This is a genomic window from Kineococcus rugosus (assembly GCF_050871975.1).
Classification (GTDB): domain Bacteria; phylum Actinomycetota; class Actinomycetes; order Actinomycetales; family Kineococcaceae; genus Kineococcus.
Map to the genome: position 1 here is coordinate 1 of NZ_JBJLSJ010000019.1, position 56,253 is coordinate 56,253.

The window sequence follows — 56,253 nt, forward strand, 5'->3', positions numbered from 1 at the left end:
CCCCCCCCCCCCCCCCCCCCCCCCGCGGCCCGGGCGGATCACCCCGCCCGGGCCGCGGCCGCCGACCTCAGACGAGCCCGTTGGCCGTCAGGAAGTCCTTCGCGACGGCGGCGACGTCCTTCTTGTCCACCTGGACCTGCGCGAGGTACTGGGTGAGGTTCTCGGTCGTGAGCTTGGCCGAGAACGCGTTGAGGGCGTCGGTGATGGTCTGGTCGTTCTTGGACGACCGGATGAGCGGCAGGACGTTCTGGGCCAGGAAGAGGTTCTCCGGGTCCTCCAGCACGACGAAGCCGTTCGTCGTGATCGCCGAGTCGGTGGTGAAGATGTTCGCGACCTGGATGGTGCCGTCCTTGAGCGCGCCGACGGTGAGCGGGCCACCGGGGTCCAGCGGCTTGAACTCCTTGAACTCCACGCCGTACAGCTCCTTGAGCCCGATGAGGCCCTGGTAGCGCTCCTGGAACTCCGGCCCGCCGCCGGCGACGAGGTCCTTCGCGACCGGCGCGAGGTCGGCGATGGAGGTCAGGCGGTACTGGGTGGCGGTGGCCTCGGTGACCGACAGGGAGTCCTTGTCCTCGGCCGGGGACTGCTCGAGCACCTCGGTGCCCTCGGGCAGGACGCCCTGGAGCGCCTCGAGCACCTGCTCGGGGGTGGAGACGCCCTCGGGCGCACCGCCTTCGGACAGCGCCGCGAGCAGCGCACCGTTGTACTCGGGGATGAGGTCGATCGAGCCGTCGTCGAGGGCCTTGAGGTACAGCTCCCGCGCGCCGATGTTCGGCTTGCGCTGCACCTCGACGCCCTTGGCCTCCAGCGTCTGGGCGTACATCTCCATGAGCAGTTCGCTCTCGGGGAAGTTCGCCGAGCCGATGATGACGGCGGAGGTGGCGGTGGAGTCCCCGGACCCGGTGTCGCCGGCGGCCAGCGGGTCGTCGCCGCCACCGCACGCGGCGAGCCCCGCTGTGAGGGAGCCCACCAGGGCCAGGCCGAGCAGGTTCCTGCGGTTCATGACGTGCCTTTCGACGTTCCTGCGCTGACGAGTTCCTGTTCCGGTCTCGCCCCGGACTCTCCCACGGATCGCCGGGCCCGTGCGCGGCCCAGGCCCCGGCCGGTGAGGCCCGGGGAGACGGCGTAGCGCTGGACCAGGCCGAGCAGCAGGTCCAGGGCGACGGCCAGGACGGCGACCACGACGGCCCCGGCGACCATGCGGCCGTAGTCGTTCAGGGCCAGGCCGTCGACGAGCAGGCGACCCAGGCCGGACAGCCCGACGTAGGCGGCGACCGTGGCGGTCGCGACGACCTGGAGCACGGCGGCGCGGATCCCGCCGAACACCACCGGCAGGGCGATGGGCAGCTCGACCCGGAACAGCACCTGCGCCGGGCTCATCCCCATCCCCCGGGCCGCGTCGACGGCGTTCGGGTCGACCGCGCGGACCCCGGCGTAGGTGGAGGTGAGGATCGGTGGGATCACGAGGACGACGAGGGCGATGAGCACGGGGCGGAAACCCAGTCCCAGGAGGACGACGAGCAGGCTCAGCAGCCCCAGCGTGGGCAGCGAGCGCCCGGCGTTCCCGGCGTTGATGGCCAGGAACGACCCCTTGCCGGTGTGCCCGATGAGCAGCCCGACCGGGAAGGCGATGAGGAAACCCACGAGCACCGAGATCGCGGTGTACCCCAGGTGCGACAGCAGCAGGTGCGGGATGGTCCCCGGGCTCGACCAGGCCCAGTTCGCCCCGTCGAGCAGGTACGGCGCGTCGTCCACGTCAGGCTCCCTTCACGGCGCGGGTCCAGGGCGTCACGGCCCGCTGGAACCCGACGATGAGCAGGTCCGCGACGGCGGCCAGCAGGATCGACAGGACGATGCCGACGATGATGGGGGCGGTGTAGTCGAGCTGGAAACCCCGGGTGAACAGGGCACCCAGACCGCCGACGCCGAGCAGGGCACCCACGCTGACCAGGGAGATGTTGGACACGGCCGCGACCCGGACCCCGGCCAGGACGACCGGCGCGGCGAGCGGCAGTTCCACCTCCAGCAACCGCCGGGTCCTCTTGTAGCCCATGGCGGTGGCGGCCTCGGTGAGCGCGGGGTCCACCGAGCGCAGGCCGTCGGCGACGGTGCGGGCCATGAGCGCCACGGTGTACAGCGCGAGCGCGACCACGATGTTCACCGGCGACAGGATCTTCGTGCCCAGGACGTACGGGAGGGCGACGAACACGGCCAGCGACGGGATCGAGTAGATGAGCCCGGAGACGTTGAGCAGGGGGTGGTACAGCCACCCGAAACGCACCCCGAGGTACCCGATCGGCAGCGCGACGAGCACCCCGATCAGCAGCGGCAGCACGGCGAGGACGACGTGCTGGCCGAGCGCGTCGAGGATGGTGGCGGAGTTGTTCCGCGCGTACTCCAGCACCTGGTTCACCGACGGCGCTCCAGCAGGTCGACGACGTCGCGGTGGTGCACGGTGCCGACGGGGTTCCCGTCGCCGTCGACCTTGACGGCCGTGCCGGACGGGGAGGTGAGGGTGAGGTCGACGACGGTGCGCAGGGAGTCCCCGGCGCGGAAGACGCCGTCGGGGCCGGGAGCCGGGGTGGTGCCGTCGAGGGGGCGGACCGGCAGGTCGTCGGCGCTGAGGAAGCTGAGCCCGCGGTAGCCGCGGTCGCGGCCGACGAACCCGCGGACGAAGTCGTCGGCGGGTTTCGTCAGCAGTTCCTCGGGGGTGCCGACCTGGGCGAGGTGCCCGCCGGCGCGGAAGACGGCGATGCGGTCGCCGAGGACGACGGCCTCGTCGATGTCGTGGGTGACGATGGCGATGGTCTTGCCCAGCTCGGCCTGCAGGCGCAGGAACTCCTGCTGCAGCTGGCCGCGGACGACGGGGTCGACGGCGCTGAAGGGCTCGTCCATGAGCAGGACGGGCGGGTCGGCGGCCAGGGCGCGGGCCACGCCGACGCGCTGCTGCTGGCCGCCGGACAGCTGCGCGGGGTACCGGTCGGCGAAGGCGGCGGGCAGCCCGACGCGCTCGAGGAGCTCCAGGGCGCGGGTGCGCTCGCGGCCGCGGCCGACGAGGCGGGGCACGGTGAGCACGTTGTCGACGACGGTCTTGTGCGGGAACAGCCCGGCGTGCTGGATGACGTAGCCGATGCCGCGGCGCAGGCGGGCGGGGTCCTGGGTGCGGACGTCGCGGCCGTCGACGGTGACGGTGCCGCCGGTGGGTTCGACCATCCGGTTGATCATGCGCAGGGAGGTCGTCTTGCCGCAGCCGGAGGGTCCGACGAACACGGTGGTCCGGCCCGTCGGGAGCTCCAGGTGGAGGTCGTCGACCGCGACCGTCCCGTCGGGGAACTGCTTGCGGACGGCCTCGAAGGTGATCACTGCGGCGGCTCCCGGGTTGGGCCTGTGGGCGGGTACATGCTGAGCACAGGCCGGGGGGCGGTCAACGGGGCGCGGTCGGCCGTCATCCGATCGTGACCTCACCCCTCCGGACCCGGCGGCGGTCGTGTGGGAGGTCAAGTGGAGCACCAGCAGGTCCGGGCCGCGACCCGGGGGGTCGCCGTCGACGGCCGGGCGCTGTCCCCGGCGGACCTGGACGACGTGGCGCACGGCCGCGCCCGGCCGGTGGTGGACGAGGCGGTGCTGGCCTCCCTCGACGCGGTGCACGCGGCGATGGAGGCGGCCCGCGCCGCGGGCGCGGTGTACGGCGCGACGACCGGGGTGGGGGCGAACAAGGACGTCGGGATCACCGAGGAGCAGGGCGAGCACCCCCGCGCGCACGGGTTGCGGCTGCTGCGCTCGCACGCGGCGTCGCTGGGGCCGGTGGAGGACGGGCCGACGACGCGGGCCGCGCTGGTGGTGCGGCTGAACCAGCTGCTGGCGGGGGCGCACGCGGGGCTGGGGGCCGGGATCAGCCCGCCGGTGGTGGGGGCGCTGGCGGAGGCGGTGCGGTCGGGGGCGCTGCCGACGCTGCACCGCTTCGGGGGGATCGGGACGTCGGACCTGGCGCCGCTGGCGGAGCTGGGCCTGACGCTGGTCGGGGAACGCCCGTGGCGCACCGGGGCGGTGCAGCCGGTGCCGCTGGGGCCGGCGGACGCGCTGCCGCTGATCTCCTCGCACGCGCTGACGCTGGCGACGGCGTCGCTGGCGCTGGTCCGGGTGCGCCAGCTGCTGCTGGCCGGGCTGGGGGTCTCGGCGCTGTCGTTCCTGGCGCTGCGCGGCAACGCGCAGGCGTGGGCGCCGCGGGTGCACGCGGCGCGCCCGCACCCGCGCCAGCCGCAGGTGGCGGCGGCGCTGTCGGCGCTGGTCGCCGGCGGCCCGCCGCCGGCGCGGCTGCAGGACCCGTTCGCGCTGCGGACCGTCCCGCAGGTGCTGGCCCCGGCGTTCGCGGCGGCCGACGCCCTGGACGGGGTGCTGACGCTGGAGGCCTCCTCGCCGGGCGAGAACCCCCTGGTGGGCGCCGACGGGGTGTTCCACCACGGGCAGTTCCACGCCGCCTCGCTCGCGACAGCGCTGGACACGTTGCGCGCCACCGCGTTCGGCGTGCTGACGTTGTCGGCGGCGCGGCTGGCGCTGCTGCTGCGGCCCGAGCACACGGGGTTGCGCGCGTTCCTGGCCGCGGGCCCCCGGGGCAGCTCGGGGCTGATGATCGGCGAGTACGTCGTGCAGGACGTCCTGGCGGAGCTGCGGCCGGGGACGGCGCCGATGACGGCGGGGACGGTGTCGATCTCGCTGGGGCTGGAGGAGCACGCCAGCTTCGCGACGCAGGGGGCGCGGGCGCTGCGTCACACGGCGGAGCTGGCCCCGCTGGTGCTGGCGGTGGAGGCCCTGGCGGCGGTGCGGGCGCTGCGGGCGGCGCCGGACCGGCTGACCCCGGGGGCGGCGGCGCTGTTCGCGGTGTTCGACGAGGTGCTGGACCGGGACGCGCGGGACGCCCCGATCGGGCCGGACGTGCAGCGGGTGGTGGAACGGGTGCCGGAGCTGGCGCTGCTGCTGCGCCTGGACGGCTGAGCGCACCGCCCCCGCGGGGCCTACCCGTCCAGCGGCCGCAGCTCGTCGGCGTAGCTGACCGACAGCCGCCGCATCACCCCCGACGGGCTGATGGAGTACTGCCCCATCCGCCACAGCGGCGGGGAGTAGGCGTGGATCGAGACGGACCCGTCGACGGCGCCGCTCATGCGGTGGATGTGGTCGGGGCCGAAGGCGAAGGACCGCCCGGCCCCGACGGTGCGGACGACGGGCTCGCCGCCCATGCGCGGGGTGGCCTCGGTGACGGCCCCGCGGGTGACGGCGACGGCGCCGGCGGAGGTGTCGTGGTCGTGCCAGCCGGTGTCGTCGACGGTGTTCCAGCACAGCAGCCACACGTCGAGGTCGCCGTCGCGGTGCAGGCTCGCGAAGTGCCGCCCGCCGGTGTCGTGCCGGACCAGGTGCTCCCACGCCCCGGGGTGGCGGGCGGCCTCGTCGACCCAGTCCTTCAGCTCGCGGGGGGTCAGGGTGCGCCCGGGGGCCTCGGGCAGCCCGGGGGTCTGCGGTGCGATCGTCACGGTCGGCTCCCTTCCAGGAGGTGGGTGGGGTTGGCGACGGTCAGGGCGTGGGCGAAGGCGGCCCCGAACCCGGGCAGGCCGGTGGCCTCGAACGCCTCGGCGTAGGGGCGGTCGGTGCCCAGGACGAGCGGGTCGACGCCGACGACGCGGACGACGGCGTCGATCGCGCGGGGGCCGTAGGAGCTCGTCTCGTAGTGGACGCCGGGGTCGAGGCGGCCGAGCGCGCCGCCGCGGGCGGCGAGCCGCTCGTGGTGCAGGGGGGCCAGGCCGGCCAGGGCGACGAAGGCGGTCCGCAGCCGGGGGTGGTTGGCGCGCCCGGCGACGTGCCAGGCCAGCCAGGCGGCGTGCAGCTGCTGGACGTAGGGCACGAGCGCGGGCCACCAGGCCGGGACGTCGTGACCGGCGCCGGCGGGGCCGGGGTGGACCAGGACGGGCCGGCCGGCGCGCTCGCACTCGGCCAGCAGGGGGCCCAGGCGCTCGACGGCGCGCGGGTCGGCCAGCGCGGTGGCCGGCAGCTGCAGCCCGACGACCTCCTCGCGCCGGAGGGTCCCGCCCAGCGCCACCGGGTCGGGGTCGGTGACCCCGGCGGCGGCCCACACGCCGAACGGGGCGCCCAGGCGCGCGGCGCCGTCGTGCCAGGCCTCGAGCAGGGGTTCGGCGTCCTCACCGGGCAGGTGCTCCAGGCCCAGCGGGGACGACAGCGAGACCAGGGCGCGGGCGGTGCCGTCGGCGCGCTCGCGGGCGCGGCGGGCCTCGACGTCGTGGGCGGCGGGGTCGATGGCGCACGGGGGCTCGCCGGGCAGGTGCAGGGTCCAGCCGCGCAGGTGCGGGGGGTCGCGGCGGGCGCGCAGGGCGTCGAGGAGCTCGGCGGGCCACAGGTGCTGGTGGCAGTCGGTCCGCACGGGGTCCTCCTCTCGTGAAGCGCTTCACCACCGAGTGAAGCGCTTCACAGCGGTCGCCGTCAAACCGGGGCGCGCCACGCGCGGGCTACTGTGCAACCGTGCCGAGGGACACCCGCCGGACGCTGCAGGACGTGGCCGACGCCGCCGGCCTGTCGCTGGCCGCCACCTCCTACGCCCTGCGCGGCACCCGCGGCTCAGCCGCCACCATCGAGCGCGTCCAGGCCCTCGCCGACCAGCTCGGCTACCGCGTCGACCCCATCGCCCGGGCCCTGGCCAGCGGCCGCACCGGCACCGTCGGCATCAGCGGCTCGCTGCGCGACCTGTGGCAGCAGGACCTGTCCGTGCAGCTCACCCGCGCGCTGCGCACCCTCGACAAGGACGCGACCATCGCCGACGCCGACGCCGACCCGCGCGCCGAACGGCGCGTCGTGGAACGCTTCGCCGCCCAGCGCGTCGACGGCGCCCTGGTCTCCCCCGTCGACCCCTCGGCCGACTACTGGCGGCTGCTGGCCCCCTCCACCGCCGTCGTCTCCCTCGGCGACGCCCTCACCGGCCGGCCCGGCAGCGGCGCCGTCCTCTTCGACAACCGCTTCGGCATCGCCTCCGTGCTGGACCACCTGTACGGGCTGGGCCACCGCCGCGTCGCCCTGCTCACCCCCTCGCTGCCCACCACCCCCGGCCGCCCCTCCGAGCTGCTGGCCGTGGAGCTGGCCGCCCCCCTGGGCGTCGACCTGCTCGTCGTCCCGACCCCGGCCTCCCCCGCCGGGGCGGCCGAGGCGGCGGCCGGGCTGCTGTCCGGCGCCGACCGGCCCACCGCGGTCTTCTGCCTGTCCGACTCCCTGGCCTTCGGCGTCTACCGCGCCGCCGCCGACCTCGGCCTGCGCATCCCCGGCGACGTCTCCGTCGTCGGGTTCGACGACCACCAGCTCGCGGCCCTCGTGGCCCCCGCCCTGACGACCGTCTCCTGGGACGAGGACGCCATCGTCGCCGCCGCCGTCCGGCAGCTGCTCGCCCTCGAGGGCCGCGGCGAGGACGGCCCGGCCCCCGAACCGGTCGTGTTCCGCCCGCACCTCGTCGTGCGCCGCTCCACCGCCGCCCCTCAGCCGGGGACCGACCACCCCGCGCGCAGCAGGTCCACCACGGCCTCCACATCGCGGCCGTAGGGGCGGTCGAGCACGTCCTCGCCCAGCACCCCGGCCACCTCCCCCAGCGCGGCGGCCAGCTGCGGGGCCAGGCCCGTGAGCCCGCCGCGCAGCAGCCGCGCCCGGTGCACCGCCAGCAGCTCGACCGCCAGCACCTCCCGCAGCCCGGCGAGCACCTCGGCCAGCGACTCGGCCGACTCCAGCCCGAAGCTCTGCACGTCCTCCTGCCCCAGCGACGTCTCCACCGCCCCCACCGCGGCCGGGAGCGCGAACCGGCGCAACCGGTGCACCACCCCCACCGCGCGCTTGTGCACCGCGACCAGCCCCGCCTGGACGCCCGGCTCGGGCGACAGCTGCGGCGTCAGGCCGGTCAGGCGCGCGTCCAGCGCCCGGTGGGTGCGGGCCACGCAGGTGTCGGCCAGGTGCAGCAGCGCCGCCCCCAGGGCGTCGCCGTCGGCCGCCAGCTCGGTGCCCGCGAAACCCGCCGTCCCGACGAACCGCCCGTCCCAGAACGCCGGGGAGTCCGTGACCCCCTCCAGGGCGCGGTCGGCGGCCGCGGCCAGCTCCCGCACCCGGCGCCGGGCCAGGGCCAGCGCGGCGGGCGCCACCCGCACCGACACCGGCGCCTGCAACCCCGTCACCCCCGGGGCCGGGCGCAGCGCCCGCACCCGCGCGTGCACCGCGGTCAGGGACCCGTCGGCCCGGCCCAGGCCCTCGCGCACCGGGTCCGGGCTGGCCCGCAGCACCTCCGACGTCGCCGCCAGCACCGCCTCCGCCTGGTCCAGCAGGAGGTCGGCCTCGGCCACCTGCAGGGTGGCCAGCGCCGTCGCGACCGGCACCCCCTCCAGGACGGCGACCCCCTCCTTGGCCCCGAACCCCGCCGGTCCGGCCGAACGCCCGTCCAGGGTGTCCGCCCCGCCCAGCAGCACCGCCCCCACGTGCGCCAGCGGGACGATCTCCCCGGCCGAGCCGCCGCCGCGCCACGGGACCCGCGGGTGGACGCGCCGGTTCAGCAGGTCCGCCAGCCGCTCGCACAACGCCGGGGAGACCCCCGCCTCGGGGTGCAGGAACGTGCGCAACCGGACGGCGAGCACCGCGCGGGACTGCTCCACCGACAGCCACGGCGCCGACCCCACGGCCCGGCCCACCACGAGGTTCTCCTGGTGCGCGGCCCGGGCCCGGGCGTCCAGGGCGACCCCGGCCATCGCCCCCATCCCCGTCGTCACCCCGTACACCGGACCCGCGCCGCCCAGCGCCGCCAGCAGCGCGGCCCGCGACGCCTCGACCTCCGCCAGCAGCCCGGGGGCCAGCTCCACCGGGGCCCCGGCCGCGATCCGCGCGACGGCGGCCCGGTCCAGGTCGGCGCCCCGGTGGACGATCACCGGGCGCTCACTCGGGCCGGCGCAGGGTCGCCAGCGCCGGCGCGTGCAGCGGCTCGGTCTCCCACCGGCCGGTGAACCGCCCGTCCGCCAGGTCCAGGTGCAGCAGGTGCGGGGTCTCGGCGAACCGGACGTCGACCCGCGTCCCGGCCCCGCTGACCGCGAGCGGGCCGGAGTCGGCCCACGCACCGTGCCCGATCGCGGCGCGCAGCTCCTGCCCGGAGTCGTGCAGGACCAGTTCGCCCCCGGCGACGCGGACCGCGGTGAGCGAGGCGGGCCGGCTGCCGGTCGCGGGCGTGAACTCCCCGTCGGCGACCGGCGGGCCCTCCAGCGGCGCCAGGGCCAGCGACCCCAGCCGCGCCGCGAGCGCCGCGTCGTGCTCGGCGGCGTCGGCGGGCAGGTCACCGGACAGCGCCGGCAGCAGGTGCTCCCAGGCCGCGTCGAGGACGGCCTGCATGTCCGGGCTCTGGGAGGTGATCGCCACGACGGCGTCCTGCTCGGGCAGCACCACGCAGAACTGCCCGTAGGCGCCGTCGCCGCGGTAGCCGTGCCGGGCGATCCAGAACTGGAAACCGTAGCCCTGCTGCCAGTCGGGGTTGTCGTTGAAGCTCGCGTTGTCGATGTGCGACCGCGTGGCCTCCGCGACCCACCCGGCCGGCAGGACCTGCCGGCCGTCCCAGGAACCGTTCTGCAGGTACAGCTTCCCGAGCTTGGCGACGAGTTCGGTCGGGGCGTGGAAACCGGAGAAACCGATCTCGCGGTGCTGCCCGTCGCGCAGCCAGCCCAGGTTCGCGGGGTCGACCCCGAGGGGCTCGAAGAGCCTGGGGCGCAGGAACTCCAGGAGCCCCTGGCCGGCGGCGCGCTGCACGACCGCCGCGACGGAGAACGTGCAGGGCTGGTTGTAGCAGAACAGGGTCCCCGGTTCGGCGTCCGGCCGGATCCTCAGGAAACCCTTGACGACGTCCCCGCTGGGATCGGCCACCGCGCGGTCGAGGGTCTCCTCGCGGTGGCCGCTGGCCATGGCCGCGACGTGCCGGACGAGGACGCGGCGGGACCGGTCGTCGGTGATCTCGGCGTCGAACTCGGGGAAGTACGACAGCACGGTCGCGTCGAGGTCGACCAGGCCCTCGGCCACCGCGAAACCCAGGGCCGTGGCCGTGAAGCTCTTCGACAGCGAGTACAGCAGGTGCGGGCGGTCGGGGCGGAACGGCGCCCACCAGCCCTCGGCGACGACGTCGCCGTGGCGCAGGACCAGCAGGCTGTGCGGTTCGACCCCGGGGGTGTTCTCCAGGGCGTCCACGAAGGCGGCGACGCCGCGGGCGTCGACGCCCCGGGACGACGGCGCGCTGCGGGGCAGGGGGACTTCTCGGACGGTGGTGGCCTCGGTGCTCACGGGGCCGACTCTAGGACTCGGTGCGGCGGAAAGGGGTTGCGGGGGCGCGAGCGGCGGGCGCACGATCGTGGGGTCCCGTCCCCGACCGAGGAGCCGCTGCGGTGCTCATCTGACGTGCCCGATCCCCCGGACCCCCGCTCCGCGCGAGCGCGGGTCCACTCGGCGTACGTCACGTGAGGAACCCGCATGCCCGTCCAGACCACCACCCGGACCACCACCTCCCTCGCCCTGCGCGGCGTCTCCCGGGGCTACGACCACGTGCCGGTCCTGACCGGCATCACCGTCGCCTTCACCCCCGGCGCCGTCACCGGGGTCATCGGCGAGAACGGCTGCGGCAAGTCGACGCTGCTGCGCGTCCTGGCCGGGGCCGAACCCGTCGAGAGCGGGCGCGTCGTCGCCGTCGCGGCCGGCGGCGTCGGCTACCTGCCGCAGGACGCCGGCGCCCCCTCGCGCACCACCGTCGGCGCCGTCCTGGACGCCGCCGCCGCCGACCTGCGGGCCCTGGAACGGCGCCTGCGCGAGCTCGAGGACCGGATGCGGGGGCCGGCCCCCGAGGCCGCCCTCGCCGAGTACGGCGACGTGCAGACCGCCTACGAGCTGCGCGGCGGGTACGACGCCGACGCCCGGCTCGAGCAGTCCCTCGCCGGGCTGGGGCTGCCGTCGCTGCGACGCGACCGCGAGCTGGGCACGCTGTCCGGCGGTCAGCGCTCCCGGCTGCACCTGGCCGCGCTGCTGGCCGCCGCCCCGGAGGTGCTGCTGCTCGACGAGCCGACCAACCACCTCGACGACGACGCGGCGCGGTGGCTGCAGACGCACCTGCGCTCGCGTCCGGGCACCACCGTCGTCGTCTCCCACGACCGCGACTTCCTCGACGCCGTGGCCCGCGAGCTCGTCGAGGTCGACCCGCACCACGAGCACGGGGTGGCCCGCTACCCCGGCCCCTACGGCGAGTACCTGCTCGCCAAGGCCGCCGAGCGCCGCCGCTGGGAGCAGGCCCGCGCGCAGTGGGAGGACGAGGTCGAGCGCCTCGACACCACCGGCGACCAGCGGGCCCGCGCCGTCAACCACGCGCGGCCCCGCCGGGACAACGACAAGATGCAGCACGACTACAAGGGCGAACGGGTCCAGGAGTCGCTGGCCTCCCGGGTGCGCGCCAACGCCGAGAAGCTGCGCCGGCTGCGGGAGGCGGAGGTGCCGCGGCCGCCGGACCCGCTGCGCTTCACCGCACCCGCGGGCGCCTCCGGGCGGCGGGGGTCCCTGCACGCCGAGGGGATCTCGGTGGCCGGCCGGCTCGCGCCGCTGGACCTGCACCTCGGCCCCACCGGCCGCCTGCTGGTGGTCGGTCCGAACGGGGCCGGCAAGTCCACGCTGCTGGAGGTGCTGGCCGGGACCCTGCGCCCGGACACCGGCACCGTGCGGCGCCGCGGGCGGACCGGGCTGCTGCGGCAGGACCCGGCCACCGACCACCTCGACCGCACCGTCCTGGCGGCCTTCGCCGCCGGCCGGCCCGGCAGCGCCGACGACCACGCCCGGGCGCTGCTGCGCACGGGCCTGTTCGACCCCGAGCGCCTCGGCGTCGCCGTCGGCAAGCTGTCCACGGGGGGACGGCGCCGGCTCGACCTCGCCCGCCTGCTCACCGCCCGGCACGACGTCCTGCTGCTGGACGAGCCGACCAACCACCTCGCCCCGCAGCTCGTCGAGGAGCTGGAGGAGGCCGTCGACGGCTTCGGCGGCGCGGTCGTCGTCGTCAGCCACGACCGCCGGTTCCGCCGCACGTTCCGCGGGGACGTGCTCGACCTGGGCGGCGCGGCGTGAGGCTGCGGGAGCTGCTGCCGCTGCCCGGCGGGCCGTACGCGCTGGCGGCCACCGCCGACGGGACGGTCTGGACGACCCCCACCGCCGCCGGGGCGACGGCACCCTGAGCTCCGTCGCGCCCGACGGCACGGTGCGCGACGTCGCGCGCCCGGCCGGGACCAGCCCCTACGGCCTGGCGGTCACCCCCGGCGGGCTGCGCTCCAGCGGGCTCGGCGACGTCGTGGGCGTCGTGGACGCCACCGGCGCGCACCTGACGGCGCTGCCGCCGGGGGCGGGCCCCGAGCTGGTCCCCCCGTCCCCGCGACCGCACGCCGTGCTCCCCGACGGTGCGGGCGGCACGTTCGTCACCTGCTGGGGACGCGACAGCCTCGTGCACGTCGACCCCGACGGCGCCTGCGAGGAGCTCGCGTTCCCGCCGGGGTCCGAACCGCACGGGCTGTGCCACGACGGGGACGGCCTCGTCCGCGTCGCGCCGGAAGCCGGCCGGGTCGCCGTGGTGGACCCGGACGGGGGCCTCAGAACAGGGCGCGGGTGAGGGCCTGGCGGGCCTTGACGGTGCGCGGGTCGCTCGCGCCCACGACGGCGAACAGGTCGACGAGGTGGGTGCGGGCGGCGTCGCGGTCGTCCCCGGCCGTGCGCTGGACGAGGCCGAGCAGCCGGCTGAACGCGTCCTCGACGTGACCGCCGACGAGGTCGAGGTCGGCGACGACGATCTGGGCGGCCACGTCGTCCGGGGCGGCGGCGGCCGCGGCGCGGGCCTGCGCCGGGTCGACCCCGGCGACGCGGCGCAGCACGCCGACGCGGGCCAGGCCCTCGGTGGCGGCGGCGTCGCGCGGGTCCTGCGCCAGCGCCCGGGTCCAGGCCGCGGCGGCGGCGTCGAAGTCGCCGGCGTCCACGGCGGCCAGCGCCTCGGCGTGCAGCGGCGGCACCGGCGGCTCGGCCGGCTCGGCGGTCTCGACGGCGCCCTCGACGCGGCCGGTCACCCCGTTGGCCTCGGCGACCCGCAGGACCTCCTCCAGGACCGGCCGGATCTCCTCGGCCGAGGGGTAGGAGCCGGTGAACAGCGGGATCGGCTGCCCCTTGACGATGGCCGCGACCAGCGGGATCGCCCGGGCCTGCAGCGACTGCACGAGCGACTGCGCGAGCTGCGGCTCGGCCTGGGCGTCGATGCGCCCGAGCAGGAACGCCCCGGCGTACTCGTCGGCGAGGGCCTGCAGGGCCTCGGCCCCGGTGTCGTACCCCTCGGCCCACAGGTCCAGGACGAGCGGGACCTGGACCGACCCCTGGACGAGCTCGGCGAACGTCTCCTCGGTCACGTCGACCACGAACGGGGACCGCGCCCCGGTGGCGTCGGGGTCGGTCGCCGCGCGCCGGGCGACCTCCTCACGACGGGTGTTGCGGGCCGCGAGGGCACCGAGATCCACGGCTCCACGCAGGTTCAGCGGGGAGCTCGGAGGCGTCGGCTGGGGAGTCATGCCGGTCACCTTCTCACGAGGCGCCCACGGCCCCCTCAGTCGACCGCGACCGAGACCGGGCCGCTCTGGGCGGCCACCGCGGCGACCTGCCCGGACCCGGGCGGGACGGCGAAGACGACGACCTCCTCGCGCGTGACGGTGGCGCTCAGCGCGTCGGTCGTGCCCGCCAGCGCGGCCAGCGCGGGGTCCAGCCGGCCCGCCAGGCCGCCGGTGGGACCGGCCACCGTGGCCGACCAGGAGTAGGCGGCCACGACGAGGGCCCCGCCGTCGCGGGTGCGCACGGCCAGGACCCCGTCGGGCAGCAGCGAGCGCTCCTGGGCGTAGGTGCCGCCCGCCGCGGCCAGCGCGGCCCGCTCGGCGGCCGTGGCCGACTCCACCCCGCTGCGGTAGGCGTCGGCGGTGAACTCGGCGGCGTGCTCGCTGGCGGTGCCCTCCGTCAGGACGTCGGCGTAGTGCTCGGCGAGCACCTGCGGCGCCAGCGGCAGGTTGGTGTCCTCGTCGGCGGCGACGACGGCGACCCCGTCGGCGGGGGCGGCCAGCGTCGGCAGGGAGGCGCCGGGCAGCAGCGTCGGGGTGGCCCAGACCGCGTAGGGCTCGCGCGCCGAGGCCGTGCGCAGCACGACGAGCGAGGGGGCCTGGTCGGGCCCGGGCGCGGTGACGGTGGCGAACCAGCGGGGGAACCCGCTCTGGCGGGGCAGGACGGAGGCGATCGCCTCCAGCTCGTCCGCGCCCCCCGTGGGCGGCGGGGTGGCCCCGGCGGCGGCGATGGTGTGGGCGGCGGTGCGCAGCCGCAGCTCCGGGCCGCCGACCCGCGCGGCCAGGGCGGCGGGGTCGGCGGTGGCGGGGTCGGCGCCGGCGCGCAGGACGGCGTTGGCGGCCTCGACGACGCGGCCGGCCTGCACGGGCTGGACGGCCAGGGGCTCGCGCCCGGTCGCCGCGGGGGCGGTGGCGGTGGGCAGCTGCGCGCAGCCGGCCAGCAGCAGCGCGGCCCCGACGCCGGCGGCGGCCGGGGCGAGGAGCCGGGGACGGCGGTTCACGCGCGCCTCCGGGGGGTGCGGCGGGGGGTCAGCACGAGCCCGAGGGCGCCCAGGAGCGCGAGGACGCCGCCGGCGACGACGAGCGGGAGCCCGGCCGGGTGGGTCGCGGACCGGCCCTGCGCGGCCCAGCCCAACCGCACCGAGGCCGGGGCGTCGGCGACCCCGTCGGTGGCCACCAGGGCGACGACCCCGCCGGCGTCGCGGTAGTCGTCGTCGGAGGCGGTGGGCCAGGTCAGGGCGGCGGTCCCCTCCCCCGTGGCGGTGGCCAGCCACAGGTCGGCGGCGCGGGGGTCGGCGGCGGTGCCCGTCCCGGTGGTGCGGGTCCCGGCCGCGGGGTCGGACAGGCTGCCGGTGACGGCCGTGACGGTGGTGCGGCGGGCGTCGCCGAGCCAGGCGGTGACGTCCTGCGCGCGGCCGACGGCGACGAAGACGTCCCCGCCGTCCCCGGCGGTGGCGCTGACGGTGGCGTCCGGGCCGGACAGGCCGAGCAGGCCGGGGGCGGTGACGACGGCGACGCCGGGGTCCGGCACGGCGGTGGTGACCTCGATGCGGTCCGGCGGCGCCAGGACGGTGAGCAGGGCGACGCCGGCCAGGCCGGCCAGCAGCCCGCCGACCAGCAGGGACCAGGCGACCAGGCGTCTCAACGTCTCGGTCCTTCCGTCGGGGCCGGGTTCGGGGTCGGGTTCGGGGTCGGGGACGGGTCGGGGGCGCGGGGACAGGGGCGGGGCGACGGCCACCCTAGGGCGTGCGCCGCCCGCACCGGCCCCCTCGTGACGCTGCGCACCCGGCGGCCACCCCCGGGTCACCGGTGTGGCGCAGGACACGCCGGACGGGTGAACCGGGCGCCGCGCGGCGTCGTGGAGCGGGTGCGGGCGAGCCCCGCTCGCCCGCCGTCCCCGCCAGAAGAGCCGCCGCACCGGCGGTTCCCTCCCGACGCAGAGGACCGAACCCATGAGCGACCTGCCCGGCGCGACCAGCGCCCCCACCCGCACCGCCGACGACCGGCCCCGGGTGACGACCCGCACCACCCCGGCCACCTCGCTCGGCCTGCTGGCCCTGCGCCTGGCCACCGGTGTGCTGCTGCTGGTGCACGGCGTCCCCAAGCTGTCGAACCCCGCCGGGGCCACCGGCATGGCCGCCTCCCTCGGCGTGCCCGCCCCCGACCTCGCCGGCTGGCTGGTGATCCTCGGCGAGGTCGGCCTCGGGACGCTGCTGATCGCCGGGCTGGCCACCCGCCTCGCCGGCGCCCTGCTGCTCGTGCAGATGGCCGGCGTGTGGCTGCTGGCCCACGCCCCGGACGGCTTCCTCGTCGAGGGTCAGGTCAACGGCGAGAACGCGCTGCTGTTCGCCGCCGTCGGGCTGACGCTCTGCCTGGTGGGCGCCGGCGGCCTCAGCGTGGACGCGGTGCTCGCGCGGCGCCGCCGCTGAGCCGCGCCGGCCGGGGTCACTGACCCCGGCCGGCCTCCCCCTGCGCCCGCTCCACGGCCGCCTCGAGCCGCTCGAGCTTGCCGTCCATCTCCCCCGTGCGGCCCGGGCGGATGTCCGCCTTGAGCACCAGGGAGACCCGCGAGCCGTGCCGGCCGACGGCCTCGGTGGCGCGGCGCACGACGTCCATGCACTCGTCCCAGCTGCCCTCGATGGTGGTGAACATCGAGTCGGTGCGGTGCGGCAGCCCGCTGGAGCGCACGACGAGCACCGCGTCGGCGACGGCCGCGCTGACCGAGTCGGGTTCACCCCCCGCGGGGGCCGGACCACCGGAAGGGGCGACGGAGAAGGCGACGATCACGCACCGAAGCTACTCCGTCACCGTGTCCGGCCGGACCGGCGGGGGCCGCGCGGTTACGCTGCGGTCAGTCCGTACCCGCCATCCCGCTCTCACCGGAGGTCAGCCGGTGTCCACCGACTCCCACGACGCCTTCAGCATCGTCGTCCGCGGCTACGAACGCAGCCAGGTCGACGCGCGCCTGAAGCACCTCGACGACGCGCTGGCGGAGGCCCGCGCCCGGGTCGCGCAGCGCGACCACGAACTGCGCCAGGCCGAGGAGAAGCTCGCCGAGGCGCACAAGGAGCTGCGCGAGCACGAGAAACCCTCCTACGCGGGTCTCGGGGCGCGGATGGAGAAGCTGCTGCGCCTGGCCGAGGACCAGTCCTCGGAGATCCTGCGCTCGGCCCGCCGCGACGCCGACCGGCTGCGCGAGGAGGCCCGCGCCGAGGCCGCCGCCACCCGCGCGCAGGCCGACGAGGACGCCCGCCGGCGCACCGGGGAGGCCGGCCGCGACGCCGAGGAGATCGTCGCGCGCGCCAAGCACCAGGCCGACGGGATGGTCGACGCCGCCCAGCGCACCGCCGCCGAGCTCACCGCCGCGGCCCACCGCCAGGCCGAGCAGCTCACCGCGAGCGCGCAGCACGAGAGCGCCGAGGCGCTCGCGGCCACCGAGCGGCAGGTCGCGGCGCTGCGCAGCCAGGCCGAGCGCGAGGTCATCGAGCTGCGCTCGTCCACCGACGCCCGGGTCCGCGAGCAGGAGCTGGCGCTGGCCGCCGCTCGGGAGCAGGCCGCCGAGGAGGACCGGCAGCGCCTGGAGGTCGCCGCGGCCCGCACCGCGGCCCGCATCGCCGAGGCCGAGCAGCGCGCGGCCGAGGCCGAGGAACGCGCCCAGCAGGCCGTGGCGGCGGCCGAGGCCATCCGCGCCGACGCCATCGCGCAGGCCACGCTGCGCGCCGAGACGGCCCGCCGGGAGTCCGACGAGCTGCTCGCCGACGCCCGCGCCCGCGCGCAGGCCATGGTCGAGACGGCCCGCGAGCAGGCCGAGCGGTCCCGCGCGAGCGCGCAGAGCGAGGTCGACGAGCTGATGAACCAGCGCGACCAGATCACCGACCAGCTCGACGACCTGCGCGGGCTGCTCGGCCTGGCGCCGAAGCTGCCCGCCCGCCCGGCCGACCCGGAGGTCGACCTGCGGCAGGCCGAGGTCGTCGAGGCCGCTCAGTAGTCCGTCGGCAGGGGTGATCGCGCGGGGTTGACCCGCGCGACCACCTCGTCGAGGACCCGCCGGACGGAGTTCTCGCCCACCCACAGGTGCTTGGCGCCCGCGACGGGCACGACCTCGCACTGGGTCAGCGGGGCGAACCGCTCCACGGCCTCGGCCGGGCGCAGGAAGTCGTCGAGCTCGGGGACGAGGGCGGTGACGGGGCGGCCGAACTCCGCCCAGGCGCGCAGGTCGTCCTCGGTCGACCACCGCAGCGGCGGGGACAGCAGGATCACCCCCTCCACCGAGGGGTCCCGGCCGTGCACGAGGGCCAGGTCCGTCCCGAACGACCAGCCGAGCAGCCACACGTGCGGCAGGTCGCGGAACTCGGCGAACTCCAGCGCGGCCGCGACGTCGAAGCGCTCGGCGTCCCCGGCGTCGAAGCTGCCCCCGCTGGTCCCCCGCGGTGAGGTCGTCCCGCGGGTGTTGAACCGCAGCACCGCCAGGTCGGCCAGCGCCGGCAGCCGGTTGGCGGCCTTGCGCAGCACGTGGCTGTCCATGAACCCGCCGCTGGTGGGCAGCGGGTGCAGCGTCACCAGCGTCGCGACGGGGTCCTTCTCGGCCGGCAGCGCGAGCTCGCCGACGAGGGTCACGCCGTCGGCGGTGTGCAGCTCGACGTCCTCCCGGCGCGCGGGCAGGACCGTGTCGGAGCGGATCTCAGCCACGGGCCAGCTCCTCGCGCAGCACCGCGGCGAAGCCCTCGACGTCCTCGGCGGTCGTGTCGAAGCTCGCCACGAGCCGCACCTCGACGGTGGCCGGCGAGTACGCCGGGTCCCACACGTGGAAGGGGACGCGCGCCGCGGCGCGGGCGGCGACCTGCGGGGCCAGCTCGGCGAACACCGCGTTGGCCTGGACGGGCCGGGTCGTGCGGACCCCCGCGGCCCGCACCGCCGCGGCCAGGTCCGCCGCGGCCGCGTTCGCGGCCCCGGCCGTGCGGCGCCACAGGTCCGAGCCGAACAGCGCGAGCAGCTGCGCCGAGACGAACCGCGTCTTGGAGGACTGCTGCATCGAGGGCTTCACCAGCCGGTGCAGCGCCTCCGCGGTCCCCTCCTCGCGGACCACGACGACCTCGGCGATCCCGCCGCCGTTCTTCGTCCCGCCCAGGGACACCGCGTCCACGCCCAGCGCTGTCGTCAGGTCCCCGAGCCCGGCGCCGAGCGAGACGGCCGCGTTGGACAGCCGGGCGCCGTCGACGTGCACCCGGACGCCGAGCCGGTGGCTGACCCGGACGAGGTCGCGCAGCAGCTCCACGGGGTAGGTGGTGCCCAGCTCGCTGCTCTGGGTCAGGGTGAGCGCCCCCACGGGCGCGCGCATCGGGCTGTCCGCCGCCGCGACCGCCCGCTCGACGTCGGCGGGGTCGACGAGGCCGTCGACCGTGGGCAGGGCGATGACCTTCACCCCGCCGACGTGCTCGAGGCCGCCGGCCTCGTCGTGCAGCACGTGCGCCTGGTCCGAGGCCAGCACCGACTCCCAGCGCCGGGTCAGCGCCTGCAGGGCCACGACGTTCGCGCCGGTGCCGGTGAGGACGACGGCGCTGCGGGTCCCGGCCCCGAAGTGGTCGCGCAGCGCGGCGGTGAGGGCCGCGGTGTAGGGGTCGCCGCCGTAGCTGGCGACGTGGCCGCCGTTCGCGGCGACGAGGGCGTCGAGGACCTCGGGGTGCATGCCGGCGGCGTTGTCGCTGGCGAAACCCCGGGCACCCGGGTCGTGGAGGGGGCTGGCGCTCACCCCGGGCACGCTACCGGGGCCGCCCTCAGCGGCGGTGGGCGCGGGCCGCGAAGCAGGACCGGTGCCAGTGGCGCCGCTCGCTGGCCCCGTCGGCGGGCGCGAAGGTCCCCCGGGCCGGCCAGACGACCAGGTGCGCGGTACCCGGCGGGATGTCCTGCCAGCACCCGGGGCAGCGGTAGGTCTTGGTCGAGGTCGTGCCCCGCAGCTCGCGGACGACCCAGTCGCCGTCGGGGCCCGAGACGGTGCGGTCGACGCCGCGTCCCAGCGGTGCGCGCGGCGGCGGGTCCTGACGGCGGCGGTTGGCGCGAGGCACGCGCCCATGGTCGCAGGCCGGCGCGGCGGGCCGACCGGGCGCTGCCGCGGTGGTGTCCCCTCCACACCACCGTGGCCACGCTCGGTCCGCCCGGTAGTCGTCCCCGGGCCCGGATTCGTTACACCCCCGGCGCGTCCCGCCGGTGACGACCGGACCGCGCGGTCTCGTAAGCTCGCCCCTCGTGCGTCTCGTCATCGCCCGCTGCTCCGTCGACTACGCGGGGCGGCTCACCGCCCACCTGCCGCTGGCGACCCGGCTGCTCATCGCCAAGGCGGACGGCAGCGTCCTGGTGCACTCCGACGGCGGCTCGTACAAGCCGCTGAACTGGATGAGCCCGCCGGCGAGGCTGACCGTCGCCGTGCCCGACGAGGACGCCCGCGAGGCGGGGGTCGTGGAGACGTGGACCGTGCAGCACACCAAGACCGACGACCGGCTGATCGTCTCGATCCACGAGGTGCTGCACGAGTCCGAGCACGACCTGGGGGTGGACCCGGGGCTGGTCAAGGACGGGGTCGAGGCGCACCTGCAGAAGCTGCTGGCCGAGCACATCGCCACCCTGGGCGAGGGGTACACCCTGGTCCGCCGCGAGTACATGACGGCCATCGGCCCGGTCGACATCCTGGCCCGGGACGCCGGGGGCCGGGCCGTGGCGGTGGAGATCAAGCGCCGCGGTGAGATCGACGGCGTCGAGCAGTTGACCCGCTACCTGGAACTGCTCAACCGGGACCCGCTGCTCGCGCCGGTCGCGGGGGTCTTCGCCGCGCAGGAGATCAAGCCGCAGGCCCGCACCCTGGCCACCGACCGCGGCATCCGGTGCGTGACCCTGGACTACGACGCCTTGCGCGGCATCGACGACGTGGACTCGCGGCTGTTCTGAGCCCGGCCGCGGGCGGTGCGGCGCGCGTGCGGGCTCAGCAGGGCCTGGGCGCGGGCCAGCCGCACCGCGGTGCGGTCGGCGGCCTGCTCGTCCTCGACCCGCAGGACCCGGTGCAGCCGGGTGACCCGCAGCAGCCGCAGGGCGGGCAGCGGGACGCTGCGCAGGACCAGCCGGCGGCCGGTGCGCTGCGCGCGGCGGTGGGCGCCGACGAACACCCCCAGGCCCGTGGCGTCGGCCACGACGATGTCGGCGACGTGCACGACGAGGTCGCCGGTGCCGGCGTCGACGGCCGCGTGCAGCGCCTCGCGGACGGCGGGGACGGTGTGCACGTCGAGCCGGCCGCCGACGTGGACGACCTGCCCCTGCACCTCCTCGCCCACGTGGGCGTCGTGGCCGGGCGCCGAGCGGGCCGCCCGGCGGGCCGCGACGTCGTCGGCCGCGCTGGGCATCCGCCCACCGCCGGTGGCTGCGAGTGCGATCGCCATGTGATCCTCCCCCGAGGACGCCGGTCGTGATCGTGTGATCGTCACCGGTAGGACGCGGTGGACCCTCGATCGGTTGCACCCGGTCCCCGGGAGGTTCACGGCTCTCCACGGACTCCCGGGGCACCGCGACCGACGGTCACCCTTTGAGCACACTCTGCCAGCGAGGGGTACCGCCGTGGGGTGGTCCGCCGCCGCGTTGCCGAACGGTGACCTATCGGCCCGGGCGCCGCGGGAGGAGAATGGTGCGGTGGACTCGACCGACTGGGGCAGCTACTCGTACGCGTTCGGCCCGGTCATGGCCCTGCTGGCCGTCGGGGTCCTCGTCGTGCTGCTGCGCTGGACCTACGCCCGCGGCAAGTCCGTCGTCGAACGCCGCCCCGCGCAGGGGTCGAGCGACGACTACGGGCTGCTGGAGGTGGTGTCCGCTCCCCCGACGTTCGTGGAGGCCGAGGTCCAGCGACGGACCCTCGTGGACGCGGGCATCCGCGCCACCCTGGCCCCCACCACCGAGGGACCGCGCGTCATGGTGTTCCCCACCGAAGCCGGGCTGGCCCGGCAGATCCTCGACCAGCGGCGCTGAGGGCCGGCCGGTCAGGCCACGTTCACGCCCTGCCCCGGCGGGGCGGACTCCAGCCAGCTCGCGAACCCGGTGTAGGCGTCCTCGCCCATCGCCAGGTCGATGTCCTCACCGTCCAGGCGGCACTCCACGACCACGGCCCCCGGCTGCACCGCGCCCGTCTCGGTGCCCTCCGGCTCGCGGAAGGTGGTGACGGCCAGCGCCTGCCGGGCGAAGCTGCACGACGGGCGGGGGGACAACGAGAACGTGCGGTACCAGTCCAGGCGGTCGGTCTCGTACTGCGCGACGCCCAGGGCCCAGCGGCGGCGACCACGCCGGGCGCGCCGGACCGAGCAGTCGAAGGTGCCCAGCCGGCCCATCAGCCGGCGCCGCCGGAGGACCACCAGGAGGAGCACCACGATCAGGGCGACGGCGCACGCGCCTGCGATCTCCAGGGAGAGCAGGACCTCGTGCACCGTCGCCCAGCCGTTCTCAGCGCGTGCCGGAGCCCGCGGCGACCTCGACCTGCTCGGCGACGATCGTCACCTTGTCGTGGTCCACCGAGAAGAACCCCCCGGTCACCGTGGCGGTCAGACCGGCCGAGCCGGAGCCCTGGATGGCGACCTCCCCCGGCGCGAGGATGGCCAGGAGCGGCTCGTGACCGGCCATGATGCCGATGTCGCCCTCAGCGGTGCGGGCCCGCACGAGGGTGGCCTCGCCGGACCACACCGAGCGGTCCGCCGCCACGAGCTCGACCTGCAGAGCCATCAGGCGGTTTCCTTCTGGATGCGAGCCCAGTTGCGCTCGACGTCCTCGAGGCCACCGACGTTGAAGAAGGCCTGCTCGGCGATGTGGTCCAGCTCGCCGTCGGCGATCTTCGAGAAGCCCTCGATGGTCTCCTTGAGCGGGACCGTCGAGCCGGCGACACCGGTGAACTTCTCGGCCATGTAGGTGTTCTGCGAGAGGAACTGCTGGATGCGGCGAGCGCGGCTCACCGTCAGCTTGTCCTCCTCCGACAGCTCGTCGACACCGAGGATCGCGATGATGTCCTGCAGCTCCTTGTTGCGCTGCAGGATCTGCTTCACGCGGACCGCGGTGTTGTAGTGGTCCTGCGAGATGTACAGCGGGTCGAGGATGCGCGACGTCGAGGTCAGCGGGTCCACGGCCGGGTACAGACCGCGCGAGGCGATCTCGCGGGACAGCTCGGTCGTCGCGTCGAGGTGCGCGAACGTCGTCGCCGGCGCCGGGTCGGTGTAGTCGTCGGCGGGCACGTAGATCGCCTGCAGCGAGGTGATCGAGTGACCGCGCGTCGAGGTGATGCGCTCCTGGAGCACACCCATCTCGTCGGCCAGCGTGGGCTGGTACCCCACGGCGGACGGCATGCGGCCGAGCAGCGTCGACACCTCGGAACCGGCCTGGGTGAACCGGAAGATGTTGTCGATGAACAGCAGCACGTCCTGCTTCTGCACGTCGCGGAAGTACTCCGCCATCGTCAGGGCGGACAGAGCGACGCGCAGGCGCGTGCCCGGCGGCTCGTCCATCTGGCCGAAGACCAGCGCGGTCTTGTCGAAGACGCCGGCCTCGGCCATCTCGGCGATGAGGTCGTTGCCCTCACGGGTGCGCTCGCCGACACCGGCGAACACCGACACACCGCCGTGGTCCTGCGCGACGCGCTGGATCATCTCCTGGATGAGGACGGTCTTGCCGACGCCCGCACCGCCGAACAGGCCGATCTTCCCACCCTGGACGTACGGGGTGAGCAGGTCGATGACCTTGATGCCGGTCTCGAACATCTGGGTCTTGGACTCGAGCTGGTCGAAGCTCGGGGCCTTGCGGTGGATGGGCCAGCGCTCGGTGACCTCGAGCTTCTCGCCCTCCTCGAGGTTCAGCGCCTCGCCGATGGCGTTGAACACCTTGCCCAGGGTCACGTTGCCGACGGGCACCGAGATCGGGGCGCCGGTGTCGACGACGGCCGCACCGCGGACCATGCCGTCGGTCGGCTTCAGGGAGATGGCGCGGACCATGTTGTCACCCAGGTGGGAGGCCACCTCGAGCGTCACGGTCTGCGTCTGGCCGCCCATCGTCACCTCGGTGGTGAGGGCGTTGTTCTGGTCCGGCATCGAGTTGGCCGAGAACTCGACGTCGACGACGGGCCCGATGACTCGGGCGATGCGGCCGGTCGCACCCTTGCTGGTGCTGGACGGCGCTTCGTTGACGGTGGCGGTCATGTCGCTCCTCGGGCTTCCTTCGTCGAGTGAGTTCTTCGTGAGTGGTGGGGGGCTGCGCGTCAGGCGCGCGAGCCGGAGGAGGCCAGCGCGTCGGCGCCGCCGACGATCTCGCTGATCTCCTGGGTGATGTCCGCCTGGCGGGCGTTGTTGGCCAGCCGGGTCAGCTTCTTGATGAGCTCGTCCGCGTTGTCGGTCGCGCTCTTCATGGCCCGCTGACGGGCGGCGAGCTCGGAGGCCGCCGCCTGCAGGAGGCAGTTGTAGATCCGGCTGGTGACGTACTGCGGCAGCAGCGCGTCGAGGACCGCGTCGGCGCTCGGCTCGAACTCGTACAGCGGCTGGAGCTCACCGCCGGCGGGCGCCTCGACGCCCTCGACGACCTCCAGCGGCAGGAGCCGGATGACCCGGGGTTCCTGCGTCACCATGCTCACGAAGTGCGTGTACACGACGTGGATCTCGTCGACGCCGCCGTCGGAGGAGTCCTTGCCGAAGTCGGCCAGGAGGCGGTCGCCGATCTTCTTGGCGTCCTCGTAGGTCGGCGAGTCCGTGAAGCCCGCCCAGGAGTCGACGACGGGGCGGCGGCGGAAGCCGTAGAACGCCGCCGCCTTCCGGCCGACCAGGTAGGGGGCGATCTCCTTGCCCTCCTCGCGCAGGGTCGCGGACAGCCGCTCCCCCTCGCGCAGGACGGACGAGGAGTAGGCCCCCGCCAGACCGCGGTCGGACGACAGCAGCAGCAGGGCCGCGCGCTTGACCTCGGTCTTCTCGGTGATCAACGGGTGGTCGAGCGAAGAGTTCGACGCCGCCGCCGACACCGCGCGGGTCAGCGCCCGCGCGTACGGGGTCGACGCGCGCACGTTCGCCTGCGCCTTGATGATCCGCGACGCCGCGATGAGCTCCATCGCCCGGGTGATCTTCTTGGTCGCCTGGACCGAGCGGATCTGCCGCCGGTAGGCCCTCAGCTGGCCTGCCATGTCCTGCTCCTCTTCCCTGCTCCGCTCGGTCCTTGCTCGTCCTGCGTGGTGCTCAGCCGCGGGCGGCCGTGGCCCCGCCGCGGTTGGTGGTGATCTGCTCCTGCGAGATGTCGTCCGCGTCGGTCCGGCCGTGGTCCTCGTCGGCCGCAGCCGCCGAGGCGCCCTCCTTGCCCGGGGTGAACTGCGGCTTGAAGGCGTCGATGGCCTTCTTCAGCTCGTCCTTGGCCCCGTCGGAGAACTGCTTGCTCTCGCGGATGCCCTGCATGAGCTCGGCGTGGTTGCGCTTGACGTACTCGAGGAACTCACGCTCGAAGCGGGAGATGTCCGAGACCTCGACGGAGTCGAGCTGACCGGTCGTGCCGGCCCAGATCGAGACGACCTGCTCCTCCAGCGAGAACGGCGTGTACTGCGGCTGCTTCAGCAGCTCGACCAGACGCGCACCGCGGGCCAGCTGGTTGCGCGAGGCCTGGTCCAGGTCGGAGGCGAACATCGCGAACGCCTCCATCGCGCGGAACTGCGCGAGGTCCAGCTTCAGCGTCCCGGAGATGCCCTTGATCGCCTTCGTCTGCGCGGCACCACCGACGCGGGAGACCGAGATGCCGACGTCGATCGCCGGGCGCTGGTTCGCGTTGAACAGGTCCGACTGCAGGAAGATCTGGCCGTCGGTGATCGAGATGACGTTCGTCGGGATGTACGCCGAGACGTCGTTGCCCTTGGTCTCGATGAAGGGCAGACCCGTCATCGACCCGGCGCCGAGCTCGTCGGACAGCTTCGCGCAGCGCTCCAGCAGGCGGGAGTGCAGGTAGAAGACGTCACCCGGGTACGCCTCGCGGCCCGGCGGGCGGCGCAGCAGCAGCGACACGGCGCGGTAGGCCTCGGCCTGCTTGGACAGGTCGTCGAACACGATGAGGACGTGCTTGCCGGCGTACATCCAGTGCTGGCCGATGGCCGAGCCGGTGTACGGGGCCAGGTACTTGAAGCCGGCCGGGTCGGACGCGGGAGCCGCGACGATGGTCGTGTACTCCATCGCGCCGGCCTCCTCCAGCGAACGCTTCACCGAAGCGATCGTGGAGCCCTTCTGGCCGATGGCGACGTAGATGCAGCGGACCTGCTGCTTGGGGTCACCGGAGGCCCAGTTGGCCTTCTGGTTGATGATCGTGTCGATCGCGATGGCGGTCTTGCCGGTCTGGCGGTCACCGATGATCAGCTGACGCTGACCACGGCCGACCGGGATCATGGCGTCGATCGCCTTGATGCCGGTCTGCAGCGGCTCGCGGACCTCCTGGCGCTGCACGACCGAGGGGGCCTGCAGCTCCAGTGCGCGGCGGGTCTCGGCCTCGATCGGCCCGAGGCCGTCGATCGGCGCACCCAGCGGGTCGACGACGCGGCCCAGGAAGTCGTCACCGACGGGGACGGAGAGGACCTCGCCCGTGCGGTAGACCGCCTGACCCTCCTCGATGCCGGCGTAGTCGCCCAGGACGACCACACCGATGTCCCGGACGTCGAGGTTCTGCGCGAGGCCGAGGGTCCCGTCCTCGAAGCGCAGCAGCTCGTTCGCCATGACCGAGGGCAGGCCCTCGACGTGGGCGATGCCGTCGCCCGCGTCGGTCACGCGGCCGACTTCCTCACGCGCGGCGGTACCGGGGTCGTACGACGCCACGAAGGCGTCGAGAGCGTCCCGGATCTCCTCCGGGCGGATGGTCAGCTCGGCCATGGAAGCCCTGCTCTCCTTCTCGGGTCGTGCGTTCTCGAAGTCCATTGTCCCCCGCGTGTCGCGGGGGCGGGTGTTGCGCTGGTGCTCAGCCGGCGAGGCGGCGGCGGGCGTCGTCGATCCGGGTCGCGATCGACCCGTCGATGACGTCGTCGCCGACGCTGATGCGCAACCCGCCCACGAGGTGCGGGTCGACGTCGACGTTGATGCGGATCGGACGGCCGTACTGCCGCGACAGCGAACCGGCGAGCCGGTCGCGCTGCGCCTCGGACAGCATGACCGCGCTGACGACGTGGGCGACGAGCTGCTCGCGGCGCTTGGCCACGACCTCCACCCACTGCTCGAGCAGCCGCTCGGCGCGGATCCCGCGGGGGGACACGGCCACGCGGCGGGCCAGCTGGACGGTCTCGGGGACCGCCCGGTCCAGCAGCAGCCGGGAGACCAGCGACGCACGGTTGGCGTCCGGGGCGCTGCGGTCGGCGAGGGCGTCGCGCAGGGCCGGGTTGCCGGCGATGGTGCGGGAGAACCGGAAGAGCTCGTCCTCCAGCGCGTCGAGGTGCCCGGACTTCTCCGCCTGCGTCACGACCGCCACCACGGCGAGCCGCTCGGTGGCGTCGGAGAGGTCCCGGCCGGCGGTCCACCGCGCGGCGGCCAGCGCGGCCACCGTCTCCACGGCGGCCGGGCTGAGCTTGCCCGCGAAGGCGCGGCGGACGAAGTCGGCCTTGGCCGCGGAGTCCCGCGACGGGTCGGTCAGCGCGCGGCGCAGGCCGACCGAGGAGTCGAGCAGGCTGGTCACGGCGAAGAGGTCCTCGCCGGTCTTGCCCGCGTCCGCCCCCTCGGCGGCCAGCTGCGCGTCGAGCACCTGCTGCGCGGTGGCGAGGCTCGCCTTCGCGACGCCGGAGTCGAGCTCGCTCATCGGGAGGTCGCCCCCGACTCGCTGCGCTCGAGGTCGGCCAGGAACCGGTCCACGACACCGCTCTGGCGAGCGGAGTCCTGCAGCGACTCACCCACGATGCGCGACGCCAGGTCGGTCGCCAGGCGACCCACCTCGGCGCGCAGCTGCGCGGTGGCCTGGGCGCGCTCGGCCTCGATGGTCACGCGCGCCGAGGTCGTGATGCGGTCGGCCTCGGCCTGAGCCTGCTCGCGCATCTCGGCGAGGATCTGCGCACCCTGCTGGCGCGCCTCCTCGCGGATGCGGTTGGCCTCGCCGCGGGCGTCCGCGAGCTGGGCCTTGTACTCGTCGAGAGCGGCCTGGGCCTCGGCCTGGGCCTTCTCGGCCTTCTCGACGTTGCCCTCGATGGCCGCGCGCCGCTCCTCGTACATCTTCTCGAGGCGCGGGACGACCTTCTTGGCGATCACGGCGTAGATGATGATCGCGAAGACGATGCCGACGATCAGTTCCCCGAGGTGGGGAAGGATCGGGTACAGCGGGTCGCCCTCGACTTCTTCGCCTGCTGCGGCGAAGCCTGCTGCGAGCACGTTTCCTCCTTCGGGCTCAGGTCAGCGGACGGGTGCTGATCAGCCGGGTCAGGCCGGAGCTTCACCCGCGAACACGAAGGCGAGGGCGATGCCGAAGATGGCGAGCGCTTCCGCGAGGACGAAGCCGAGGATGGCGATGCTCTGGAGCATGCCGCGGGCTTCGGGCTGACGGGCGGCGCCGTTGATGTAGGCCGCGAAGATCAGGCCGATGCCGATGCCCGGGCCGATGGCGGAGAGACCGTAACCGACGATGGCGAGGGAGCCGTACATGGTCCTCTGTCATTCCTTTCGTTGCCGGTGCGCACGTCCGCGCCCGGGTTCTGGGTGGGACGGTTCAGTGCTCGTCAGCGAGGGCGCTGGCGATGAAGGTGGCGGCGAGCATCGTGTAGACGTACGCCTGCAGGAACTCCACGAAGAGCTCGAACAGCGTCAGGGCGAAGGCCATGCCGATGGTCGGGACGCTGAGGAGCTTCAGGCCGAGGCCGCCGTGGAGGAGCATGTGCTCGGCGCCGGTGATGAACAGCACGAGGATCAGGTGGCCCGCGAACATGTTGCCGAAGAGCCGCAGGGTGATCGTCACCGGCTGGATGACGACGATGGAGAGCACCTCGAGCAGGAACACCAGGGGGACGATCGGCTTCGGCAGGCCGTGCGGGACGACGCCGGCGAAGTAGGCGGCGAAGCCCTTCTTCCGGATGCCCACGACGTGGTACGTCAGGTAGAGCATGATCGTCAGCGCCAGCGGGAACGCGATGCGCCCCATCGTCGGGTACTGGATCGGCGGGATGACGCCGAACAGGTTGTTGACGAGGATGACCGTGAAGAAGGTGAACAGCAGCGGCAGGAAGCGGCGGAAGTCCTTGCTGCCGATGATGTCCCGGCCGATGGTGTTCCGGACGAAGCCGTAGACGGCCTCCACGGCCATCTGCTTCTTGCCCGGCACGACCGCGAGGCGCTTCGTCCCGGCCAGCAGCAGCCAGATGATGAGGACGGCGGACAGCGCGAAGACGATGGCCGGACGCGTGATGGCGAACGGCCCGCTCCCGATCAGCGGCTGCCAGAAGATGCTCTGGTCGGGCGCTTCGTACGCGCTCTCCGCGGCAGCCAGCAGGGGCAGGCTCACGTCAACTCCTCCGTGCGAACTTCATCGTGGGTACGGGGCCGGTCTGCCGGCCGCGTGGCCCCCTGAACAGTGGTCGGGCGTCTCGCGGTCAGTGCGTACCGTACCGGAGCCACACGTAGTACAAAGTCAACGCCTTGCCGACGACCAGGCCGATCCCGACCACGAAGCTCGTGCCGAGCAGGTGGTCGACGCCCCAGCCGGCGAGCGCCCCCAGGAGCGCACCGGAGATCAGGTACGACGTGATGCTCCAGGCCACCTTCTCGGTGAGGCCGTTGCCGATGTCGGTGCTCGGGTCGTCCGAGGGCTTCAGGAGGCTCACTTCGGCCCCTCGTCCGTCATGAAGACGGGGATGCGCATCTTCATGAAGCCGCGCAGCTCGGCGGCCAGCCAGGCGACGGCCGTGATGATGACGGTGAACCCGAGCGCGGGACCGGAGATCCCCTCGACCCGGGTCAGGACCAGCATCGCCACGCCCAGCAGGACGATCTTCACGCTGTAGACGACCATCGCGGTCAGCATGATCATGTGCGGGTTCTTCTCGGTGACCTTGCGCATGACGACCAGCCGCGCCCCGAAGAACGCGATGACGATCGCCCCGCCGATCAGCGACGAGAGGCCCGAGGACAGTCCCTGCCAGACCGAGGCGACCACGACGCAGACGACCGCGACGATCCCCGTCACGAGCGAGGCGCGGCGCAGCAGGGTGCCGAAGGCCTGGGCGGCCTGGACTCCTGCGTCGGTGCTCGTGCTCACGGGGTTCTCTCTCGTCGTCGGCGGGTCGTCCGGTGGGACAGGCCTATCGGCGGCAGCCCCGGTGTCGGGTGGACCCGGGGAGACTTCGTGAAAGCTATCACGAGCGGAGGGGTCTCCTACGCCGCGTCGTGGCTCACCCGAGCTCACGTGCGCGACGTCTCGTGCGTCACGTCGCGCTCCTGCTCGGCCCGCTCGTCCACGACCCCCACCGTGCGCCGTCCGCGCCGCCAGTACAAGGGCAGGAACGTCAGCGCCAGCACGAGGCACCCCGCGGCGAAGGCCACCGCCAGGGCCTGCGTCAAGGGCAGGAACGCCGACGTGGCCGCCCCGAAGCTCAGGAACGCCGCCCACGAGTACATGGTCAGGACCGCCACGCGGTGCGAGTGCCCCATCTGCAGCAACCGGTGGTGCAGGTGCTTCTTGTCCGGGTGCCAGAACGCCTTCCCCGCCCGGGTGCGGCGCACGACCGCGAGCACCATGTCGCTGAAGGGCACCAGCAGGACCGCGACGGGCAGCAGCAGCGGGAAGAACGCCGGCGCGATCTGCTCGTCGGCGACCGTCTCGGGGTCCACCGTGCTCGTCGCGGCGATGGTCGAGCTCGCCATCAGCAGCCCCAGCAGCATCGAGCCCGAGTCGCCCATGAAGATGCGCGCGGGGTGGAAGTTGTGCGGCAGGAAGCCCAGGCACACACCGACCGTGATGGCCGCGATCAGGGTCGCCAGGGAGGAGAAGTCGTCCGGGGCGCTGCCGCGCTGGAGCGCGTAGGAGTAGCCGAAGAAGGCGATCGCACCGATCCCCACGATCCCCGCGGCCAGGCCGTCGAGGCCGTCGACGAAGTTCACCGCGTTCACCGAGACCAGCACCACGAGGATCGTGATGATCATCATCGTGCGGCCCGACAGCAGCGTCACCCCGCCGATGGGCAGCTGCAGCAGGCTCACGCCCTGCCAGCCCATGATGCCCGCGGCGAGCACCTGGCCGGCCAGCTTCGTGACGGCGTCGAGCTGGACGATGTCGTCGGCGATCCCGACGGCGACGACCACCGCGGCGCCGACGAGGACCCACAGGGGCCCCGGGTCGGCCTCGAACACGCGGGACAGGAAGGGGATCCGGCTCGCCACGACGAGCGCCGCGACCATGCCGAAGAGCATGGCCACGCCCCCCAGGCGCGGGATCGGCACCGAGTGCACGTCCCGGTCCCGCAACGGGGTGACCGCGCCGACGCGCTGGGCCACCCGCCGCACCAGGGGGGTCGTCAGGTACGTCACGGCCGCGGCCACGACGATGACGAGCAGGTAGGCCCTCATCCGCTCGCGGCTCCGGACCCCTCCGGCCCGTTCTCCCCCGCGTCCGCACCGGGGACCCCGCCCTCGACGGGGGCGCCGTCGGGGGCCTCGGGCTCGACCCAGCCCTTGGGCACGGCCGCGCGCAGCTCGGCCTCGCTGATCGCCCCGACGCGCAGGACGCGCAGCGGCCCGTCCGAGGCGTCGACGATGGTCGAAGGCGCCCCCTTCGGGCTCGGGCCGCCGTCGAGGTACACCCGCACCGAGTCCCCGAGCTGGTCCACGGCCTCCTGCACCAGCGTCGCGGCCGGCTGACCGGACTTGTTGGCGCTGGAGACCGCCAGCGGGCCGGTGCGCTTGAGCAGCTCCAGGGCGACCGGGTGCAGCGGCATGCGCAGCGCCACCGTCCCGTTCGTCTCCCCCAGGTCCCACGTCAGCGACGGCTGCGCGCGGCAGACGATCGTCAGGGCGCCGGGCCAGAACGCGTCGATCAGCTCGCGGACCGCGAAGGGGATGGAGCTGGCCAGCCCGTCGATCGTGCGCGTCTCGGGGACCAGCACCGGCGGCGGCATGTCCCGGCCGCGGCCCTTGGCCTCGAGCAGGCGCTTGACGGCGGTGGGGTTGAAGGCGTCGGCGCCGATGCCGTAGACGGTGTCGGTCGGCAGCACGACGACCTCACCGCGCTTGACGGCGTTGTGCGCCGCGGACAGACCGCGGTCTCGGACGACGGGGTCAGCGCAATCGAACGGGGGCCTCACGGGAGAAGAGTCTCGCACCGTCCGGGCGTGTCGCGACGACGACCTCGCGCGCGGCGCGTCAGCGGCGCCGGGCGGAGGTGGAACGGGGCCGCCCCGTGAGGTCGCGGTGGCCGCGCACGTCCACCCAGTCGCGCTCGCCGAACATCTCCCGGGCCGCGGCCTCCTGGACCTCCGCGTGCTCGACGACCGCGTACCCGCCCGCCCGCAGCAGCCGCGCGGCGGTGGCGACCACGCGGCGCGGCACCTGCAGGCCGTCCTCGCCCAGGCCGTACAGCGCGACCTGCGGGTCGTGCCGGGCGACCTCGGCGTCGACGGGCACCGCCCCCGGGGGGACGTACGGCGGGTTGCTCACGACGACGTCGACGGCGCCGTCGAGGTCGGCGAAGGCCGTGGCCGCGTCGCCGCGGCGCAGGTCGACGCCCGGGGCGAACTCCTCGACGTTGCGCCGGGCCCACTCGTGGGCCATCGGGTCCAGCTCCACCGCGTGCACCCGGGCCCCGGGCACCTCGGTCGCCACGGCCAGCGCGATGGCCCCCGACCCCGTGCACAGGTCCACGACCACCGGGTCCTCGACGGCCCGGGCGGCGGCGATCGCCAGCTCGGCGACGGTCTCGGTCTCGGGCCGGGGCACGAACACCCCCGGGCCGACGTGCAGGTCCAGCGCGCGGAACCCGGCGCGGCCGGTCAGGTGCTGCAGCGGGACGCGGTCGGCCCGCAGCTCCAGCAGGTCGGTGAACCGGACCGGGTCGACCCGCTCCCCCAGCGCCACGAGCACGCCGACCCGCGAGCGCTCCACCCCCAGGGCGTGCGCGAGCAGCAGCTCGGCGTCGGCGCGGGGGGTCGGGACACCGGCGGCCGCCAGGCGCCGCTCGGCGTCGAGCAGCAGCTCGCGGGCGTCGATCACGTCAGGAGGCTAGGCCCAGCAACCGGAAGGCGACCGTCTGGGTGTCCAGCGCCGCCGACCCGCTGGGCGAGGTGACCACGACCCACGCCCCCGTCGCGGGCTCGGCCCACACCGAGGCCTGGACCCCGGAGGTCGCGCCGTTGTTGCCCACGAAGGTCCGTCCGCCGAGGTCGACGGTGAACCAGCCCCACCCCACGCCCGCGTCCCCGTCCGGGACCCGCGGTCGCAGGGCCGCCGGGTCGAGCCCCCCGGTGGCGGCGGCCCGGGCGAGCCGGCCGAGGTCGTCGGCGGTCGACCACACGCCCGTACCGGCCGGGGTGCTGCCGGCGGACAGCCACGGCGTCGCGACCCGCCCGTCCGGGCCCAGCTGGCGCGCCGCCCCCGCCGGCGGTGCGGGCGGGGCGGCGACCGTGGCGGTCAGCCCCAGGGGCACCAGCACCCGCTCGGCGAGGAGCTCGGGGTAGGGCCGCCCCGCCCGCTCCGCCAGGGCGTTGCCCAGCAGGGCGTACCCCAGGTTGGAGTAGGCGTGCCGGCCCCGCTCGGTCCGGAACGGGGTCCAGGCAGCGTCCCGCAGCAGGTTCTCGGGGGTGTCGAAGCGGTACGGGTTGCCGAGCGTGAAGGACGACACCAGCCCGGCCACGGTGGCCCGCGCGCTGAGGCGGGGCAGTCCCGAGGTGTGGGTGGCGAGCTCGTCGAGGGTGGTGGTGGCCAGCACGCCCCGCAGGTCCGGGTAGACCTCGCCCAGCGTCGTCGCCGGCGTCACCTCGCCGCGGGCCACCATGTCGGCCAGCAGCAGACCCGTCAGCGACTTCGTGATCGACCCGATCTCCTGCGGCGTCCCGGCCTCCAGCGGCCGGTCGACGTCCGCGGTCCCGACGGCGGCCGAGGTGGACCCGGTCCCGTCCCCGACGGCCGCGGCGAACCCCTGGCCGAAGAGGTCGGCCGTGGCGGTGCGCAACCGCTCCGCCAGGGCCGGGTCGCCCGTGGAGACCGCCGACGGCCGCGGCGGCTGGAGAGCGGCGGCGGACAGGCCCGCGACGAGCGCGGCGCTCACCCCCACCAGGCCCAGCTTCCGGATCAGGGGGCGCAGGGAACGCGGGGACACGGGACCACCTCAGTCCGACGACGGCGGGCAGGGCACGAGCGGACGACGCGCAGCCGCGACGCCGTCGCCGCCCACGCTAGGGACGCGCAGCCGACCGGGGCATCCGTCGTTCGGCGCGGATCAGGACGCCGCGAGCTGCGCCGCCTCGTCGGCGTCGACGGCCGACTGGATCACCGGGTCGAGGTCGCCGTCGAGCACCGCGTCGAGGTTGTACGCCTTGAACCCCGTGCGGTGGTCGGCGATCCGGTTCTCGCCGTAGTTGTACGTCCGGATCCGCTCGGAGCGGTCGACGGTGCGGACCTGCGAGCGGCGGGCGGCCGAGGCCTGGGCGTCAGCGGCCTCCTGGGCGACGGCGTGCAGCCGCGCCCGCAGGATGCGCATCGCCTGCTCCTTGTTCTGCAGCTGCGACTTCTCGTTCTGGCAGCTGGCGACGATGCCCGTCGGCAGGTGCGTGATGCGCACGGCCGAGTCGGTGGTGTTGACGCTCTGACCCCCGGGACCGGAGGAGCGGAAGACGTCGACGCGCAGGTCGTTCGGGTCGATCGCCACCTCGACCTCCTCGGCCTCGGGCATCACGAGCACGCCGACGGCGGACGTGTGGACCCGCCCCTGCGACTCGGTGACGGGGACCCGCTGGACGCGGTGGACGCCGCCCTCGTACTTCAGCCGGTGCCAGACGCCCTCGGCCGCGCTGCCGCGCGTCTTCACCGCGACCGACACGTCCTTGTAGCCGCCGAGGTCGCTGGGAGTGGAGTCGATGAGCTCGGTGCTCCAGCCGTGGCGCTCGGCGTAGCGCAGGTACATCCGCAGCAGGTCCCCGGCGAACAGGGCCGACTCCTCGCCGCCCTCCCCCGCCTTGATCTCCAGGATCACGTCGCGGGCGTCGTCGGGGTCGCGCGGCAGCAGCACCCGGCGCAGCCGCTCGCCCGTCTCGGTGACGGCCCGCTCCAGCGCGGGCAGCTCGGCGGCGAAGCCGGCGTCCTCGGCGGCGAGCTCGCGCGCGGCCTCGGCGTCGTCGACGGCGGCGCGCCACGCCGCGTGCGCCTCCACGACCTGCCCCAGCTCGGCGTAGCGCCGCCCCAGGGACCGGGCCAGCCCCGCGTCGGCGTGCACGGCGGGGTCACCGAGCCGGCGCTCGAGCTCGGCGTGCTCGTCGAGCAGCGGCTGGACGGACTCGAACACGGCGGGCTCCTGGGCGGGCGGGTCGGAGGAGGGCGGGAACGCGACAGCGCCGGTCCCTCCGCCCGGAGGGGCGGTGGGACCGGCGCTGTGGACGTGCTACTTGGCGGTCTTCTTGCCGTAGCGCTGCTGGAAGCGGGCGACGCGGCCACCGGTGTCCAGGATCTTCTGCTTGCCCGTGTAGAACGGGTGGCAGGCGCTGCAGACGTCGGCGCGCATCTCGCCGGACTTCTCGGTGCTGCGGGTGGTGAACGTGTTGCCGCAGGTGCAGGTGACCTGGGTCTCGACGTACTCCGGGTGGATCCCAGCCTTCATGGTTCTCTCCTCTAGGCGCTCAGTCGGCACCGGGTCGCCGATCGTGCTGGCGTGAGCCGGTACCCGCGGTGTCGAAGCAGTCTCCCACAGGAGCCGCCGGGTAGTGGAACCCGGCGACCCCGCGGGAGATTCCCTCAGTCCTTGGTGACCAGGGGGGTCGAGGTCTGCACCTGCTGCAGGAACTCGAGGTTGCTGCGGGTCTTCTTCAGGCGGTCCAGCAGCAGCTCGATGGAGGCCTGCGCGTCGAGCGCGGTGACGACGCGGCGCAGCTTCCAGACGGTCTGCAGCTCCTCGCGGGACATGAGGATCTCCTCGCGGCGGGTGCCGGAGGCCGGCACGTCGACCGCGGGGAAGATGCGCTTGTCGGCCAGCTGGCGCGACAGGCGGACCTCCATGTTCCCGGTGCCCTTGAACTCCTCGAAGATGACCTCGTCGGCCTTGGAGCCGGTCTCGACCAGGGCCGAGGCCAGGATCGTCAGCGAGCCGCCGTTCTCGACGTTGCGCGCCGCGCCGAAGAAGCGCTTCGGCGGGTACAGCGCCGAGGCGTCCACACCACCGGAGAGGATGCGGCCGCTGGCCGGCGCCGAGATGTTGTAGGCGCGCGACAGACGGGTCAGGGAGTCCAGCAGCACGACGACGTCGTTGCCGAGCTCCACCAGGCGCTTGGCCCGCTCGATGGCGAGCTCGGCGACCGCGGTGTGGTCGGCGGCGGGACGGTCGAAGGTGGAGGCGATGACCTCACCCTTGATCGTCCGCTGCATGTCGGTGACCTCTTCGGGACGCTCGTCCACGAGCACGACCATCAGGTGGCACTCGGGGTTGTTCGTCGTGATGGCGTTGGCGATGGCCTGCATGACCATCGTCTTGCCGGCCTTCGGCGGAGCCACGATCAGACCGCGCTGCCCCTTCCCGAGCGGCGACATCAGGTCGATGATGCGCGTCGTCAGGACGTTGGGCTCGGTCTCCAGCCGCAGGCGCTCCTGCGGGTACAGCGGGGTGAGCTTGGTGAACTCCGGGCGGTGCCGGGCCTGCTCGGGCGCCGCGCCGTTGACGGTGTCGACGCGCACGAGCGCGTTGAACTTGGCGCGGGCACCGGTCTGCTCGCCCTCGCGGGGCTGGCGGACGGCGCCGGTGACGGCGTCACCGGGACGCAGGTTGTTCTTCTTCACCTGGCCCAGGGAGACGTACACGTCGTTGGCGCCGGCGAGGTAGCCGGAGGTCCGGATGAACGCGTAGTTGTCCAGCACGTCGAGGATCCCGGCGACGGGCAGCAGGACGTCGTCCTCGTTGACCTGCTCGTCGATCTCGGGGGCACCGCCGCCGTCGCGGCCGCCGCGGCGGCCCTTGCGGTCGCGGTAGCGGTTGCGACGACCACGACGGCCCTCGCCCTCGAAGTCGTCGGACGGGCCGGTGTGCGCGGCCTGCGGACGCTCACCGCGGTCCTCGCCGCGCTGGTCGCCGCGCTCCTCCCGGCGCGCCTCGCCGCGGTCCTCCCGGCGCGGCTCGCCCCGGTTCTCGCCGCGGTTCTCGCCGCGGTTGCGGCCCTCGCCGCGGTTCTCACCGCGGTTGTCGCCCTCGCCCGCGGGGTCGCGGCGGGGCATGTTGGGCAGCTCGACCTGCTGGTCGGGCTCACGCACGCGGTCGCGGCGGGCCCGCTCCCGGCGCGACAGGCGCGGCGAGCCGTCCTCGGGACGCTCGCTGCGCGCGGGGCGGTCGGTGCGACCGCCCGTGAAGTCGTCCAGCGTCGGCTCGGGGCGCGCCGCCGGGGCGTCCTCGGCGGCCGGGGCCGGGAGGTCGACGGCGGGCGCCGCGACCACGGGGGCCTGGGCCGCGGGCGGGGCACCGGCGGGGGCGCCGGCCCGGCGGGAGCGGGTCCGCGGGGCCTGGGTCCGCGGCTCGGCGGACGGCTCGGCGGACGGCTCGACGGCGGGCTGAGCGGCGGGCTGAGCGGCGGGCTCGGCGGCCGCGGGCGCGGTCTGCTCCACGACGGGAGCGGGGGCCTGCGCCACGGGTGCCGGGGCCTGGGCGGGTGCGCTGCGCTGCGGCCCGCTGGACTGGTGCTCCCGGATGGCGGCGAGCAGGTCCACCTTGCGCATGCGCCCGGTGCCGGAGATCCCGAGCTCGGTCGCCAGCGCCTGGAGCTGCGGCAGGCGCAGCGCGGACAGGCTCCCCGTGCGGCGCGCGGGCGCCTCGGCGCTCACGCCGTCGGTGGCAGCGGTGTCGGTGGTGTCGGTCACGAAGGTCCTTCCCCCTCGTCGGAGCGACTGACCGGCGGATCCGGCGCTTCGTCGGGTCCGGGGGTGTCGCGGTGACTGCCCGATCGGGCAGCGGCTGGGAATCCACGGCCGCGCACAGCGCAGCAGGTGAGTGGAGACGCACCCGGAGGCGGGGGGACGAGCGCTGCAGGAAGCGGTCCTACGAGCAGAGGGGCTTCGACCAGCGTCCGTCGAACAGACGGTCCCGCCGTGGGTGCTGACCCCATCCTAACACCCGAGGCCTCGCCGTCGTCCCCCGTCCCCCGAACGGCGGTGCGGCGCGCCGCCGCACCGCTCGCGCCGGCAGGCGGCGCGCACAGCTCACCGCCTGCGGGACAACCGCTTCAGCCGAGCGTCCACTGCACGCCCGCGGGGTGCACCGGGCGGTCGTGGACGTCCCAGGCACCGAGGTCCCGCGCGGTCGCGCGCACCCGCCCGACACCGGCCTCGTCGGTGAGCACGAGCACGCTGGGACCGGCCCCGGAGACGACCGCGGCCAGCCCGGCGGCGCGCAGCGCGTCGAGCAGCTGCGCCGACCGCGGCATCGCCGGGGCCCGCTGCACCTGGTGCAGGCGTTCCTCCGTCGCGTCCAGCAGCAGGGACGGGTCGGTGGTCAGCGCGTGCACCAGCAGACCCGCGCGCCCCGCGGTGAACGCCGCGTCGCCGTGGGGGACGCTCGCCGGCAGCAGCGCCCGGGCCCGCGACGTCGCGAGCTCCTCGGCCGGGACGCAGACGACGGCCCGCACGGACGGGTGGACGCCGAGCCGCACGGACCGCACCGCGTCCGGGTGCGTCGGGTCGCCGCCGTGCGTCCAGGCGATGGTGAACCCGCCGTGGACGGCGGGCGCGGCGTTGTCGGGGTGCCCCTCGCGCCGGGAGCTCTCCAGCAGGACCCGCTGGCGGGCCTCGGCGTCGGTCTCGGTGACCACGCCCGCCGCCTGCAGCAGGCCCCGCGCCGCGGTGAGACCCGCCACGATGGCCGACGCCGACGACCCCAGCCCGCGCCCGTGCGGGATGACGTTGCGGCACAGCAGGTCGAGCCCCACCGCCTCGTACCCGGCGGCCTCGAGCTCCTCGCGCAGCACCCGGACGACCAGGTGGCGGCCGTCGGTGGGGACGGCGTCGGCGCCCTGCCCCTCGACGCGGACGGTCAGGCCGTCGGCGGCCGTGACCTCGGCCCGCACCTCGTCGCACAGGTCGAGGGCGAGGCCGAAGGCGTCGAAGCCGGGGCCCAGGTTCGCGCTCGTGGCCGGGACCCGGACCGTCACGGCGGCACCGACCGGCAACCGGCTCAGGGTCCGGGGACGGGTGGGGACGCTCATGCCGGCGGGCGGGGGCCGTGCGGGGCGGTGGGCACGCGGCTCAGACGTCCAGGCCGATGGCCCGGGCGATGGTCACGGCGTCGGGCTGCACGCGCACCGGCTCGACCGACCCCTCGGCCCCGCCGGCGAGCTCCAGCGCCCACTGCGGGTCCTTCAGCCCGTGCCCGGTGACGGTGATGACGATGGTCTGCCCGGCCTCGACCTCACCGGCCTCGGCGGCGGCCAGCAGACCCGCGACGCCGGCCGCGGACGCGGGCTCGACGAAGACGCCCTCCCGGGCCGACAGCCAGCGGTGCGCGGCGAGGATCTGCTCGTCGCTGACCGCGTCGATGCGCCCGCCGGAGTCGTCGCGGGCGGTCGTGGCCCCCGTCCAGGAGGCGGGGTGGCCGATGCGGATCGCGGTGGCGATCGTCTCGGGGTGGTCCACCGGGTGCCCCTTGACGATGGGTGCGGCACCGGCGGCCTGGAAGCCCCACATCTTCGGGGTCCGGGACGCGACGCCGTCGGCCGCGTACTCGGTGTAGCCCTTCCAGTACGCGGTGATGTTCCCGGCGTTGCCGACGGGCAGCGCGTGGATGTCCGGGGCGTCGCCGAGCACGTCCACGACCTCGAACGCGCCGGTCTTCTGGCCCTCGATGCGGAACGGGTTGACGGAGTTGACCAGCTCGACGGGGTACGCCTCGGCGAGCTTGCGCGCCTGGTTCAGGCAGTCGTCGAAGTTGCCGTCGACCTGCAGGATCGTCGCGCCGTGGGCCACGGCCTGGGACAGCTTGCCCATCGCGATCTTGCCGTCGGGCACGAGCACGGCGCAGCGGATGCCGGCCGCCGTGGCGTACGCCGCCGCCGAGGCGGAGGTGTTGCCCGTGGAGGCGCAGATGACGACCTCGGCCCCCAGCTCCTTGGCCCTGGTCATGGCCATCGTCATGCCCCGGTCCTTGAAGGACCCGGTGGGGTTGCAGCCCTCGACCTTGAGGAGCACCCGCCCCCGCACGAGCTCGGACAGGTGGCGCGCCGGCACCAGCGGCGTCCCCCCCTCCCCGAGGGTGACCACGGGAGTGGACTCGGTCACGGGCAGCCGGTCCCGGTACTCCTCGATGAGACCCCGCCACACGTGCGCCATCAGGCGTCTCCCCCTTCGACCCGCAGCACGCCGGCCACGGAGTCCACGATGTCCAGCTGCTCGAGCTCGTCGACGGTGGCCGACAGGTTCGCGTCCGTCGCGCTGTGCGTCACCACGACCAGGACGGCGCGACCGGAGTCGTCCTGGCGCTGCTGCACGGCCTCGATCGAGACGTCGTGCGCCGCGAACACCCCGGCCACCTGGGCCAGCACGCCCGGCTTGTCGGCCACGTCGAGCCGCACGTGGTAGCGCGTGACGGTCTCGGACATCGGCTGGACCGTCAGCTCGGCGTAGGCCGACTCCCCCGGCCCGCGGCCGCCGACGACCTTGTGCCGCGCGACGGCGACGACGTCGCCCATCACGGCGCTGGCCGTGGGCCGGCCCCCGGCCCCCGGCCCGTAGAACATGAGCTGGCCGGCCGCCTCGGCCTCGACGTAGACGGCGTTGAAGGCCCCCCGGACCCCGGCGAGCTGGTGCTCCAGCGGCAGCATGGCGGGGTGCACGCGCACCGAGACGGCCTCGTTGCCATCGGCGTCCGTGCCGCGCTCGCAGATCGCGAGGAGCTTGACGACGCACCCCTGGACCTCGGCCGCGCGCACGTCCGCGGCGCTGACCTCGGTGATGCCCTCGCGGTGGACGTCGTCCAGGCTCACGCGGGTGTGGAACGCCAGGGAGGCCAGGATCGCGGCCTTGGCGGCGGCGTCGAACCCCTCCACGTCGGCCGTCGGGTCGGCCTCGGCGTACCCCAGGGCCTGCGCCTGCTCGACGGCCTCGGCGAAGCCCATGCCCGTCGTGTGCATCTGGTCCAGGACGTAGTTCGTCGTGCCGTTGACGATGCCCAGCACGCGGGTCACGCGGTCACCCACGAGGGACTCGCGCAGCGGCCGCAGCAGCGGGATCGCCCCCGCGACGGAGGCCTCGTAGTAGAGGTCCACGCCGTTCTTCGCCGCGGCCTCGTACAGCGCCGGGCCGTCGGCGGCCAGCAGCGCCTTGTTGGCGGTGACGACGGAGGCGCCGTGCTCGAAGGCGGACAGGATGAGCGAGCGCGCCGGCTCGATGCCGCCGATGACCTCGATGACGACGTCGGCGCGGGTCACGAGGTCCTCGGCGTCGGTCGTGAACAGCGACGCGTCGATCCCCGCGCCGCGGTCGCGGCCCAGCCGGCGCACCGCGATCCCCGCGAGCTCCAGCGGCGCACCCACGCGCGCCGCGAAGTCGTCGGCCTGCGTCGTCAGCAGTCGGGCGACCTCGGCGCCCACGACACCGCACCCGAGCAGCGCGACCTTCACCGGCTCCACCGCTTGCGCTCCCTCAGTCCGTCCAGCACGATCCGCCCTACCCTCTCACCTGCGCCGGGCCGCCCCGGCCACCGGATCCTCAGCCCGCGTCGAGCGCGAGCAGGTCCTCGGGGGTCTCCCGCCGCACCAGCAGCTGCACGGCGCCGTCGCGCACGGCGACCACCGCGGGCCGCGGCACCTGGTTGTAGTTGCTGGCCATGCTGCGGCAGTACGCCCCCGTGCCGGGGACGGCCAGCAGGTCGCCGGCCGTGGCGTCGGCCGGGAGGAACTCGTCGCGCACGACGACGTCACCGCTCTCGCAGTGCTTGCCGACGACCCGGGACAGCACGCCCGCGGCGCCGGAGGCGCGCGAGGCGATGGTCGCGGAGTAGTCCGCGTCGTACAGCGCCGTGCGGATGTTGTCGCTCATGCCGCCGTCGACGGAGACGTAGCGCCGGCGGGTCCCGCCGTCGAGCGCGACGTCCTTGGTGGTGCCCACCTCGTAGAGCGTGAACGTGCTCGGCGCGGCGATGGCCCGGCCGGGCTCGACCGACACGCGCGGGACGGCGATGCCCTGCACGAGGCACTCGCGCGCCACGATCTCGGCCAGCCGGCCGGCGATCTCGACGGGCTGCAACGGCTTGTCCTCGGACGTGTACGCCACGCCGTACCCGCCGCCGAGGTCGATCTCGGGCAGCTCGACGCCGTGGTCGCGCTCGACCTTGCGGTGCAGCTCCAGCAGGCGGCGGGCCGAGACCTCGAACCCGCCGAGGTCGAAGATCTGGGACCCGATGTGGCTGTGCAGCCCGAGCAGGTGCAGCTCGGGGCGCCCGAGCACCTTCGCGACGGCGGCCTCGGCCTGGCCCGACGCCAGCGACAACCCGAACTTCTGGTCCTCGTGGGCGGTGGCGACGTACTGGTGGGTGTGGGCCTCGACGCCGACCGTCACGCGCAGCATCACCGGGGCGACCAGGCCCCGCTCGCGGGCCAGGTCGGCCACGACGTCGACCTCCTCGAGGGAGTCCACGACGATCCGCCCGACGCCGGCCTCCAGCGCCGAGGCGATCTCCCGGCGCGACTTGTTGTTGCCGTGCAGCGCGATCCGGCCGGGCAGCACCCCACCGCGCAGCCCCAGCGCCAGCTCACCGCCGGAGGCGGTGTCCAGGTGCAGGCCGTCCTCGGCGATCCACCGCGCGACGCCCGTCGCGATGAACGCCTTCGAGGCGTAGTACACGTCGGCGCCGCCGCACAGGTCGGCGAACGCGTCGGCGAACGCGTCCCGGAAGGCGACCGCGCGGGAGCGGAAGTCCAGCTCGTCCACGACGAACAGCGGGGTGCCGTGCGTGCGGGCCAGCTCGGCGACCGGGACGCCGCCCACCTCCAGCGCGCCCGCCGCGTCGCGCCGCACCGTGCGCGCCCACAGCTGCGGCAGCAGCTCGTTGACGTCGGCCGGGGGCGTCAGCCACGCCGGCACGACAGCGATGTCCGCCACGTCCTACATCCGTTCCGGAGCCGAGACGCCGAGCAGGCCCAGGCCGTTGGCCAGCACCTGCCGGGTGGCGTCGTTGAGCCACAACCGCGTCCGGTGGACGTCGGTGACCTCCTCGCCGGCGCGGGGGGTGACCCGGCAGGCGTCGTAGAACTTGTGGAACCTGCCCGCGAGCTCCTCCAGGTAGCGCGCGACGCGGTGCGGCTCGCGCAGCTCCCCCGCCCGGCGGACGACCTCGGGGAACTCGGCGAGGGCGGCCAGCAGCAGCGACTCGGTCTCGTCGGTCAGCAGCGCCGGGTCGAAGGCGTCCTCGCGGCGCACGCCGGCGCTCGCCGCGTTCACCGCCACGTTGGCGGTGCGGGCGTGCGCGTACTGCACGTAGAAGACCGGGTTGTCGTTGCTGCGCCGGGTCAGCAGGTCCAGGTCGACGTCGATGCTGGAGTCGACGCTGGAGCGCACCAGGGAGTACCGCGCGGCGTCGACGCCGACGGCGCCGACGAGGTCCTCCATCGTCACCACGGTGCCGGCGCGCTTGCTCATGCGGACCGGGACCCCGTCCTTGACGAGGTTCACCATCTGCCCGATGAGGATCTCCAGGTTCCGGCCCGGCTCGTCGCCGAACGCGGCGCACATGGCCATCATCCGGCCCACGTAGCCGTGGTGGTCGGCCCCGAGCATGAGCACGCAGCGGTCGAACCCGCGTTCGCGCTTGTCGAGGTAGTAGGCGAGGTCGCCGGAGATGTAGGCCGGCTGCCCGTCGCTCTTGACGACGACGCGGTCCTTGTCGTCGCCGAAGTCGCTGGTGCGCAACCAGACCGCACCGTCGGACTCGTAGATGCGGCCGAGCTCGCGCAGCTTCGCCACGGCCCGGTCGACGGCCCCGGAGGTGTGCAGGGAGTCCTCGTGGAAGTAGACGTCGAACTCGACGCCGAACTCCGACAGGCTCTGCTTGATCTCGGCGAACATCAGGGCGACGCCCTCGCGGCGGAAGGTCTCCTGCTGCTCCTCGCGGGGCTGCTCGAGCACCCCCGGGACCAGCGCCCGCACCTGGGTGGCGATGTCGGTGATGTAATCCCCGCCGTAGCCGTCCTCGGGGGCCGGCTCGCCGTTGGCCCGGGCCAGCAGGGACCGCGCGAAGCGGTCGATCTGCCCGCCGTGGTCGTTGAAGTAGTACTCGCGGGTGACCTGCGCGCCGCAGGCCGCCAGGACGCGGGCCAGCGAGTCGCCGACGGCGGCCCAGCGGGTGCCCCCGAGGTGGATCGGACCGGTGGGGTTGGCCGAGACGAACTCGAGGTTGACCTTCTCGCCGCTGGGTTCGGCGGCGGTCCCGAAGGCGGCGCCGGCCTCGACGACCGAGCGCGCCAGCTCACCGGCGGCGGCCGCCTCGAGGGTGACGTTGAGGAACCCGGGGCCGGCGATGTCGACGGCCCGCACGCCGGGGACCCGGAGCAGGTGCTGCTGCACGACCGCCGCGACGTCGCGCGGGGGACGGCCGGCCTTCTTCGCCAGCTGCAGGGCGACGTTGGTCGCCCAGTCGCCGTGGTCGCGGTTCTTGGGACGCTCCACGCGGACCTCGGCCGGCACGTCGGCGGGGTCGAGGGGCAGCTCCCCGGCCGCGACGGCCGTGGTCAGGGCATCCCTCAGGGCGGCGGAGAGCTCGGCGGGAGTCACGAGGGTCAAGCCTACCGGCGCACGCGGACGCGACCGGTCGCCCGGGCGCGGGCGGCGGCGCGCGACCGGGCGGCGGGACGGTGGTCCGGACCGGCCCGCATCGCTGGTAGTGTCTGCGACGCACCGCAGGGCCCCCGTAGCTCAGCGGATAGAGCATCGGCCTCCGGAGCCGTGTGCGCAGGTTCGAGTCCTGCCGGGGGCACATCCAGAGGGCGCCGCGCGGGTCGTGCGGCGCCCTCGTCGTCGTTACGGTGCTGATCATGGCCCCGGTCCCGCTGCCGACCTCCCCGCTGCCCCGCCTGCTGCGCACGGAGCCGCGGCGCACCTACCTCTCCTTCCTGGCCCCGGCGGTCCCCTCCTTCGTCCTCTCGCGCGCCTTCGAGGACGGTCTCGGCTCGAGCTTCACGATCGTGGTCCTGTGGTACGGCCTGTACCTGCTCGCCTACTCCGCCGTCACGACCGCGACCTTCGTGCGCGACTTCGACGGCGCCTGCCGGGAGCGGATCACGCGCAGCCCCTCGTGGTGGCGCCGGTGGCTGGAGATGCCCGGCCGCACGCAGAACGCCGTCGCCTGGTCCGCGTTCGCCCTGGCCGCGGCCGCGGTCCTGGCCACCCTCGGGGTGAGCGGGCGCTCGGTGCTGATGGCCGTGGGCACCGTCGTCCTCGTGGTGGGCGCCTGGGTCAACGTCCTGGTCAGCTACGCCGCCGAGTACGCCCGCACGCACTGCGCGAGCGGCGGGCTGGAGTTCCCCGGCGAGCCGCCGCGGGCGTTCGGGGACTACGTCTACTTCGCCGCGGCCGTGAGCACGACGTTCGGGCCGACCGACGTCGCGGTGGTCTCCCGGGCGGTGCGCCGGCAGGTGCTCGTGCACGGCCTGGTGGCGTTCGTCGTCAACACCGTCGTCCTCGCGCTGCTCATCTCCACGCTGCTGGGCTGAGCGTCGGGACCCCGTGCTGGGATGGCGGGCGGACCGAGGAGGAACGGGTGGAACTGGACGCGGCGCTGGCGATGGCGCGCGGGCTCCTGGACGAGCACGGCCTGACCGGGTGGGCGCTGGTGCTGGACCGGGCGCGGACGCGGGCGGGGGTGTGCCGGGCGGACCGGCGCGAGATCGGCCTGAGCGCACCGCTCACCGCGCTGCACGACGAGGCCGAGGTGCGCGACACCGTCCTGCACGAGGTCGCGCACGCGCTCGTGGGGCCGGGGCACGGGCACGACGCGGTGTGGCGGGCGACGGCGCGCCGCATCGGCTGCTCGGCCGAGCGGACGTCGACGGCGGCCCGGGTCCCCGGGGCGTGGACGGGCACCTGCCCCGCCGGCCACGTGGTCACCCGGCACCGCAGGCCCTCGCGGGTGGTGTGCTGCGGGCGGTGCGGGCGCCGCCCCGACCCCGCCAACGTCGTCAGCTGGGCCCACCGGGGGCGTCCGGTGCCGCCGGAGGCGATGCCGCCGGGCTACCGCCGGGACTGGGAGGTCCTGCAGCGCGGCGTCCCCGGGGACGGCCCGCGCCGGCTCCTGCCGGTGGGTGCGCGGGTCCGGGTCGGCGGCGGGGGGCGGTACGCCGGGACGACGGGGCGGGTGGAGCGGGTGGGCCGCAGCCGGTACCACGTGCGGACCCGGGGCGGGCTGCTCACCGTCCCGTTCGCCCTCGTGGCGGCGGAGGAGGAGGGGGGCGTCAGCGGCCGGTGAGGACGGCGCGGACCGCCTCGCGCGCCGCCCGGCCCGCCCCGACCGTGCTGGCCGACGGCCCGTACCCCACGAGGTGCAGCCGCGGTTCGCGCACCGCGCGGGTCCCGTCGACGAGGATCCCCCCGCCCGGCTCGCGCAGCCGCAGCGGCCGCAGGTGGTCCAGGGCCGGCCGGAACCCGGTGGCCCACAGGATCGCGTCGGCGCGCTGGCCGGACCCGTCGGCCCACCGCACGCCGTCGGGCACGACGCGCTCGAACAGCGGGTGGCGCTTGAGGACGCCCTGGTCGCGCAGCGCGGCGACGCGCGGGGTCAGGACCAGGCCGGTGGCCGACACGACGCTGCCGGGCGGCTCGCCCGCCGCGACCCGGCGGGCGACGACCTCGACGGCCTCGCGCCGCGCCTGCACGTCGAAGTCCTCGCGGTACACCGGTTCCCGGCGCGTCACCCACGTGGTGCCGACCCCGGCGCCGGCCAGCTCCTCCAGGTGCTGCACGGCCGAGATGCCGCCGCCGACCACGACCACGTGCTGCCCGGTGAACTCCTGCGGCCCGCGGTAGTCGGCGGTGTGCAGCTGCCGGCCGGTGAAGGAGTCGCGCCCCGGGTAGGACGGCCAGAACGGCCGGGTCCAGGTGCCGGTGGCGTTGATCACCGCGCGGGCCGCGAACGCGCCCGCGGCGGAGTCGACGAGCAGCCGCGCCCCGGCGGGGCGGACCTCGCGCACCGCGGCGGGCCGGCGCACGGGGTCCCCCAGCCGCCGCTCGTACTCGGCGAAGTAGGCCGGGACGACCTCGCGCGCGGGGGTGGAGGGGGCGACGGCGCCCAGGGGGTACCCCGGCAGGTCGTGCACGCCGTTGACCCGGGCCATCGTCAGCCCCGGCCACCGGTGCCGCCAGGCCCCGCCGGGGGCGTCGTCGGCGTCCAGGACGACGTAGCCGCGGCCGGGGACCAGCCCGGCGCGGTCGAGGAAGTGGGCGGCCGACAGGCCGCCCTGCCCGGCGCCGACGACCACGACGTCGACGGTGCTCAGGGCGGGGCTCACGACGGTCCGCCCGTCCGTCCGGCACCACGACTGGTCACAGTCGGTGATCGTAATCGGCCGCCCCCTAGAGTGCGTCGGTGACGACCGCCGACCCCGCCCGCGAAGTCCTCACCTGGTCGACCTTCGGGGAGGCCGTGCGCGAGCTGGCCTCCACGATCGCCGCCGACGGTTTCCGGCCCGAGGTGGTGCTCGGCATCGCCCGCGGCGGTCTGCCGCTGGCCGCCGGGCTGGCCTACGCCCTGGACGTCAAGGTGGCCGCGACGATCAACGTCGAGTTCTACACCGGCGTCGGCTCCCGGCTGCCCGAACCGGTCGTCCTGCCGCCGTCGGTGGACCTGTCCGAGCTCACCGGCCGGCGGGTCCTCGTCGTCGACGACGTCGCCGACACCGGCCGCACCCTGGCCGTCGTCGTGCGGATGTGCGCCGACGCCGGCGTCGTGGCCCGGTCGGCCGTCGTCTACCGCAAGCCGACCACGCGGCTGGACCCGGAGTACGCCTGGAAGGAGACCGACCGCTGGATCGAGTTCCCGTGGTCGGCGCAGGGGCCCGTCGCCGGAGCCGGCGACGGCTCAGCCTGAGCGCCTGGCCACGCGGGCCGTCGGGGCCGCGGCCAGCGGGTCCTGCGGCCACGGGTGCCGGGGGTAGCGCCCCCGCACCTCCGCCCGCACCGACGGGTACACGTTGCGCCAGAACGACTCCAGGTCGGCGGTGACGGCGAGCGGACGGCCCGCCGGGGACAGCAGGTGCAGCACCACCGGCACGCGGCCGTCCACGAGCCGCGGCGTCGCCGTCCACCCGAAGGCCTCCTGCAGCTTCAGCGCCAGCACCGGGGCGGCCGGGTCGGCGTAGTCGAGGCGGACCGCGCGGCCGGTCGGGACGGGCAGCCGCTCGGGGGCCAGCTCGTCGAGGCGGCCGGCCTGCGGCCACGGCAGCAGCGCCCGCAGCGCCGCGACGACGTCGAGGCGGGCCAGGTCGCGCCGCGAGCGGACGCCGGCCAGGTCCGTCCCCAGCCACTGCGGCAGCGTGGCCAGCAGGTGCTCGTCCCCCAGGTCCGGCCACGGGTCCCCCTGGGCCGCGCGGCAGCAGGCGACCCGGGCGCGCAGGGACTGCGCCGCCGGGCCGAAGGTCAGCAGCTGCAGCCCCTCGCGCCGCACGCCCTCGGCCACGGCCCCCGCGACCGCCGCCGGGGGCGGGTCCGGCCACGGCCGCGAGGACAGCTCCAGCGCACCGAGGCGCTCGACGCGCCGCGCCCGGACGTCGCCGTCCCAGCGGACCTCCTCGACGACCTCGGTGCCCACGACCTCCCGCGCGGTCGCCTCGTCCAGCGGCGCCGCCGCCCGCACCCGGGCCGCGGCACGGCCCGGGCCGCGGTCGGCCACCGCCACGGCCAGCCACGGCGCGGACCGCAGGCCGCTGCCCTCGGCGAGCTCCACGCCGGTCCCTCCCGTCGTGGCGTAGGCGGCCGAGCCCTCCGACCGCTGCCGCGCCACCCGCTCGGGGTGCGCCAGGGCGACGACGGTGCCCGCCACCAGGTCCCTCGGCAGCCCCTCCGGCAGACCCCCCGGCCGCCCGCGACCGGTCCCCCCGGGCACGGCGGCCAGCAGCCGGCGGACCTCCTGGCGCCACGGCGCGGGCTCCTCGCGGACCGCGGCGCGCCAGGCGGCGACGAGGTCGTCCCCGGACCGGGCGGTGTCCTCCGACAGCAGGGCGACCACCTCGGCGGCGGCCCGCGGGCCGACCAGCTCGGCGCCGCGCAGCAGCGCCCGGGCCAGCCGCGGGTGCACGCCCACGTCGGCCATCGCCCGCCCCAGCGGGGTGACGACGCCGTCCGCGAGCGCCCCCAGCCGGTGCAGGCCGTCGCGGGCCGCGGCCAGCGGGCCCGCCGGCGGGCGGTCCAGCAGCGGCAGGTCGTCCAGGTCCCCCCAGGCGGCCGTCAGCAGCGCGAACGCGGTGAGGTCGGCCGTGAGCACCTCCGGGGCGCTGTGCGCGGGCAGCAGCGCGTGCTCGGCCGCCGACCAGGCCCGCAGGACGGTGCCGGGCGCCTCCCGCGCGGCGCGGCCGGCGCGCTGGTCGGCCGAGGCGCGCGAGACCCGGACGGTGTCGAGGCCGCCGAACCCGCGGGCGTGGTCGACCCGCGGGACGCGCGCCAGGCCGGCGTCGACGACGACGCGGACCCCGGGGACGGTCAGGCTGGACTCGGCGACGGCGGTCGAGAGCACGACTCGGCGCCGCGGGCCGGGGCGCAGGGCGTCGTCCTGCTCGGCGCCGGACCGCTTGCCGTGCAGCGCGACGACGTCCACGGGCAGGTCCTGCAGCCGTCCCTGCACCGCCCGGATCTCCCCCGCGCCGGGCAGGAAGACCAGGACGTCGCCGGCGAGGTCGCCCAGCGCGCGGCGCACGAGGGCGGCGACGTGGTCGAGCAGGGCGGGGTCGACGCGCAGCCCCTCGGGGGGCCGCACCGGCCGCGGGGGTGGGCACCAGCGCACCTCCAGCGGGTGGACGGGGGCGGTCGCGGTGACCACCGGCCCGCCGAGCAGCTGCGCGAGCCGCGGCACGTCGAGGGTCGCCGAGGCGGCGACCAGGTGCAGGTCCGGCCGCAGCAGCTCGCGGGCCTGCAGGGCGAAGGCGAGGACGAGGTCGGCGTCGAGCTGCCGCTCGTGGACCTCGTCGAGGACCAGGACGTCGACGCCGGGCAGGTCGGGGTCGCGCAGCAGCCGGCGCAGCAGCAGCCCCGTCGTGACGACCTCCACGCGGGTGCGGGGCCCGACGCGGCGGTCCCCGCGCACGGCGTGGCCGACGAGGCCGCCGACCTCCTCGCCCAGCAGGGAGGCCATCCGGGCGGCGGCGGCGCGGGCGGCGAGGCGGCGCGGTTCGGCGACGACGACGCGGCCCCCGGCGCCGAGGCCGTCGGCCAGCGCGAGCGGGACCAGGGTCGTCTTGCCGGTGCCGGGCGGGGCCTGCAGCACCGCGGTCCCGCTCCCGCGCAGGGCGTCCAGCAGCGCGGGGACGGCGGCCCCGGCGGGCAGGGTCGTCAGGAGTCCGTCGGGCAGCACGCGGTCATCCTGCCCGGGCCCGGGCGGTGCGCCGGCGGCGCACCAGGGCCACGGCACCGGCTCCGGCGGCCGCGGCGAGCACCGCGGCCTGCGGGGGGCCGAGGACGGGACCGGCGCCCTCCCACGCGTAGCCGCCCGAGCGCAGCCCGGCCTGGCGCTCGAAGTGGTTGCGGGCGCCGGGGAAGAAGAAGTCGTCGACGCCGTAGGCGACGGGGAAGGCGGCCGGGCCGGCGACCAGCGTCGCCACGGCCCACTGGGGGCGGTGGCGGGACTCGTGCCGGGCCAGCTCGGCGGCCTGGGAGGGGACGGTGGGGAACCGCGGGGAGATGACCATGTCGCCGAAGTTCACCGTCCGCTCACCGGCGACGGCCCGGGACCGCACGCCGACGTAGTAGTCGGCGGCCGCGTACCGGCAGACCGTGAGGCCGCGCGCGTCGGCGTACAGCATGGCGAGCCCGGTCTCGGGCCAGGTCGCGACCTTCTGGGCGAGCAGGGAGGCGGTGAGCGGCGGGACGTCGTCGGTGGACCCCCAGTCCTCCCCCGGCGGGGCGCCGCAGACGGGCGCGTCCCCGAGGTCGGTCACGCTGCGCCACGTGGTGCCGACGAGGACCAGCCCGACGGCCAGGCCCGCGACGACCCCCTGCGCGATGCGGACGGGGGCGCGGCGGACCGGGGCGTGCCGGCCCCGGAACCACCAGTAGAGGGCGCCGGCGACCCCGGCGACGAGCAGCCAGAACAGCAGGTGGACGGCGGCGCGGCTGTGCGGGTGGCTGTAACCCCACCACTGCCTCCTGCGCCGCGCGCCCACCCGCTCAACCTAGGGCGCGGGACCTCAGCGCGCCGCGGTGCTCGCGCCGCCGTTCCCGCCGCCGCGGCCCCCGCGGCGACGCCGGCGCGGCGCACCGGCGGGCGCACCGGCCGACGACCCCGCCGACGTCCGGGGGGACGAGCCGGCCGGGGTGGCCTGGGTGCGGGGCTTCGCGGCCCGCTGCGGCTGCGGCGGGGCGGTGGGGACGGGCGAGTCGGCCGGGTCCACCCAGTCGGCCGTGGGGCCGACGAGGCGGGCGGTGAGGTCGTGGCCGGTGCCCACGGCGGTCCACTGCGGGGCGATGCCGGCCTGGCGGGCCAGGGTGCGCACGTCGCCGCGCTGGTCGGGGGTGGCCACGGTGACGACGAGGCCGCCGGCGCCGGCGCGGGCGGTGCGGCCCGAGCGGTGCAGGTACGCCTTGTGCTCGGTCGGCGGGTCCACGTGCACGACGAGCCCGACGTCGTCGACGTGGATGCCGCGGGCGGCGATGTCGGTGGCGCAGAGCACCTTCACCGACCCGTCGGAGAAGGCGCCGAGGTTGCGCTCGCGGGCGTTCTGGCTGAGGTTGCCGTGCAGGTCGACGGCGGGGATGCCGGCGGCGGTGAGCTGCTTGGCGAGCTTCTTCGCGGCGTGCTTGGTCCGGGTGAACAGGACGGTGCGGCCGCGGCCGGCGGCCAGTTCGCGCACGAGCGCGTTCTTGGCGTCCGCGGCGACCTCGAGCACGTGGTGCTCCATCGTGGAGACCGGGGCGACGGCGGGGTCGACCGAGTGCACGACCGGTTCGGACAGGTACCGCTTGACCAGGACGTCGATCCCGTTGTCGAGGGTCGCGGAGAACAGCAGCCGCTGGCCGACGACGGGCGTGGCGTCCATGAGCCGCTTGACGCCCGGCAGGAAGCCGAGGTCGGCCATGTGGTCGGCCTCGTCCAGGACGGTGACCTCGACGGCGTCGAGGCGGCAGTGGCCCTGGCCGATGAGGTCCTCCAGGCGGCCGGGGCAGGCGATGAGGACGTCGACGCCCTCGCGCAGGGCGGCGACCTGCGGGTTCTGGCCGACGCCGCCGAAGACGACCGTGGTCCTCAGGCCCGCGGCGGCCGCCAGCGGGGTCACGGTGGCCGCGACCTGGTTGGCGAGCTCGCGGGTGGGCACCAGGACGAGCGAGCGCGGGCGGGTGGTCCGCCGGGGCTGCGTGGAGGCCGCCAGGCGGGCCACCAGCGGCAGCGCGAAGGCGATGGTCTTGCCGCTGCCGGTGCGGCCGCGCCCGAGGACGTCGCGACCGGCGAGGGAGTCGGGCAGGGTCGCGGCCTGGATCGGGAAGGGGCGGTCGACGCCGCGGGCGGTGAGCACCTCGACCAGGGCCGCGGGCACGCCGAGCTCGGCGAAGGAGCGGTCGTCGGGGACGACCTCGGTCGCGGTGTCGGGGACGACCTGGGCGCGCGCGGGCTGCGGGCGGGCCGCCTGCTCGCGGGGGGCCGGCACGCCCTGGGCGCCGGCACCACCGGCGCCGCCGGTACCGCGACGGCGGCGGCGGGGACGGGGCACGGAGCCGTCGCCGGCGGGGGTGCCGGGGGTGCCGGGGGTGCCGGGGGTGGACGTGCGGGGGCCGCGGGACGCGGACGAGTTCACGGGGAGCCTTCCGGTGGAGGTCACGACAGGGTCGGCCGTGGTGCCCGACCGCACCCGTGGACCACCGGGGGACCTGCGCCCGTCGCCCCGCTCGCGGGGCCCGGGCTGAACACTCGACCGCGGTCACCGCGAGGTGACCGCCAGCGACCACCTTAGTCGTCGCCTCGCCCTCCCATCGGCAGGTGGGGCCCGCCGCAACAGCCCGCGGCCGTCACGGCCGCGCTGACCGGGGCCCGCCGGCCACTCGGCACCCCGTCCCAGGAGTGGAGAGGCTAACCTGACTTCTCGTGTCCACCTCGACCAGCGCGCCGCCCCCCTCGGCGGTCCCCGCCCGCCCGAGACCGGCTGCGCGGCGGGGGGTCGACCGCCCGGCGGCCTTCGCCCTCGCCGTCGGCCTGCTCGTGCTGGCGGTCCTGGCCAGCCTCGCCGTCGGGTCCCGGCAGATCCCGCTGGGGACCGTCCTGGACGTCCTGCGCGGTCTGGGCGGCGACTCCCAGGACGCGCTGGTCGTGCAGGAGCTGCGCGTCCCCCGCACCCTGGTCGGGATCGTCGTCGGCGTGGCGCTGGGCCTGTCCGGGGCCCTCATGCAGGCCCTGACCCGCAACCCGCTGGCCGACCCGGGTCTGCTGGGCGTCAACGCCGGCGCCGCGGCGGCCATGGTCACCGGCCTGAGCGTGCTGGGCCTGACGTCCCGGCTGCACCTGGTCTGGGCCGCGATGGCCGGCGCCGCCGTCGTCTCGGTCGGCGTGTACGTCCTGGGGGCCACCGGCCGGGGCGGGGCGACACCGGTGCGCCTGGCCCTGGCCGGCACCGCGATCTCGGCCGCGCTGTACGCCTACACCACCGCCCAGGTGCTGCTGGACACCCAGACCTTCGACCGGTTCCGGTTCTGGCAGGTCGGGTCCCTCGCCGGGCACGACCTGGCGACCTTCTGGCAGATGCTGCCCTTCTTCGCCGTCGGCACCGCGCTGGCCCTCACCCAGGCCCGGCCGCTGAACGCCCTGGCCCTGGGCGAGGACTCCGGCAGGGCGCTGGGCGCCTCCGTCAACCGCACCCGCGTCCTGACCGCCGTCGCCGTCACCCTGCTGTGCGGGGCCGCCACCGCGACTGCCGGCCCGATCGCGTTCGTGGGCCTGGCCGTCCCCCACCTCGTGCGCGCGCTCACCGGCCCCGACCAGCGCTGGGTCCTGCCGTTCTCGTGCATCGTCGCCCCGGCGCTGCTGCTGCTCGGCGACGTCGTCGGACGGGTCGTGGTCCGGCCCGGGGAGCTGGAGGTGAGCATCGTGACCGCCCTGCTCGGCGCTCCCGTGCTCGTCGCCCTCGTCCGCCGCCGCCGGCTGGCCCAGCTGTGAGCCGCCGGGACGCCCCGCGGCCCGCGGTCCCCGAGCCCCCGGCGCGGGTCAGCCGCGAGTCCGTCCACCTGCCCCGCCAGCCCGTCGCCGACCGGGCCCGCCGGGGCCGCACCGTCCGCGCCGGGTCCGTGCTCTCCGTCCGGGTCGAGGGCCGCACGCTCACCGTGTGCCTCGGGCTGCTGGTCGCGCTGCTGGCCCTGGTCTCGGTCAGCCTCACCACCGGCGACTACCCCGTCACCGTCCCCGACGTCCTGCGGACGCTGGTCGGGCGGGGCGAGCGCGCCGACGAGTTCATCGTCCTGGGGCTGCGGCTGCCGCGCGTGGTGACGGGCCTGCTCGTCGGCTGCGCGCTGGGGGTGGCCGGTGCGGTGTTCCAGCTCGTCACCCGCAACCCGCTGGGCTCCCCCGACGTCATCGGCTTCACCTCCGGGGCCGTCACCGGTGCGCTCGTGGTGCTGCTGGTGCTGCGCTCCGGCGGCTGGGCCACCTCCTTCGGCGCCCTCGCCGGCGGCGGGGTGACCGCGCTGCTCGTCTTCCTGCTGTCCACCCGCGGCGGGGTGCAGGGCTACCGGCTCATCCTCGTCGGGATCGGCGTCTCGGCCGTCCTGCAGGCCGCGAACAGCTACCTGCTGACCCGCTCGCGCGTGGAGGACGCCCAGCAGGCCCAGGTGTGGATCACCGGGTCCCTCAACGGCCGCGGCTGGGAGCAGGCCACCCCGGTGGCGATCGGGCTGGCCGTCCTGCTGCCGGTCCTGCTGCTCGCCGGGCGCTCCCTGACCCTGCTGGACCTCGGCGACGACGCGGCCCGCGCCCTGGGCGTCCACGTCGACCGCACCCGGGTCCTCGCGCTCGTCGTCGGCACCGCGCTCACCGCGCTGGCCGCGATGGCCGCCGGCCCGATCGCCTTCGTCGCCCTCGCCGCCCCGCAGGTCGCGCGCCGGCTCACCGGGGCCGTCGGTCCCGGCCTGGTCGCCGCCGGCCTCACCGGCGCGCTGCTGCTGCTGGTCAGCGACTTCGCCGCCCAGCGCCTGTTCGCCCCCACCCAGCTGCCCGTCGGCGTCATGACCGGCGCCGTCGGCGGCCTCTACCTGGCCCACCTGCTCGTCGCCCAGTGGCGTCGAGGCCGCGGCTGACCCGCACCGGACGGACGGAAGGAACCCCCATGAGCACCGGCAACCGGCTGCGCGGCGAGAACCTCACCCTGGCCTACGACGACCGCACCATCGCCTCCGGCCTCGACATCGAGATCCCCGACGGCTCCTTCACCGTCGTCATCGGGCCCAACGCCTGCGGCAAGTCGACGCTGCTGCGGTCCCTGGCGCGCATGCTCAAGCCGAAGGCCGGGCACGTCTTCCTCGACGGCCGGCAGATCCACTCCCTGCCCAGCAAGGAGGTGGCGCGCCGGCTGGGGCTGCTGCCCCAGACGGCGACGGCCCCCGACGGGATCACCGTGGCCGACCTGGTCGCCCGGGGCCGCTTCCCGCACCAGAAGCTGCTGCGCCAGTGGTCGCGCGAGGACGAGCGCGCCGTCGACGCGGCGATGGCGTGGACGCAGGTCACCGAGCTCGCCGACCGCACCGTCGACGAGCTGTCCGGCGGGCAGCGGCAGCGGGTGTGGATCGCGATGGCCCTGGCCCAGGAGACGCCGATCCTGCTGCTGGACGAGCCGACGACGTACCTCGACATCGCCCACCAGATCGAGGTCCTCAACCTGTGCGCGCAGCTGCACGAGGAGCAGGGCCGCACCATGGTCGCGGTCCTGCACGACCTCAACCACGCCACCCGGTACGCCACGCACCTCGTCGCCCTCAAGGCCGGGCGGGTCGTGGCGCAGGGCGACCCGGCCGAGGTGGTGACCGCCGAGCTCATCGAGGAGGTCTTCGGGCTGCCGTGCGTCGTCGTCCCCGACCCCGAGACGGGCACGCCCCTGGTCGTCCCGCGGGCCCGGACCAGCCGCCTGGGTCGCGACTCCCTCGCCGACGTCGCCGGGCGCGGGTCCGGGCGCGGCGTGCGCGAGTCGGCCTGACCCCGCGCTGCGGTGCGGCGGCGGGGGCGTTTAGCGTGTCGCAGGTGCCTTCCCGACACCTCGGCCGCCTCG

The 56,253-nt window shown here is 75.5% G+C and carries 57 protein-coding genes, 1 tRNA gene and 1 pseudogene (1 of these 59 only partly in view); 16 read left to right on the forward strand and 43 right to left on the reverse strand.

The genetic code is table 11. The annotated features are described in order from the left end of the window. Positions 1–67: 67 nt before the first annotated feature. From ACRYM6_RS12315 to ACRYM6_RS12330, 4 genes are read right to left on the reverse strand one after another with little or no spacing between them, the layout of a single operon-like run. Entirely contained in the window at positions 68–1,003 is a 936-nt protein-coding gene (locus ACRYM6_RS12315) for an ABC transporter substrate-binding protein (protein WP_432543170.1), read from the reverse strand. Further along, positions 1,000–1,755: an ABC transporter permease gene (locus tag ACRYM6_RS12320; protein WP_432543171.1), complete on the reverse strand. Its 756-nt coding sequence runs from the start codon at positions 1,753–1,755 to the stop codon at positions 1,000–1,002. The genes ACRYM6_RS12315 and ACRYM6_RS12320 overlap by 4 nt, the downstream gene beginning before the upstream one ends. Position 1,756: 1 nt before the next feature. Beyond that, positions 1,757–2,413 carry an ABC transporter permease gene (locus tag ACRYM6_RS12325; protein WP_432543172.1) on the reverse strand — a complete coding sequence of 219 codons (657 nt, stop codon included), beginning with the start codon at positions 2,411–2,413 and terminating at the stop codon, positions 1,757–1,759. Further along, complete coding sequence (locus tag ACRYM6_RS12330) at positions 2,410–3,363, reverse strand: ABC transporter ATP-binding protein (RefSeq protein ID WP_432543173.1); 954 nt, start codon at positions 3,361–3,363, stop codon at positions 2,410–2,412. Before ACRYM6_RS12330 ends, ACRYM6_RS12325 begins: the two co-directional genes overlap by 4 nt. 138 nt (positions 3,364–3,501) lie before the next feature. Between ACRYM6_RS12330 and ACRYM6_RS12335 the strand changes: the two genes are divergently transcribed. Next, positions 3,502–4,992 carry an aromatic amino acid lyase gene (locus ACRYM6_RS12335; protein ID WP_432543174.1) on the forward strand — a complete coding sequence of 497 codons (1,491 nt, stop codon included), beginning with the start codon at positions 3,502–3,504 and terminating at the stop codon, positions 4,990–4,992. Positions 4,993–5,012: 20 nt separating this feature from the next. On the opposite strand, the gene ACRYM6_RS12340 is transcribed toward ACRYM6_RS12335, so the two are convergent. Continuing rightward, positions 5,013–5,525: a cysteine dioxygenase gene (locus tag ACRYM6_RS12340; RefSeq protein WP_432543175.1), complete on the reverse strand. Its 513-nt coding sequence runs from the start codon at positions 5,523–5,525 to the stop codon at positions 5,013–5,015. Then, a complete protein-coding gene (locus ACRYM6_RS12345) occupies positions 5,522–6,427 on the reverse strand; it encodes an amidohydrolase family protein (protein ID WP_432543176.1) in 906 nt (301 codons plus the stop codon). Before ACRYM6_RS12345 ends, ACRYM6_RS12340 begins: the two co-directional genes overlap by 4 nt. Before the next feature lie 98 nt (positions 6,428–6,525). Between ACRYM6_RS12345 and ACRYM6_RS12350 the strand changes: the two genes are divergently transcribed. Continuing rightward, positions 6,526–7,590, forward strand: coding sequence for a LacI family DNA-binding transcriptional regulator (locus ACRYM6_RS12350; protein ID WP_432543177.1), 1,065 nt, complete (start codon positions 6,526–6,528; stop codon positions 7,588–7,590). Here ACRYM6_RS12350 and ACRYM6_RS12355 read toward each other — a convergent pair. Then, on the reverse strand, positions 7,527–8,951 hold the full coding sequence (locus ACRYM6_RS12355; RefSeq protein ID WP_432543178.1) for an aromatic amino acid lyase: 1,425 nt from the start codon (positions 8,949–8,951) through the stop codon (positions 7,527–7,529). The genes ACRYM6_RS12350 and ACRYM6_RS12355 overlap by 64 nt on opposite strands. 7 nt (positions 8,952–8,958) lie before the next feature. Then, entirely contained in the window at positions 8,959–10,341 is a 1,383-nt protein-coding gene (locus ACRYM6_RS12360; protein WP_432543179.1) for a serine hydrolase domain-containing protein, read from the reverse strand. 186 nt (positions 10,342–10,527) lie between these two features. Here ACRYM6_RS12360 and ACRYM6_RS12365 point away from each other — a divergent pair, with 186 nt between their 5' ends. Together ACRYM6_RS12365 and ACRYM6_RS12370 are read left to right on the forward strand one after the other, a co-directional pair. Continuing rightward, complete coding sequence (locus ACRYM6_RS12365; protein WP_432543180.1) at positions 10,528–12,156, forward strand: ABC-F family ATP-binding cassette domain-containing protein; 1,629 nt, start codon at positions 10,528–10,530, stop codon at positions 12,154–12,156. A 130-nt stretch (positions 12,157–12,286) separates the two neighbouring features. Continuing rightward, positions 12,287–12,691 carry an NHL repeat-containing protein gene (locus ACRYM6_RS12370; protein WP_432543181.1) on the forward strand — a complete coding sequence of 135 codons (405 nt, stop codon included), beginning with the start codon at positions 12,287–12,289 and terminating at the stop codon, positions 12,689–12,691. Here ACRYM6_RS12370 and ACRYM6_RS12375 read toward each other — a convergent pair. From ACRYM6_RS12375 to ACRYM6_RS12385, 3 genes are all read right to left on the reverse strand, one after another. Beyond that, positions 12,672–13,580, reverse strand: coding sequence for a co-chaperone YbbN (locus ACRYM6_RS12375; protein WP_432543182.1), 909 nt, complete (start codon positions 13,578–13,580; stop codon positions 12,672–12,674). The genes ACRYM6_RS12370 and ACRYM6_RS12375 overlap by 20 nt on opposite strands. A gap of 86 nt (positions 13,581–13,666) precedes the next feature. Continuing rightward, complete coding sequence (locus ACRYM6_RS12380; protein WP_432543183.1) at positions 13,667–14,668, reverse strand: hypothetical protein; 1,002 nt, start codon at positions 14,666–14,668, stop codon at positions 13,667–13,669. Continuing rightward, on the reverse strand, positions 14,665–15,312 hold the full coding sequence (locus ACRYM6_RS12385) for a hypothetical protein (RefSeq protein WP_432543184.1): 648 nt from the start codon (positions 15,310–15,312) through the stop codon (positions 14,665–14,667). The genes ACRYM6_RS12380 and ACRYM6_RS12385 overlap by 4 nt, the downstream gene beginning before the upstream one ends. Positions 15,313–15,619: 307 nt before the next feature. Here ACRYM6_RS12385 and ACRYM6_RS12390 point away from each other — a divergent pair, with 307 nt between their 5' ends. Beyond that, positions 15,620–16,096 (forward strand): DoxX family protein, encoded by a 477-nt coding sequence (locus ACRYM6_RS12390; protein ID WP_432543185.1) that lies wholly within the window; start codon positions 15,620–15,622, stop codon positions 16,094–16,096. Positions 16,097–16,112: 16 nt separating this feature from the next. On the opposite strand, the gene ACRYM6_RS12395 is transcribed toward ACRYM6_RS12390, so the two are convergent. Then, positions 16,113–16,454, reverse strand: coding sequence for a thiamine-binding protein (locus tag ACRYM6_RS12395; RefSeq protein WP_432543186.1), 342 nt, complete (start codon positions 16,452–16,454; stop codon positions 16,113–16,115). Between the two features lie 106 nt (positions 16,455–16,560). Between ACRYM6_RS12395 and ACRYM6_RS12400 the strand changes: the two genes are divergently transcribed. Continuing rightward, positions 16,561–17,655, forward strand: coding sequence for a coiled-coil domain-containing protein (locus tag ACRYM6_RS12400; protein ID WP_432543187.1), 1,095 nt, complete (start codon positions 16,561–16,563; stop codon positions 17,653–17,655). Here the strand turns inward: ACRYM6_RS12400 and ACRYM6_RS12405 are convergent. The 3 genes from ACRYM6_RS12405 to ACRYM6_RS12415 are packed head-to-tail and all read right to left on the reverse strand — an operon-like array spanning position 17,649 to position 19,729. Then, positions 17,649–18,356 carry an alpha/beta hydrolase gene (locus tag ACRYM6_RS12405; protein ID WP_432543188.1) on the reverse strand — a complete coding sequence of 236 codons (708 nt, stop codon included), beginning with the start codon at positions 18,354–18,356 and terminating at the stop codon, positions 17,649–17,651. The genes ACRYM6_RS12400 and ACRYM6_RS12405 overlap by 7 nt on opposite strands. Next, positions 18,349–19,416 (reverse strand): threonine aldolase family protein, encoded by a 1,068-nt coding sequence (locus ACRYM6_RS12410; RefSeq protein WP_432543189.1) that lies wholly within the window; start codon positions 19,414–19,416, stop codon positions 18,349–18,351. The genes ACRYM6_RS12405 and ACRYM6_RS12410 overlap by 8 nt, the downstream gene beginning before the upstream one ends. A 25-nt stretch (positions 19,417–19,441) precedes the next feature. Beyond that, entirely contained in the window at positions 19,442–19,729 is a 288-nt protein-coding gene (locus ACRYM6_RS12415; protein WP_432543190.1) for a hypothetical protein, read from the reverse strand. Positions 19,730–19,910: 181 nt separating this feature from the next. Here ACRYM6_RS12415 and nucS point away from each other — a divergent pair, with 181 nt between their 5' ends. After that, positions 19,911–20,606 carry an endonuclease NucS gene (gene nucS / locus ACRYM6_RS12420; protein ID WP_432543191.1) on the forward strand — a complete coding sequence of 232 codons (696 nt, stop codon included), beginning with the start codon at positions 19,911–19,913 and terminating at the stop codon, positions 20,604–20,606. Positions 20,607–20,680: 74 nt separating this feature from the next. Here the strand turns inward: nucS and ACRYM6_RS12425 are convergent. Then, positions 20,681–20,986 (reverse strand): annotated as a pseudogene (locus tag ACRYM6_RS12425) (STAS domain-containing protein); the annotation flags it as partial. Positions 20,987–21,338: 352 nt separating this feature from the next. Between ACRYM6_RS12425 and ACRYM6_RS12430 the strand changes: the two are divergent. Continuing rightward, on the forward strand, positions 21,339–21,671 hold the full coding sequence (locus ACRYM6_RS12430; protein WP_432543192.1) for a hypothetical protein: 333 nt from the start codon (positions 21,339–21,341) through the stop codon (positions 21,669–21,671). Positions 21,672–21,682: 11 nt separating this feature from the next. Here the strand turns inward: ACRYM6_RS12430 and ACRYM6_RS12435 are convergent, their stop codons facing one another. The 23 genes from ACRYM6_RS12435 to argS form a co-directional block, all read right to left on the reverse strand. Beyond that, entirely contained in the window at positions 21,683–22,123 is a 441-nt protein-coding gene (locus tag ACRYM6_RS12435; RefSeq protein WP_432543193.1) for a DUF2550 domain-containing protein, read from the reverse strand. 16 nt (positions 22,124–22,139) lie between these two features. After that, a complete protein-coding gene (locus ACRYM6_RS12440) occupies positions 22,140–22,415 on the reverse strand; it encodes a F0F1 ATP synthase subunit epsilon (protein ID WP_432543194.1) in 276 nt (91 codons plus the stop codon). Next, complete coding sequence (gene atpD, locus ACRYM6_RS12445) at positions 22,415–23,875, reverse strand: F0F1 ATP synthase subunit beta (protein ID WP_432543195.1); 1,461 nt, start codon at positions 23,873–23,875, stop codon at positions 22,415–22,417. Before atpD ends, ACRYM6_RS12440 begins: the two co-directional genes overlap by 1 nt. Before the next feature lie 59 nt (positions 23,876–23,934). Next, on the reverse strand, positions 23,935–24,843 hold the full coding sequence (locus ACRYM6_RS12450) for a F0F1 ATP synthase subunit gamma (RefSeq protein WP_432543196.1): 909 nt from the start codon (positions 24,841–24,843) through the stop codon (positions 23,935–23,937). 52 nt (positions 24,844–24,895) lie between these two features. Beyond that, on the reverse strand, positions 24,896–26,557 hold the full coding sequence (gene atpA / locus ACRYM6_RS12455; RefSeq protein WP_432543197.1) for a F0F1 ATP synthase subunit alpha: 1,662 nt from the start codon (positions 26,555–26,557) through the stop codon (positions 24,896–24,898). Positions 26,558–26,642: 85 nt separating this feature from the next. After that, positions 26,643–27,470 (reverse strand): F0F1 ATP synthase subunit delta, encoded by an 828-nt coding sequence (locus ACRYM6_RS12460; RefSeq protein WP_432543198.1) that lies wholly within the window; start codon positions 27,468–27,470, stop codon positions 26,643–26,645. Next, positions 27,467–28,033, reverse strand: coding sequence for a F0F1 ATP synthase subunit B (locus tag ACRYM6_RS12465; RefSeq protein ID WP_432543199.1), 567 nt, complete (start codon positions 28,031–28,033; stop codon positions 27,467–27,469). Before ACRYM6_RS12465 ends, ACRYM6_RS12460 begins: the two co-directional genes overlap by 4 nt. Before the next feature lie 48 nt (positions 28,034–28,081). Continuing rightward, positions 28,082–28,303 carry an ATP synthase F0 subunit C gene (gene atpE / locus ACRYM6_RS12470; protein WP_432543200.1) on the reverse strand — a complete coding sequence of 74 codons (222 nt, stop codon included), beginning with the start codon at positions 28,301–28,303 and terminating at the stop codon, positions 28,082–28,084. A gap of 64 nt (positions 28,304–28,367) precedes the next feature. Continuing rightward, positions 28,368–29,156: a F0F1 ATP synthase subunit A gene (atpB, locus tag ACRYM6_RS12475; RefSeq protein ID WP_432511627.1), complete on the reverse strand. Its 789-nt coding sequence runs from the start codon at positions 29,154–29,156 to the stop codon at positions 28,368–28,370. Between the two features lie 88 nt (positions 29,157–29,244). Then, entirely contained in the window at positions 29,245–29,475 is a 231-nt protein-coding gene (locus ACRYM6_RS12480; RefSeq protein ID WP_432543201.1) for a hypothetical protein, read from the reverse strand. Continuing rightward, positions 29,472–29,909, reverse strand: coding sequence for an ATP synthase subunit I (locus ACRYM6_RS12485; RefSeq protein ID WP_432543202.1), 438 nt, complete (start codon positions 29,907–29,909; stop codon positions 29,472–29,474). The genes ACRYM6_RS12480 and ACRYM6_RS12485 overlap by 4 nt, the downstream gene beginning before the upstream one ends. A 143-nt stretch (positions 29,910–30,052) precedes the next feature. Then, the gene (locus ACRYM6_RS12490; RefSeq protein WP_432543203.1) at positions 30,053–31,216 is read right to left on the reverse strand and encodes a glycosyltransferase family 4 protein; all 1,164 of its coding nucleotides are present in this window, start codon (positions 31,214–31,216) and stop codon (positions 30,053–30,055) included. After that, complete coding sequence (locus ACRYM6_RS12495; RefSeq protein WP_432543204.1) at positions 31,213–31,950, reverse strand: L-threonylcarbamoyladenylate synthase; 738 nt, start codon at positions 31,948–31,950, stop codon at positions 31,213–31,215. Before ACRYM6_RS12495 ends, ACRYM6_RS12490 begins: the two co-directional genes overlap by 4 nt. A gap of 58 nt (positions 31,951–32,008) precedes the next feature. Next, positions 32,009–32,854 (reverse strand): peptide chain release factor N(5)-glutamine methyltransferase, encoded by an 846-nt coding sequence (gene prmC, locus ACRYM6_RS12500; protein ID WP_432543205.1) that lies wholly within the window; start codon positions 32,852–32,854, stop codon positions 32,009–32,011. 1 nt (position 32,855) lies between these two features. After that, positions 32,856–33,959: a serine hydrolase domain-containing protein gene (locus tag ACRYM6_RS12505; RefSeq protein WP_432543206.1), complete on the reverse strand. Its 1,104-nt coding sequence runs from the start codon at positions 33,957–33,959 to the stop codon at positions 32,856–32,858. Positions 33,960–34,079: 120 nt separating this feature from the next. Next, entirely contained in the window at positions 34,080–35,141 is a 1,062-nt protein-coding gene (gene prfA / locus ACRYM6_RS12510; RefSeq protein ID WP_432543207.1) for a peptide chain release factor 1, read from the reverse strand. A gap of 96 nt (positions 35,142–35,237) precedes the next feature. After that, entirely contained in the window at positions 35,238–35,453 is a 216-nt protein-coding gene (gene rpmE / locus ACRYM6_RS12515; RefSeq protein ID WP_432511635.1) for a 50S ribosomal protein L31, read from the reverse strand. Between the two features lie 134 nt (positions 35,454–35,587). Continuing rightward, positions 35,588–37,690: a transcription termination factor Rho gene (gene rho, locus ACRYM6_RS12520; protein ID WP_432543208.1), complete on the reverse strand. Its 2,103-nt coding sequence runs from the start codon at positions 37,688–37,690 to the stop codon at positions 35,588–35,590. 362 nt (positions 37,691–38,052) lie between these two features. Continuing rightward, positions 38,053–39,030: a homoserine kinase gene (thrB, locus tag ACRYM6_RS12525; protein WP_432543209.1), complete on the reverse strand. Its 978-nt coding sequence runs from the start codon at positions 39,028–39,030 to the stop codon at positions 38,053–38,055. Between the two features lie 40 nt (positions 39,031–39,070). Continuing rightward, the gene (gene thrC / locus ACRYM6_RS12530; RefSeq protein ID WP_432543210.1) at positions 39,071–40,150 is read right to left on the reverse strand and encodes a threonine synthase; all 1,080 of its coding nucleotides are present in this window, start codon (positions 40,148–40,150) and stop codon (positions 39,071–39,073) included. Continuing rightward, positions 40,150–41,448: a homoserine dehydrogenase gene (locus tag ACRYM6_RS12535; RefSeq protein ID WP_432543211.1), complete on the reverse strand. Its 1,299-nt coding sequence runs from the start codon at positions 41,446–41,448 to the stop codon at positions 40,150–40,152. The genes thrC and ACRYM6_RS12535 overlap by 1 nt, the downstream gene beginning before the upstream one ends. 79 nt (positions 41,449–41,527) lie before the next feature. Further along, positions 41,528–42,919 carry a diaminopimelate decarboxylase gene (lysA, locus tag ACRYM6_RS12540; protein WP_432543212.1) on the reverse strand — a complete coding sequence of 464 codons (1,392 nt, stop codon included), beginning with the start codon at positions 42,917–42,919 and terminating at the stop codon, positions 41,528–41,530. A gap of 3 nt (positions 42,920–42,922) precedes the next feature. After that, positions 42,923–44,587, reverse strand: coding sequence for an arginine--tRNA ligase (gene argS, locus ACRYM6_RS12545; RefSeq protein ID WP_432543213.1), 1,665 nt, complete (start codon positions 44,585–44,587; stop codon positions 42,923–42,925). Positions 44,588–44,717: 130 nt separating this feature from the next. Between argS and ACRYM6_RS12550 the strand changes: the two genes are divergently transcribed. From ACRYM6_RS12550 to ACRYM6_RS12560, 3 genes are all read left to right on the forward strand, one after another. Beyond that, positions 44,718–44,789 (forward strand) — tRNA-Arg (locus ACRYM6_RS12550). A 58-nt stretch (positions 44,790–44,847) separates the two neighbouring features. Then, the gene (locus ACRYM6_RS12555) at positions 44,848–45,525 is read left to right on the forward strand and encodes a DUF1345 domain-containing protein (RefSeq protein WP_432543214.1); all 678 of its coding nucleotides are present in this window, start codon (positions 44,848–44,850) and stop codon (positions 45,523–45,525) included. Positions 45,526–45,572: 47 nt separating this feature from the next. Beyond that, positions 45,573–46,277, forward strand: coding sequence for a SprT-like domain-containing protein (locus ACRYM6_RS12560; RefSeq protein ID WP_432543215.1), 705 nt, complete (start codon positions 45,573–45,575; stop codon positions 46,275–46,277). On the opposite strand, the gene ACRYM6_RS12565 is transcribed toward ACRYM6_RS12560, so the two are convergent. Next, positions 46,264–47,316: an NAD(P)-binding domain-containing protein gene (locus ACRYM6_RS12565; RefSeq protein ID WP_432543216.1), complete on the reverse strand. Its 1,053-nt coding sequence runs from the start codon at positions 47,314–47,316 to the stop codon at positions 46,264–46,266. The two genes, ACRYM6_RS12560 and ACRYM6_RS12565, sit on opposite strands and share 14 nt — an antisense overlap. 77 nt (positions 47,317–47,393) lie before the next feature. Between ACRYM6_RS12565 and ACRYM6_RS12570 the strand changes: the two genes are divergently transcribed. Then, positions 47,394–47,894, forward strand: coding sequence for a phosphoribosyltransferase (locus ACRYM6_RS12570; protein WP_432543217.1), 501 nt, complete (start codon positions 47,394–47,396; stop codon positions 47,892–47,894). Here the strand turns inward: ACRYM6_RS12570 and hrpB are convergent. The 3 genes from hrpB to ACRYM6_RS12585 are packed head-to-tail and all read right to left on the reverse strand — an operon-like array spanning position 47,886 to position 52,803. After that, positions 47,886–50,369, reverse strand: coding sequence for an ATP-dependent helicase HrpB (hrpB, locus tag ACRYM6_RS12575; protein WP_432543218.1), 2,484 nt, complete (start codon positions 50,367–50,369; stop codon positions 47,886–47,888). The genes ACRYM6_RS12570 and hrpB overlap by 9 nt on opposite strands. Positions 50,370–50,373: 4 nt before the next feature. Next, a complete protein-coding gene (locus ACRYM6_RS12580; RefSeq protein WP_432543219.1) occupies positions 50,374–51,177 on the reverse strand; it encodes a hypothetical protein in 804 nt (267 codons plus the stop codon). 24 nt (positions 51,178–51,201) lie between these two features. After that, the gene (locus ACRYM6_RS12585; protein ID WP_432543220.1) at positions 51,202–52,803 is read right to left on the reverse strand and encodes a DEAD/DEAH box helicase; all 1,602 of its coding nucleotides are present in this window, start codon (positions 52,801–52,803) and stop codon (positions 51,202–51,204) included. A 287-nt stretch (positions 52,804–53,090) separates the two neighbouring features. Here ACRYM6_RS12585 and ACRYM6_RS12590 point away from each other — a divergent pair, with 287 nt between their 5' ends. The 4 genes from ACRYM6_RS12590 to ACRYM6_RS12605 all read left to right on the forward strand — a co-directional run. After that, positions 53,091–54,155, forward strand: a complete 1,065-nt coding sequence (locus ACRYM6_RS12590; RefSeq protein WP_432543221.1) for a FecCD family ABC transporter permease — start codon at positions 53,091–53,093, stop codon at positions 54,153–54,155. 68 nt (positions 54,156–54,223) lie between these two features. Beyond that, positions 54,224–55,288, forward strand: a complete 1,065-nt coding sequence (locus ACRYM6_RS12595) for a FecCD family ABC transporter permease (RefSeq protein ID WP_432543258.1) — start codon at positions 54,224–54,226, stop codon at positions 55,286–55,288. Positions 55,289–55,317: 29 nt separating this feature from the next. Next, positions 55,318–56,181 (forward strand): ABC transporter ATP-binding protein, encoded by an 864-nt coding sequence (locus tag ACRYM6_RS12600; RefSeq protein WP_432543222.1) that lies wholly within the window; start codon positions 55,318–55,320, stop codon positions 56,179–56,181. A gap of 44 nt (positions 56,182–56,225) precedes the next feature. Further along, positions 56,226–56,253, forward strand: the beginning of a protein-coding gene (locus ACRYM6_RS12605; RefSeq protein WP_432543223.1) for an NAD(+)/NADH kinase. 911 nt of this gene lie beyond the right edge of the window; the window shows 28 of its 939 coding nt (coding positions 1–28); it begins with the start codon at positions 56,226–56,228; its stop codon lies beyond the right edge, outside the window.

Excerpts from the sequence above, each read along its gene's own strand:
- ACRYM6_RS12315 (WP_432543170.1), bottom strand. The coding sequence starts at position 1,003 with ATGAACCGCAGGAACCTGCTCGGCCTGGCCCTGGTGGGCTCCCTCACA.
- ACRYM6_RS12365 (WP_432543180.1), top strand. The coding sequence starts at position 10,528 with ATGCCCGTCCAGACCACCACCCGGACCACCACCTCCCTCGCCCTGCGC.
- ACRYM6_RS12390 (WP_432543185.1), top strand. The coding sequence starts at position 15,620 with ATGAGCGACCTGCCCGGCGCGACCAGCGCCCCCACCCGCACCGCCGAC.
- ACRYM6_RS12440 (WP_432543194.1), bottom strand. The coding sequence starts at position 22,415 with ATGGCTCTGCAGGTCGAGCTCGTGGCGGCGGACCGCTCGGTGTGGTCC.
- atpD (WP_432543195.1), bottom strand. The coding sequence starts at position 23,875 with ATGACCGCCACCGTCAACGAAGCGCCGTCCAGCACCAGCAAGGGTGCG.
- ACRYM6_RS12450 (WP_432543196.1), bottom strand. The coding sequence starts at position 24,843 with ATGGCAGGCCAGCTGAGGGCCTACCGGCGGCAGATCCGCTCGGTCCAG.
- atpA (WP_432543197.1), bottom strand. The coding sequence starts at position 26,557 with ATGGCCGAGCTGACCATCCGCCCGGAGGAGATCCGGGACGCTCTCGAC.
- ACRYM6_RS12460 (WP_432543198.1), bottom strand. The coding sequence starts at position 27,470 with ATGAGCGAGCTCGACTCCGGCGTCGCGAAGGCGAGCCTCGCCACCGCG.
- atpE (WP_432543200.1), bottom strand. The coding sequence starts at position 28,303 with ATGTACGGCTCCCTCGCCATCGTCGGTTACGGTCTCTCCGCCATCGGC.
- ACRYM6_RS12490 (WP_432543203.1), bottom strand. The coding sequence starts at position 31,216 with ATGAGGGCCTACCTGCTCGTCATCGTCGTGGCCGCGGCCGTGACGTAC.
- rpmE (WP_432511635.1), bottom strand. The coding sequence starts at position 35,453 with ATGAAGGCTGGGATCCACCCGGAGTACGTCGAGACCCAGGTCACCTGC.
- thrB (WP_432543209.1), bottom strand. The coding sequence starts at position 39,030 with ATGAGCGTCCCCACCCGTCCCCGGACCCTGAGCCGGTTGCCGGTCGGT.
- thrC (WP_432543210.1), bottom strand. The coding sequence starts at position 40,150 with ATGGCGCACGTGTGGCGGGGTCTCATCGAGGAGTACCGGGACCGGCTG.
- ACRYM6_RS12555 (WP_432543214.1), top strand. The coding sequence starts at position 44,848 with ATGGCCCCGGTCCCGCTGCCGACCTCCCCGCTGCCCCGCCTGCTGCGC.
- ACRYM6_RS12600 (WP_432543222.1), top strand. The coding sequence starts at position 55,318 with ATGAGCACCGGCAACCGGCTGCGCGGCGAGAACCTCACCCTGGCCTAC.